This window comes from Rhodococcus rhodnii NBRC 100604 (assembly GCF_001894925.1).
GTDB lineage: Bacteria > Actinomycetota > Actinomycetes > Mycobacteriales > Mycobacteriaceae > Rhodococcus_F > Rhodococcus_F rhodnii.
The window spans coordinates 1-56,880 of the sequence record NZ_BCXD01000019.1 but is presented as its reverse complement, the minus strand read 5'-3'; the positions used below and the strand labels follow the sequence as shown (position 1 = coordinate 56,880).

55 protein-coding genes and 1 tRNA gene (1 of these 56 only partly in view) are annotated in these 56,880 nt (G+C 69.6%); 31 read left to right on the top strand and 25 right to left on the bottom strand.

The features are described 5' to 3' along the window. From RR1_RS14875 to RR1_RS14865, 3 genes are all read left to right on the top strand, one after another. Positions 1-309: the 3' end of an NAD(P)H-binding protein gene (locus tag RR1_RS14875; RefSeq protein ID WP_010837074.1), read on the top strand. The gene continues 414 nt to the left of window position 1, outside the view; the window shows 309 of its 723 coding nt (coding positions 415-723); its start codon lies off the left edge, out of view; its stop codon occupies positions 307-309. A 137-nt stretch (positions 310-446) separates the two neighbouring features. Next, on the top strand, positions 447-815 hold the full coding sequence (locus tag RR1_RS14870) for a GntR family transcriptional regulator (protein ID WP_010837073.1): 369 nt from the start codon (positions 447-449) through the stop codon (positions 813-815). A gap of 57 nt (positions 816-872) precedes the next feature. Then, positions 873-2,525 (top strand): BCCT family transporter, encoded by a 1,653-nt coding sequence (locus RR1_RS14865; protein ID WP_010837072.1) that lies wholly within the window; start codon positions 873-875, stop codon positions 2,523-2,525. On the opposite strand, the gene RR1_RS14860 is transcribed toward RR1_RS14865, so the two are convergent. Then, on the bottom strand, positions 2,476-4,038 hold the full coding sequence (locus RR1_RS14860) for a dolichyl-phosphate-mannose--protein mannosyltransferase (protein WP_169847048.1): 1,563 nt from the start codon (positions 4,036-4,038) through the stop codon (positions 2,476-2,478). The two genes, RR1_RS14865 and RR1_RS14860, sit on opposite strands and share 50 nt — an antisense overlap. 23 nt (positions 4,039-4,061) lie before the next feature. Between RR1_RS14860 and rsmI the strand changes: the two genes are divergently transcribed. Continuing rightward, positions 4,062-4,892, top strand: coding sequence for a 16S rRNA (cytidine(1402)-2'-O)-methyltransferase (rsmI, locus tag RR1_RS14855; RefSeq protein ID WP_010837070.1), 831 nt, complete (start codon positions 4,062-4,064; stop codon positions 4,890-4,892). A 6-nt stretch (positions 4,893-4,898) separates the two neighbouring features. Here rsmI and RR1_RS14850 read toward each other — a convergent pair whose 3' ends face one another. Then, the gene (locus RR1_RS14850; RefSeq protein WP_010837069.1) at positions 4,899-6,014 is read right to left on the bottom strand and encodes a DUF2786 domain-containing protein; all 1,116 of its coding nucleotides are present in this window, start codon (positions 6,012-6,014) and stop codon (positions 4,899-4,901) included. A gap of 39 nt (positions 6,015-6,053) precedes the next feature. Then, a complete protein-coding gene (locus RR1_RS14845) occupies positions 6,054-6,341 on the bottom strand; it encodes a hypothetical protein (protein ID WP_010837068.1) in 288 nt (95 codons plus the stop codon). Between the two features lie 141 nt (positions 6,342-6,482). Between RR1_RS14845 and RR1_RS14840 the strand changes: the two genes are divergently transcribed. Further along, positions 6,483-7,769, top strand: coding sequence for an HNH endonuclease signature motif containing protein (locus RR1_RS14840; RefSeq protein WP_010837067.1), 1,287 nt, complete (start codon positions 6,483-6,485; stop codon positions 7,767-7,769). A gap of 88 nt (positions 7,770-7,857) precedes the next feature. Here the strand turns inward: RR1_RS14840 and RR1_RS14835 are convergent, their stop codons facing one another. Both RR1_RS14835 and metG read right to left on the bottom strand, forming a co-directional pair. Then, positions 7,858-8,136, bottom strand: a complete 279-nt coding sequence (locus RR1_RS14835) for a hypothetical protein (RefSeq protein WP_010837066.1) — start codon at positions 8,134-8,136, stop codon at positions 7,858-7,860. A 173-nt stretch (positions 8,137-8,309) separates the two neighbouring features. After that, positions 8,310-9,866, bottom strand: a complete 1,557-nt coding sequence (gene metG, locus RR1_RS14830) for a methionine--tRNA ligase (protein WP_010837065.1) — start codon at positions 9,864-9,866, stop codon at positions 8,310-8,312. 82 nt (positions 9,867-9,948) lie between these two features. On the opposite strand from metG, the gene RR1_RS14825 reads away from it, so the two are divergent. Together RR1_RS14825 and RR1_RS14820 are read left to right on the top strand one after the other, a co-directional pair. After that, the gene (locus RR1_RS14825) at positions 9,949-10,791 is read left to right on the top strand and encodes a TatD family hydrolase (protein WP_010837064.1); all 843 of its coding nucleotides are present in this window, start codon (positions 9,949-9,951) and stop codon (positions 10,789-10,791) included. 87 nt (positions 10,792-10,878) lie between these two features. After that, positions 10,879-11,304 (top strand): DoxX family protein, encoded by a 426-nt coding sequence (locus tag RR1_RS14820; RefSeq protein ID WP_071990700.1) that lies wholly within the window; start codon positions 10,879-10,881, stop codon positions 11,302-11,304. On the opposite strand, the gene thiI is transcribed toward RR1_RS14820, so the two are convergent. The 3 genes from thiI to RR1_RS14805 are packed head-to-tail and all read right to left on the bottom strand — an operon-like array spanning position 11,190 to position 14,705. Next, the gene (thiI, locus tag RR1_RS14815) at positions 11,190-12,518 is read right to left on the bottom strand and encodes a tRNA uracil 4-sulfurtransferase ThiI (RefSeq protein ID WP_010837063.1); all 1,329 of its coding nucleotides are present in this window, start codon (positions 12,516-12,518) and stop codon (positions 11,190-11,192) included. The two genes, RR1_RS14820 and thiI, sit on opposite strands and share 115 nt — an antisense overlap. 13 nt (positions 12,519-12,531) lie before the next feature. Continuing rightward, positions 12,532-13,305: an amino acid ABC transporter ATP-binding protein gene (locus RR1_RS14810; protein ID WP_010837062.1), complete on the bottom strand. Its 774-nt coding sequence runs from the start codon at positions 13,303-13,305 to the stop codon at positions 12,532-12,534. After that, a complete protein-coding gene (locus RR1_RS14805; protein WP_040772356.1) occupies positions 13,302-14,705 on the bottom strand; it encodes an amino acid ABC transporter substrate-binding protein/permease in 1,404 nt (467 codons plus the stop codon). The genes RR1_RS14810 and RR1_RS14805 overlap by 4 nt, the downstream gene beginning before the upstream one ends. A 274-nt stretch (positions 14,706-14,979) precedes the next feature. Between RR1_RS14805 and RR1_RS14800 the strand changes: the two genes are divergently transcribed. From RR1_RS14800 to RR1_RS14770, 7 genes are all read left to right on the top strand, one after another. After that, on the top strand, positions 14,980-16,107 hold the full coding sequence (locus RR1_RS14800; RefSeq protein ID WP_010837059.1) for a resuscitation-promoting factor: 1,128 nt from the start codon (positions 14,980-14,982) through the stop codon (positions 16,105-16,107). 35 nt (positions 16,108-16,142) lie between these two features. Continuing rightward, the gene (locus RR1_RS14795; protein WP_010837058.1) at positions 16,143-16,724 is read left to right on the top strand and encodes a vitamin K epoxide reductase family protein; all 582 of its coding nucleotides are present in this window, start codon (positions 16,143-16,145) and stop codon (positions 16,722-16,724) included. Between the two features lie 24 nt (positions 16,725-16,748). Next, positions 16,749-17,636 (top strand): 16S rRNA (adenine(1518)-N(6)/adenine(1519)-N(6))-dimethyltransferase RsmA, encoded by an 888-nt coding sequence (gene rsmA / locus RR1_RS14790; protein WP_010837057.1) that lies wholly within the window; start codon positions 16,749-16,751, stop codon positions 17,634-17,636. 182 nt (positions 17,637-17,818) lie between these two features. Beyond that, positions 17,819-18,022 (top strand): cold-shock protein, encoded by a 204-nt coding sequence (locus RR1_RS14785; RefSeq protein WP_010837056.1) that lies wholly within the window; start codon positions 17,819-17,821, stop codon positions 18,020-18,022. A 121-nt stretch (positions 18,023-18,143) separates the two neighbouring features. Further along, the gene (locus RR1_RS14780; RefSeq protein ID WP_072713647.1) at positions 18,144-19,088 is read left to right on the top strand and encodes a 4-(cytidine 5'-diphospho)-2-C-methyl-D-erythritol kinase; all 945 of its coding nucleotides are present in this window, start codon (positions 18,144-18,146) and stop codon (positions 19,086-19,088) included. Between the two features lie 3 nt (positions 19,089-19,091). Next, positions 19,092-20,894 carry an ABC-F family ATP-binding cassette domain-containing protein gene (locus RR1_RS14775; RefSeq protein WP_010839742.1) on the top strand — a complete coding sequence of 601 codons (1,803 nt, stop codon included), beginning with the start codon at positions 19,092-19,094 and terminating at the stop codon, positions 20,892-20,894. A 127-nt stretch (positions 20,895-21,021) separates the two neighbouring features. Continuing rightward, positions 21,022-21,498 (top strand): nuclear transport factor 2 family protein, encoded by a 477-nt coding sequence (locus RR1_RS14770; RefSeq protein WP_010839741.1) that lies wholly within the window; start codon positions 21,022-21,024, stop codon positions 21,496-21,498. Positions 21,499-21,531: 33 nt separating this feature from the next. On the opposite strand, the gene RR1_RS14765 is transcribed toward RR1_RS14770, so the two are convergent. Then, on the bottom strand, positions 21,532-22,188 hold the full coding sequence (locus RR1_RS14765; protein ID WP_010839740.1) for a nicotinamide mononucleotide transporter family protein: 657 nt from the start codon (positions 22,186-22,188) through the stop codon (positions 21,532-21,534). A 13-nt stretch (positions 22,189-22,201) separates the two neighbouring features. Further along, a complete protein-coding gene (locus RR1_RS14760) occupies positions 22,202-23,878 on the bottom strand; it encodes a peptide chain release factor 3 (protein ID WP_010839739.1) in 1,677 nt (558 codons plus the stop codon). Positions 23,879-24,087: 209 nt separating this feature from the next. Between RR1_RS14760 and RR1_RS14755 the strand changes: the two genes are divergently transcribed. After that, complete coding sequence (locus RR1_RS14755; protein ID WP_040774852.1) at positions 24,088-25,722, top strand: fatty acyl-AMP ligase; 1,635 nt, start codon at positions 24,088-24,090, stop codon at positions 25,720-25,722. A 10-nt stretch (positions 25,723-25,732) separates the two neighbouring features. Here the strand turns inward: RR1_RS14755 and RR1_RS14750 are convergent, their stop codons facing one another. Next, positions 25,733-26,116, bottom strand: a complete 384-nt coding sequence (locus RR1_RS14750) for an Arm DNA-binding domain-containing protein (RefSeq protein ID WP_010839736.1) — start codon at positions 26,114-26,116, stop codon at positions 25,733-25,735. Between the two features lie 111 nt (positions 26,117-26,227). On the opposite strand from RR1_RS14750, the gene RR1_RS14745 reads away from it, so the two are divergent. Then, the gene (locus RR1_RS14745) at positions 26,228-27,817 is read left to right on the top strand and encodes an acyl-CoA synthetase (RefSeq protein ID WP_010839735.1); all 1,590 of its coding nucleotides are present in this window, start codon (positions 26,228-26,230) and stop codon (positions 27,815-27,817) included. 3 nt (positions 27,818-27,820) lie between these two features. Here RR1_RS14745 and pth read toward each other — a convergent pair whose 3' ends face one another. The 5 genes from pth to RR1_RS14720 all read right to left on the bottom strand — a co-directional run bounded on the left by pth (position 27,821) and on the right by RR1_RS14720 (position 31,456). Continuing rightward, entirely contained in the window at positions 27,821-28,393 is a 573-nt protein-coding gene (pth, locus tag RR1_RS14740) for an aminoacyl-tRNA hydrolase (RefSeq protein WP_010839734.1), read from the bottom strand. 82 nt (positions 28,394-28,475) lie between these two features. Beyond that, a complete protein-coding gene (locus tag RR1_RS14735; RefSeq protein WP_010839733.1) occupies positions 28,476-29,114 on the bottom strand; it encodes a 50S ribosomal protein L25/general stress protein Ctc in 639 nt (212 codons plus the stop codon). A gap of 185 nt (positions 29,115-29,299) precedes the next feature. Continuing rightward, positions 29,300-30,835 carry an FAD-dependent oxidoreductase gene (locus RR1_RS14730; protein ID WP_010839732.1) on the bottom strand — a complete coding sequence of 512 codons (1,536 nt, stop codon included), beginning with the start codon at positions 30,833-30,835 and terminating at the stop codon, positions 29,300-29,302. A gap of 137 nt (positions 30,836-30,972) precedes the next feature. Further along, entirely contained in the window at positions 30,973-31,218 is a 246-nt protein-coding gene (locus RR1_RS14725; protein WP_040774842.1) for a DUF2630 family protein, read from the bottom strand. Between the two features lie 58 nt (positions 31,219-31,276). After that, positions 31,277-31,456 (bottom strand): hypothetical protein, encoded by a 180-nt coding sequence (locus RR1_RS14720; protein ID WP_010839730.1) that lies wholly within the window; start codon positions 31,454-31,456, stop codon positions 31,277-31,279. Between the two features lie 246 nt (positions 31,457-31,702). Between RR1_RS14720 and egtA the strand changes: the two genes are divergently transcribed. The 5 genes from egtA to RR1_RS14695 are packed head-to-tail and all read left to right on the top strand — an operon-like array spanning position 31,703 to position 37,278. After that, a complete protein-coding gene (gene egtA, locus RR1_RS14715) occupies positions 31,703-32,947 on the top strand; it encodes an ergothioneine biosynthesis glutamate--cysteine ligase EgtA (protein ID WP_010839729.1) in 1,245 nt (414 codons plus the stop codon). Further along, positions 32,944-34,278: an ergothioneine biosynthesis protein EgtB gene (egtB, locus tag RR1_RS14710; protein WP_010839728.1), complete on the top strand. Its 1,335-nt coding sequence runs from the start codon at positions 32,944-32,946 to the stop codon at positions 34,276-34,278. Before egtA ends, egtB begins: the two co-directional genes overlap by 4 nt. Position 34,279: 1 nt before the next feature. After that, positions 34,280-35,023: an ergothioneine biosynthesis protein EgtC gene (gene egtC / locus RR1_RS14705; RefSeq protein ID WP_010839727.1), complete on the top strand. Its 744-nt coding sequence runs from the start codon at positions 34,280-34,282 to the stop codon at positions 35,021-35,023. Between the two features lie 45 nt (positions 35,024-35,068). After that, a complete protein-coding gene (egtD, locus tag RR1_RS14700; RefSeq protein ID WP_010839726.1) occupies positions 35,069-36,055 on the top strand; it encodes an L-histidine N(alpha)-methyltransferase in 987 nt (328 codons plus the stop codon). Between the two features lie 56 nt (positions 36,056-36,111). Next, positions 36,112-37,278 (top strand): PQQ-dependent sugar dehydrogenase, encoded by a 1,167-nt coding sequence (locus RR1_RS14695; RefSeq protein WP_010839725.1) that lies wholly within the window; start codon positions 36,112-36,114, stop codon positions 37,276-37,278. Between the two features lie 10 nt (positions 37,279-37,288). Here the strand turns inward: RR1_RS14695 and RR1_RS14690 are convergent, their stop codons facing one another. Further along, positions 37,289-38,146, bottom strand: coding sequence for a cyclase family protein (locus tag RR1_RS14690; RefSeq protein WP_040774839.1), 858 nt, complete (start codon positions 38,144-38,146; stop codon positions 37,289-37,291). Positions 38,147-38,363: 217 nt separating this feature from the next. Between RR1_RS14690 and RR1_RS14685 the strand changes: the two genes are divergently transcribed. Next, positions 38,364-39,860, top strand: a complete 1,497-nt coding sequence (locus tag RR1_RS14685) for an alanine/glycine:cation symporter family protein (RefSeq protein WP_040774836.1) — start codon at positions 38,364-38,366, stop codon at positions 39,858-39,860. Here the strand turns inward: RR1_RS14685 and RR1_RS22335 are convergent. The 7 genes from RR1_RS22335 to RR1_RS14650 all read right to left on the bottom strand — a co-directional run bounded on the left by RR1_RS22335 (position 39,853) and on the right by RR1_RS14650 (position 45,449). Then, complete coding sequence (locus tag RR1_RS22335) at positions 39,853-40,371, bottom strand: LpqN/LpqT family lipoprotein (RefSeq protein WP_010839722.1); 519 nt, start codon at positions 40,369-40,371, stop codon at positions 39,853-39,855. The two genes, RR1_RS14685 and RR1_RS22335, sit on opposite strands and share 8 nt — an antisense overlap. A gap of 46 nt (positions 40,372-40,417) precedes the next feature. Beyond that, the gene (locus RR1_RS22330) at positions 40,418-41,047 is read right to left on the bottom strand and encodes a hypothetical protein (RefSeq protein WP_010839721.1); all 630 of its coding nucleotides are present in this window, start codon (positions 41,045-41,047) and stop codon (positions 40,418-40,420) included. A gap of 92 nt (positions 41,048-41,139) precedes the next feature. Then, positions 41,140-41,673, bottom strand: a complete 534-nt coding sequence (locus RR1_RS14670; RefSeq protein WP_010839720.1) for a TroA family protein — start codon at positions 41,671-41,673, stop codon at positions 41,140-41,142. A 224-nt stretch (positions 41,674-41,897) separates the two neighbouring features. Then, entirely contained in the window at positions 41,898-42,605 is a 708-nt protein-coding gene (locus tag RR1_RS14665) for a hypothetical protein (RefSeq protein WP_010839719.1), read from the bottom strand. A 187-nt stretch (positions 42,606-42,792) separates the two neighbouring features. Next, positions 42,793-43,773, bottom strand: a complete 981-nt coding sequence (locus RR1_RS14660) for a ribose-phosphate diphosphokinase (RefSeq protein WP_010839718.1) — start codon at positions 43,771-43,773, stop codon at positions 42,793-42,795. Between the two features lie 43 nt (positions 43,774-43,816). Then, entirely contained in the window at positions 43,817-45,313 is a 1,497-nt protein-coding gene (gene glmU, locus RR1_RS14655; RefSeq protein WP_051111293.1) for a bifunctional UDP-N-acetylglucosamine diphosphorylase/glucosamine-1-phosphate N-acetyltransferase GlmU, read from the bottom strand. Positions 45,314-45,378: 65 nt separating this feature from the next. Then, positions 45,379-45,449: transfer RNA gene (locus tag RR1_RS14650), tRNA-Gln, on the bottom strand. A gap of 219 nt (positions 45,450-45,668) precedes the next feature. Between RR1_RS14650 and RR1_RS14645 the strand changes: the two genes are divergently transcribed. From RR1_RS14645 to RR1_RS14605, 9 genes are all read left to right on the top strand, one after another. Next, positions 45,669-46,268, top strand: a complete 600-nt coding sequence (locus RR1_RS14645; protein WP_010839716.1) for a TetR/AcrR family transcriptional regulator — start codon at positions 45,669-45,671, stop codon at positions 46,266-46,268. Positions 46,269-46,396: 128 nt separating this feature from the next. Further along, positions 46,397-47,341: an LCP family protein gene (locus tag RR1_RS14640; protein ID WP_051111292.1), complete on the top strand. Its 945-nt coding sequence runs from the start codon at positions 46,397-46,399 to the stop codon at positions 47,339-47,341. Positions 47,342-47,462: 121 nt separating this feature from the next. Continuing rightward, complete coding sequence (gene mfd, locus RR1_RS14635) at positions 47,463-51,101, top strand: transcription-repair coupling factor (protein WP_010839713.1); 3,639 nt, start codon at positions 47,463-47,465, stop codon at positions 51,099-51,101. A gap of 2 nt (positions 51,102-51,103) precedes the next feature. Then, entirely contained in the window at positions 51,104-51,934 is an 831-nt protein-coding gene (locus RR1_RS14630; protein WP_010839712.1) for a nucleoside triphosphate pyrophosphohydrolase, read from the top strand. Continuing rightward, the gene (locus RR1_RS14625) at positions 51,934-52,689 is read left to right on the top strand and encodes a lytic transglycosylase domain-containing protein (protein WP_238559066.1); all 756 of its coding nucleotides are present in this window, start codon (positions 51,934-51,936) and stop codon (positions 52,687-52,689) included. Before RR1_RS14630 ends, RR1_RS14625 begins: the two co-directional genes overlap by 1 nt. A 148-nt stretch (positions 52,690-52,837) precedes the next feature. Then, positions 52,838-54,124 carry a phosphopyruvate hydratase gene (eno, locus tag RR1_RS14620; RefSeq protein WP_010839710.1) on the top strand — a complete coding sequence of 429 codons (1,287 nt, stop codon included), beginning with the start codon at positions 52,838-52,840 and terminating at the stop codon, positions 54,122-54,124. Positions 54,125-54,207: 83 nt separating this feature from the next. After that, a complete protein-coding gene (locus RR1_RS14615) occupies positions 54,208-54,897 on the top strand; it encodes an FtsB family cell division protein (protein ID WP_072713646.1) in 690 nt (229 codons plus the stop codon). Continuing rightward, complete coding sequence (locus RR1_RS14610; RefSeq protein ID WP_010839708.1) at positions 54,894-55,478, top strand: DUF501 domain-containing protein; 585 nt, start codon at positions 54,894-54,896, stop codon at positions 55,476-55,478. Before RR1_RS14615 ends, RR1_RS14610 begins: the two co-directional genes overlap by 4 nt. Next, the gene (locus RR1_RS14605) at positions 55,475-56,425 is read left to right on the top strand and encodes a Ppx/GppA phosphatase family protein (protein WP_072713645.1); all 951 of its coding nucleotides are present in this window, start codon (positions 55,475-55,477) and stop codon (positions 56,423-56,425) included. The genes RR1_RS14610 and RR1_RS14605 overlap by 4 nt, the downstream gene beginning before the upstream one ends. Positions 56,426-56,435: 10 nt before the next feature. On the opposite strand, the gene RR1_RS14600 is transcribed toward RR1_RS14605, so the two are convergent. Further along, positions 56,436-56,636 (bottom strand): hypothetical protein, encoded by a 201-nt coding sequence (locus tag RR1_RS14600; protein ID WP_010838939.1) that lies wholly within the window; start codon positions 56,634-56,636, stop codon positions 56,436-56,438. Positions 56,637-56,880: the final 244 nt, after the last annotated feature.

Genomic DNA, 56,880 nt, shown 5'->3' with positions numbered 1-56,880 from the left:
GGGGAGCCCATCCCCGATGGCACGGACGACGTCTTCGCGGCATACCTCGTCGCCAAGACCGAGGCGGAAGAGGATCTGCGGGCCCGCACCTACCTCGACTGGACGATCGTCCGTCCCGGCAAGCTCACGGACGACGACCCGACCGGATTCGTCGACCTCACGCCGCCGCCGCACGAGTACGGCGAGGTCTCGCGAGCCGACGTCGCTCACGTCATCGCAGCGGTGCTGGCCGCGGAGAACACCTTCGGCGCGACACTCATGCTGACCTCGGGCCACACCGAGCTCACCCGCGCCGTCGAAGCGATCTGACGGCAACCACCCATCTTCGAGGCGCACGGCCCCGAATACCGTTGTGGACGCGTTCCCCGATGTAGCGGGGGTACGCGGTTCCGGTCGCCGCTCCGGTGCGGCAACCGATCGGTCCCAGACGACGGAGGTGCAGGCGAGTGCGTATCGCGATCGACCCGAATTCGACGGTTCCGCCGTTCGATCAGCTGAGATTGCAGATCATCGCGCACGTACGCAGCGGCGACCTGATCGCCGGGACGAAGATTCCGACCGTCCGTGCGCTCGCTGCGGAGATCGGGCTCGCACCCAACACCGTCGCCAAGGCGTATCGGGAACTGAGCGAATCGGGCGTCATCGAGACGAAGGGCAAGCGCGGAACCTTCATCGCGTCGGCGGGTGACACGACCGCGACGCGCGCCCAGCAGCGGGCCACCGAGTACGTCGGCGGGCTGCGGGCGCTCGGTATCCCCGACGACGCGATCCTCGGTTACGTGCGCGCCGCGCTCACGGGTGCCCGCGTGGACTGATCGCGACAATTCGCCGTTCGCCTGCGCGCGGACACCGACGCGAGAAGTCTTGTTCTCGTGACGACACACGATGGCGGACGCGTCGAGGTCGGGGCGGCGGACGGCGACGCGCCCCGCCGCCGGGTGCGGACGGACTGGCTGGTCTTCGGTGTTGCGGCGGCGGCGGTGCTCGCGATCGTCGTCTGGGGTCTCGCAGCACCCGAGAACTTGAATTCGACGACGGCGACGATCCTCGGCTACGTCGTGACGAACTGGGGCTGGCTGTTCGTCCTCTCGGCGACCGGCTTCGTGATCTTCGCGATCTGGCTCGCCCTCAGCCGGTACGGGAAGATTCCGCTCGGCAAGGACGGTGAGGCGCCCGAGTTCCGGACGGTCTCGTGGATCGCGATGATGTTCAGCGCCGGCATGGGCATCGGACTGATGTTCTTCGGCGTCACCGAGCCACTGTCGCACTTCGTGTCGCCGCCGCCGGGGACGGACGGCGGTATCGGCACCGCGATGGCGACGACGATGTTCCACTGGACGCTGCATCCGTGGGCGATGTACGCGGTCGTCGGAATGGCGATCGCGTACGGCACGTACCGCCGGGGCCGCAGGCAGTTGTTCAGTTCGGCGTTCGTTCCGCTGCTCGGGCGTCGCGCGGAAGGCCCGATCGGCAAGGTCATCGACATCCTCGCGATCTTCGCGACGCTGTTCGGGACGGCCGCGTCGCTCGGACTCGGTGCGCTGCAGATCGGTTCGGGTTTCCACATCGTCGGCTGGATGGACGAGATGAGCACGATGCTGCTCGTCACGATCGTCGCGCTGCTCACCGTCGCGTTCGTCGCGTCCGCGGTGTCCGGTGTCGCGCGGGGGATCCAGTGGCTCTCGAACATCAACATGGTGCTCGCGTTCGTTCTCGCGGTGTTCGTGTTCGTCGTCGGCCCGACGGTGCTCATCCTCAACCTGCTGCCCAACTCCATCGGCAACTACGTCGCCGATCTTCCCGACATGGCGGCGCGCACCGGCGCTGCGGCCGATCCCGCTGTGGGCGAATGGCTCTCGTCGTGGACGATCTTCTACTGGGCCTGGTGGGTCTCGTGGACCCCGTTCGTGGGCTTGTTCCTCGCGCGGATCAGCCGCGGCCGCACGATCCGCGAGTTCGTCATCGGCGTGATCATGGTCCCGAGCCTCGTGAGTCTCGTGTGGTTCGCCGTCTTCGGCGGCGCGGGCATCGACGAACAGGAACGCGGAATCGATCTCGCCGGGCAGCAGACCGAGGAGGGTCAGCTGTTCGGGATGCTGCAGAATCTCCCGCTCACGGGCATCACCACGGTCCTCGTGATGGTGCTCGTCGGCATCTTCTTCGTGTCGGGCGCCGACGCCGCGTCGATCGTGATGGGCACGCTCTCGCAGCGCGGGTCGCTCGAACCGCACCGGTGGGTCGTTGTGTTCTGGGGCGTGCTCACCGGCGGGGTCGCGGCGCTGATCCTCTGGACGGGCGGCGACACGGCACTGAGCGGCCTGCAGACGATGACGATCATCGCGGCGTCGCCGTTCGTCGTCGTCATGATCGCGCTGTGCATCTCGCTCTATCGCGACCTGCGGACCGACCCACTGATCCTCGCGATCCGCGACCGGCCGGAACCGTCGGTGCTCTCGCGGGGGCGCCGCAAGGGCGTCAGTGCCAGCTCGGCAACCACAACTGACGCTGCCACATCTCCGGAGTGATCGGCAGGCCCGTCAGGATCGGCCACAGCCACACGAAGTTCGCGACGACGACACCGACGTACAGGCACACCGCGAGCAGCCCGATGCGCCGGCGATCCACGCTCGCCGACCCGCGGCCCAGCGCCTCACCGAGCGCGAGCGCGACTCCCATGACGAGGAACGGCGCGAGTGCCGTCGCGTAGAAGAAGTACATCTGCCGATCGAGCGTGGCGAACCACGGCAGGAACACCGCGCCGTACCCCACGAGGACAGCGGCCCAGCGCCAGTCGCGGCGCACGAGCGTGCGCCACAGCGCCCACAGGAACAGCGGGAACGCGAGCCACCACAGTGCGGGCGTACCCACGAGCATGACGGCCTTGACGCACTCGGATTCGCCGCAGCCGCTCACCGTCTCGCCGTCGGCGAAGTAGTAGAGCATCGGTCGCAGCCCCATCGGCCACGTCCACGGTTTCGACTCCCACGGGTGGAGGTTGCCCGCCGAGTTCGTCAGCGTGGAGTGGAACTCGAGGACGTTGCCGCTGTAGTACCAGAGCGAGCGCAGCGCGTCCGGCACGAACGACCACGTGCCGTCGTGGCCGATGTCGGTACCGACGGCGTGCCGGTCGACGCCGTTCTCGCTCGCGAACCATGGCGTGTACGACAGCAGATAGACGATCAAGGGGATGCCGACGAGCGCGTAGAGCGCCGGAGCGACGTCGCGGACGAGGGCGCCGAGCCACGGGCGCCGGACACCGTGGGAGCGGCGGGCGGCGACGTCGAACGCGACGCTGAGGAGTCCGAGGAACATGACGACGTAGATGCCGGACCACTTGGTGGCGCACGCGAGTCCGAGCAGGACACCGGCACCGAATCGCCACCAGCGGACGCCGAGGCGCGGCCCGAACGTGCTGTCGCCGATGCGCCCGGCGGCGTACACCGCGTACATCCGGGTGCGGACGTCGTCGCGGTCGACGACGAGACACCCGAAGGCGGCGACGACGAACAGCGTCAGGAAGATGTCGAGCATCGCGACGCGCGACGACACGAAGGTGACGCCGTCGGCGATCAGCAGGATCCCGGCGAGCGCTCCCACGAGCGTCGAGCCGGTCATGCGGCGGACGATGCGGATCACGAGCAGGACCAGGACGGTTCCCGCGACGGCGGACGCCGCGCGCCAGCCCCACCCGTTGTAGCCGAAGATCGCTTCGCCGAAGGCGATCATCCATTTGCCGACGGGGGGATGCACGACGAGCCCGTAGCCGGGGTTGTCCTCGATCCAGCCGCCGCTCGTGAGTACCTGCCAGCCCTGCGGCGCGTAGTGCTTCTCGTCGAAGACGGGGGTGCCGGCGTCCGTCGGGTAGCCGAGCAGCACGAACCGGGTCACGGCGGCGATCGCCGTGACGACGAGCGTCACGACCCAGCCGCGGACGCGATCGGTCGGTCCGGGATCGGGCGGGGCGACGACGGGCGCGGGGGACACGAATTCCGAGTCCGCGGCCGGGGTGGGGGGTCGGCCGGCTGTCCGCGTCGTCACATCGCAATCGTAGGCTGTGAAGCATGACGGGTCGTCTGGTGCTCGGCGCGACGCCGATGGGTGATGTCGGTGATGCGTCGCCTCGGTTGCGGGCGGCGCTGGCGAGCGCGGACGTCGTGGCCGCCGAGGACACGCGTCGCACCAAGTCGCTGGCGGCGGCACTCGACGTCACGATCACCGGCCGTGTCGTCAGCTTCTACGACCAGGTGGAGACGGCGCGCCTCCCCGGGCTGGTCGCGGAGATCGAGGCGGGCAACACCGTCCTGCTCGTCACCGACGCCGGCATGCCGTCGGTGAGCGACCCCGGTTATCGGCTCGTCGCGGCATGCGTCGACGCAGATCTGGCCGTGACGTGCCTGCCGGGACCGTCTGCCGTCACCACGGCGCTCGCGCTCTCGGCACTGCCCGTCGAGCGGTTCTGTTTCGACGGCTTCGCGCCCCGCAAGCGCGGTGCTCGTGAGTCGTGGCTGTCGACTCTCGTCACCGAGGGCCGCACCTGCGTGTTCTTCGAGTCGCCGCACCGGATCGCGGACACCCTCGCCGACGCCGTCCGCGTGCTCGGCGGCGAGCGGCGTGGTGCGGTGTGCCGCGAGCTCACCAAGACGTACGAGGAGGTGCGCCGCGGCACGCTCGCCGAACTCGCCGAGTGGGCGGCGGAGGGCGTCCGCGGCGAGATCACCGTCGTGCTCGACGGCGCTCGTCCCGTCGCCGCGCGCCCCGAGGATCTCGTGGACGAGGTGGAGCGGCGCGTCGCCGACGGCGAACGACTCAAGGACGCGTGCGGCGCGGTGGCGACCGAAGGTGTGTCCAAACGGGAGCTGTACGACGCCGTTCTCGCCGCTCGGAACTCCTGACCGCGCTCACGCGATATCCGCGGAGTCGGCGGCCGTGCGCCCGGCGGCCCAGCCGCTCATCGCACCGCGTGACCGACGCGACGACGTCCGCGTCCGCGGAAAGAGCCGGGCGAACTCGGTGTCCACAGCGTGTTCGGTGGCGGCGACCGCGGGCAGGACGTCCGCGACGGCCAGTGATGCCGCGGCCGCGACGTCGAGTGTGGCGCGCGTGTCGGCGTGACGGAGCCGCTGCCCGATCCGGTCGGCGTAGCCCAGGAGGAAGCCGCGCCGGAAACTCGTCGTCGGCTCTCCCTCGGGGTCGGTGCGCGCCATCGCCCGCACCGCCTGCACGAGCAGCGACGAGAACAGCACCGCGATCTGATCGAGGTCGACCTGCGTGCCGACGACCGTCGCCGTGCGCGCCTGCTCGTACCAGAGCGTTCTGGCGCGGTTCGCCGCCGCGACGGCGCACAGGAGCTGCACTTTCTCGAGCGCGTACGGCGTGTCGACGTGGATGCGGCGTGCGCCGACCGCGGTGGGCGCATCGGTGTGGGAGCGCAGCAGCGCGGCGTCGATCGCATATCGGGACATGAGGTGCTGTGCCTTCGCGGTGAACGCCTCGGCTTCGTCGGGGAACTCGGTGTTCTCGGCCTTGGCCAACAGTGCACGGATGCGATCGAACAGCCGGTGCCCGTCCGGCGGCGGCGAGGCGGTGTGGGACGGCGCCGCGCCCGCTGCCGGCCATCGCGACGGTGGGTCGACGAGGATCGGCCAGTCCTGCACGAATCGCAGCATCGAGCGTGCGAGGTCGACGGTGCCGCGGGGGAGCGCGGCGAGGACGTCGACCACGGACGCGTTCGCCAGCGCGTCGGCGGCGCGCGGGTGATCGTGCGTCAGCGCCTCGACCTGTCGTCGCCATTCGACGGGCGCGCGGTGCGCCGCATCGTTGACGTGCGCATGATCGAGGACGATCACCGCCGCGAGATGGGCGAGCCGTGCGTCGCGATCCGCGCCCGCCAGGACGTGGACGAGGTCGGCCGGTTGCCACCCGTGTTCGAGGCGATCGTGCGCGAGCGCGACGAGCGAGGTGATCGCCGGATCGGGGGAGATACCGCTTGCTCGAAAGTCTGTTCTATCCGCCATGGGTGCAGTGTGCACCCACCCACCGACACGTTCGGATCGTCAGCTGTGAGAACCCGGCCCACGGCGGAAGGCGTCGTCACCCCGAGTTGCGAAGTGCCGGTACACGCGCCGGACGATGCTGGTCGCGGCGTAGGCGGTTGCGTAGAGGCCGCCGACGAAAATGAGGCTGCCGAGGACTGCGAGTGCGACGGGGTGGCTGCCGGTATCGGTTCCGGTGAGCGTGCTGACCGCCCCCAGCCCGCCGATCGCGCCGCCGTACACACCGAGCACGAGGATCACGAGCAGTCCCAGCGGGGAGTCTCGTGACGACGGCCGGAATGCGCGCATCCCGGCAGGCTAGCAGGCCGGAGACCCCGCGAGTCGTGTGTTGCGGAACGGCGGGCGACGCTTCTGTCCACAGCTCTATGGTTATCCCCAGCTGCGGAAATGGGTCTTGTGGCGAACGGGTGTTCGATCTAGATTTGTCGCATGGGGTCGGGGGATTCACACACAGCAGACGGGGAGTCGTGGCAGCTCGGTGCCGGCGAGCTGCGTGCCGAGGTGCTGGGTGTCTATGCGGAGATCGCCCGTCTGCAGGCGCGGGGTATCGAGCTCATGGGGGACGTAGTCGACCGCGGCATCTTCGGCGAAGACGGGTTTCGGGATGCGGGGTCGTGGTTGGCGGCGCGGACGATGCTCGAAGTCCGGGAGGCGCGGCGGGTGGTGGAACTCGCGGTGAGCCTGCGCTCGCAGCCGGAGGTTGCTGCTGCTGTTGCCGAGCAACGGGTCTCGCCGACACACGCGCAGATGATCTGCGATTTCTTCGAGATGCAGCCCTCGCTGCTCGCAGCGCTGGCGCAGGCCGACCCCGACGAGTACGAGACGGTCGCGGCGTTCTGCCGCGATGCGTTGTTGGCGGCGGCAGTTCCCGGTCCGGGAACGACGACCGCATCGGTGCGCCGGGTGAAGGAACGGCTCGAAATCCGCCTGGACGCCGAATCGGACGGTCCGCCGACGCGCGAACGCGAGGACATCAACCGCCTGTCCGTATCGCACACACTCCACGGCCGGGTGGTGGTGCACGGCAATCTCGATGCACTGTCGGGTGAAGTGCTGCTGACGGCGTTGTCGAAGCTGTCGGCGCCGCAGCCGGCCGAGGACGGAACACCCGATAGGCGCTCACCACGGAGGCGGCGGGCGGACGCGTTGGTCGAGGTGTGTCGCCGATTCCTCGATTCCGGTGCCGCCGGCACGGAGGCGGGCGAGAAGCCGCACGTGACGGTGCTGATCCATCAGCGCGATCTCGAGCGCCGTGCACGCACTGCCGCCGAGCGAAGGAGCGTGTCGATCACGGCGCTGCTCGATGGCATCGGTCTGCCGTGGACGCCGTGGGGCGCCACGCTCACACCGGAGACGGCGCGTGCGGTGGCGTGCGATGCGCAGGTCACGCCGATCGTCGTCGACGACAACGGCGTCCCGCTGAGCATGGGCCGCACCACACGGCTGGTGACTCCGGCGCAGCGCCGGGCACTCACCGTCCGCGACAGGGGGTGTGCGTTTCCGAACTGCCCGGTCCCGTCTTCGTGGTGCGAGGCGCATCACGTCACGCATTGGGCGGACGGCGGGCCGACGGATCTCGACAACATGGTGCTGCTCTGCGGCGCCCACCACCGCCACATTCACCACAGCGAGTGGACGATCACGTCGACACCGAGAGGCAGACCGACGTTCGAACCGCCGGGGACGCGATCGGGAGCCCGCCATCGGGTCGCGTGACCCGCGCGTGCGCTCGGGCTCCACGGCCGAGCGCTGCCCGAGGCACGCGGCGTCGACGGATTCCGCTGAGCGGGTGGAGGTTCGGCTGTCAGGAGCGTGACGAGGCACGAACTCGGTAGGCACCGAGGAGCAGAACGACACCGACGACGCCGAGCGTCACCTGCACGTCGGGGGCCTCGACGTGCAGGACGAGGGCCTGCCACACCGCCCAGAAGATCGCGAACAGACCGACGATCGCCGTCGCCTGATACGCGATCGGGCCGCCGAACATGACGGCGACGGCCGCCACGAGCGGGGCGATGCCGAGCGCGACGAGCACGAACAGCCCGGAATAGCGGTAATCCCATGTGTGCCAGTCGGGGAGCATGTCGGGGGACAGCCCGACATGCTCCCCGACGAATCCGACACCAGCGCAGTGCCGTTGTAGAGCCCGGCGGCACCGAGCCCCAGCAGCACGACGACGAGGACGACCTTGGTCACGCGTTCATGATGCGGCATCACTGCGGCGAACGCGATCGACCGGGCGTCCGCGCGTGTCGATCACTCCTCGACGTAGCGGGGGAACACACCTGCAGGCTTGGGCAGTGCGGTTCCGGGGCGAATCCGGGTGCCGAGGTCCGCGAAGGTCCGTGCGTCCGTGGACTGTCCGAGCTGGTCGAGCAGTTTCGCGGTGGCGTCCGGCATGACGGGCTGAGTCAGGATCGCGACGATGCGCACCACTTCGATCGTCACGTAGAGGACGGTCGCCATACGGTCCGGATCGGTCTTGCGCAGCACCCACGGCTCCTGCGCCGAGAAGTACCGGTTCGTCTCACCGAGCAGCGACCAGATCTCCTCGAGCGCGAGATGCAGTGCCTGCGCGTCCATGTGGGTGCGCACGGCGTCGACGAGCGCGTCCGCCCGCACGAGCAGCGCCTCGTCGTCCGCCGACATCGGTCCCGGCACGGGGACGGTGGCCTCGCAGTTCTTGTTCACCATCGACAGCGAACGCTGCGCGAGATTGCCGAGTTCGTTGGCGAGATCGGCGTTGATGCGGGTCACGATCGACTCGTGCGAGTAGCTGCCGTCCTGACCGTACGAGATCTCGCGGAGCAGGAAGAACCGCACGGCGTCGAGGCCGTACTGGTCGACCATCGCGACGGGGTCGACGACGTTGCCGACCGACTTCGACATCTTCTCGCCCTTGTTGTGCAGGAATCCGTGCACGAAGACGCGGCGGGGGAGTTCGACGCCGGCGGACATGAGGAACGCGGGCCAGTACACGGTGTGGAACCGCGTGATGTCCTTGCCGATGATGTGCAGGTTCGCGGGCCAGAACGTCTGGAACCGTTCGGATTCGACGTCGGGGAAGCCCGCGCCCGTGAGGTAGTTGGTGAGGGCGTCGACCCACACGTACATGACGTGCTCGGGATCGCCGGGGACGGGGACGCCCCAATCGAAGGTGGTCCGTGAGATCGAGAGGTCCTTGAGGCCGCCCTTGACGAAGCTGACGATCTCGTTGCGGCGCGTCGCGGGCGCGATGAACTCGGGCTGGTTCTCGTACAGCTCGAGAAGCCGATCCTCGTACGCCGAGAGCCGGAAGAAGTACGTCGACTCCTCGGTCCACTCGACGGGGGTGTTCGTCTCGGTCGCGACTCGCGAGCCGTCCTCGGCGAGCGTCGTCTCGGCCTCGGTGTAGAACGCCTCGTCGCGTACCGAGTACCACCCGGCGTAGGTGTCCAGGTAGATGTCGCCCGACTCCTGCATGCGCTCCCACAGCACACGGCTCGCCTCGAGGTGATCGGCGTCGGTGGTGCGGATGAAGCGGTCGTACGAGATCTTCAGGGTGTCGTCGAGCGCCTGGAAGACGTCCGAGTTGCGGCGAGCGAGGTCGACGACCGGGACACCCTCCTTGGTCGCCGTCTGCTGCATCTTCAGACCGTGCTCGTCCGTCCCCGTGAGGAACATCACGTCGAACCCGTCGAGTCGCTTGAAGCGTGCGATCGCGTCGGTCGAGATGTACTCGTAGGCGTGCCCGATGTGCGGGACGCCGTTGGGGTACGCGATCGCCGTCGTGACGTAGAACGGGGTGCGGGGGGTGGGCGCTGCGTCAGTCATGGTGCGTCCACTGTATCGGGCCTGGCAGCAGCGTCCGGCCCGCGGCCGCGCGGGCCCCTGGCCGACGCGCGACAATGAGCCTATGAGTCGTGATCGCCCCGCGCCCGATCTGCCCGCCCCGCTCGCCCCGCTCGTCGACGCCCACACGCATCTCGACGCGTGCGGTGGCACCGATCCCGCGTCGGTGCGGGCGATCGTCGACCGCGCCGCGTCCGTGGGCGTCGGCCGCATCGTCACGGTCGCGGATGACCTCGACGCGGCGCGTGCCGCCGTCGCGGCGTCGAGCTGGGACGACCGCGTGTACGCGGCGGTCGCGATCCATCCGACCCGCGCGAACGCCCTGGACGACGCGGTGCGCGGCGAGATCGAGCGGCTCGCGGCGGACGAGCGCGTCGTCGCGATCGGCGAGACCGGGCTCGACTGGTACTGGCCGGGCAAGCTCGACGGTTGCGCCGAACGCGACGAGCAGATCGAGGGTTTCCGGTGGCACATCGATCTCGCGAAGCGGCTCGGCAAGCCGCTCATGATCCACAACCGCGAGGCCGACGAGGACGTCCTGCGTGTGCTCGACGAGGAGGGTGCGCCGAATACGGTGATCTTCCACTGCTTCTCGTCGGGGCCCGAGATCGCGCGTCGCTGCGTCGACGCCGGCTACGTTCTCAGTTTCGCGGGCAACGTCAGCTTCAAGAACGCGAAGGCGCTGCACGAGGCCGCGCCGCTGGTTCCGGACGGCGGCTATCTGCTCGAGACCGATGCGCCCTACATGACTCCGCACCCGTATCGCGGCGCCCCCAACGAGCCGTACTGCCTGCCCTACACCGCTCGCGCGCTCGCGGTCCTGCGTGGCGCCGAGCCCGAGGAGGTCGCCGCGCACTCGACGGCAACCGCCGAGCGGGTGTACGGGCTAGAATCGGACATTCGATGAGCACTATCTCACCATGACCACTCTCACCATGAGAGGGCTCGACGTGCCCCCAACGAAGGGGCCGACCAGCATGAAGGGGATCAGTTCGTGAACACCGGAATCGTGTCCAGCATCGGCATTCTCGTCGCGAGAATCGGCCTCGGCATCATCTTCCTGGCCCACGGACTGCAGAAGTTCCGGGTGTGGGGCATCGACGGGACGGCGGCGTCGTTCGACGGAATGGGTGTTCCTGCACCGACTGCCAGCGCGTGGTTCGCCGCGATCGTCGAGACCGTGGGCGGTGCCGCGCTGATCCTCGGCGCACTCGTCCCGCTGTTCGGTGTGCTGCTGTTCGCAGTGATGGCCGGCGCTTTCTTCGTCGCGCACATCGACAACGGGATCTACGTCGGTGACGGCGGCTACGAACTCGTCCTCGCGCTCGGCGTGGGCGCGTTGATGCTCGCCGCTGTCGGCGCGGGCAAGTTCAGCGTGGATTCGGTTCTGCTGGGACGGCGTTCACGCGTGGCCCGGTAGGGCCGCACCGCATCGGCGACGGTCTCGGCGAGTTCGACGGCGTCGAGACGTCGCTCGATGCGGGCGATCTCGTCCTCCTTCGCGTGCGTCTCGGCACGCCGAGGCGCGAGGAGGCTGCAGCAGTCGTCGCCCGGTAGCTGCGAGATGTCGAACGTCCCGATCTCGCGCGCCTGCTCGATGATCTCCGTCTTGTCCATCGCGAGAAGGGGTCTGAGCACAGGGAGCGAGACGGCGGCGTCCTGCGAGGCGATGTTGGTGAGGGTCTGACTCGCCACCTGGCCGAGCGCGTCGCCCGTCACGAGCGCGTCGTAGTGATGTCGCCGGGCGAGGACCTCGCCGACCCGCAGCATCAGCCGCCGCTGCACGATCATGGCGTTGCGTTCGTCCGAACTCACCCGGATCTGTTGCTGCGCTTTGCCGAACGAGCTGACGTACAGCTGCGGACGGCGTTCGAACCGCTCGAGCGCACTGCACAGTGCGTAGGCCTTGAAGACGGACTCGGGCCCGGTGAGCGGAACACCGGAGAAGTGCAGGAAGTCGACGCGCATGCCGCGGCGCATCATCCGGTACGCGGCGACGGGGGAGTCGATCCCGCCCGAGAGCAGTACCAGGGCGCGGCCGCTCATGCCGACCGGAAGCCCGCCCCTGCCGCGCGACGAATCGCCGTCCGAGACGCCGTCGCAGTAGACGAAGACCGCGCCGGCATCGACCTCGATGTGCAGGGTCGTGTCGGGTTCGCGCAGGCGGACGGTCCGGCCGAGGGTCGTGCCGATCGTCGATCCGACGTGACGGTTGAGTTGTTCGGACGTGAGCGGGAAGCTCCGGTCGCGGCGCCGCGCGCGTACGGCGAAGGTGCCGGTCCGGCGCGCGAGCATCGCGACGGCGGCGGCGTCGAGCGCTTCCATCGACGGCGCGATGCGCCGGGCCCGGTGCAGTCGAGAGATGCCGAGAACGTCGGCGCAGCGGTCCGCGAGGGCGGCAACCGTCTCCTCGGAGCGGTCGTTCGCGCGGACGACGACGACACCGTGGCGCAGTCGCACCCGCGCGGGGGCGACGTCGCGCAGCATCGCGATCAGATTGTCGACGAGGGTGCGGGTCAGCCGCTCGCGGTTGGCGCCTTTGAGGAACACTTCACCGAGCTTGAGCAACACGACCGGCTCTCCCGGAAGTGTGGGGGCGGAGCCTGCGGCGGAGGCATCGAGTGAGTCGTTCACCTGGCCCAGTTTCTCACAGCACCTTCGAGAGGAAGTCCTGCGTCCGTTGCTGCTGCGGGTGATCGAAGATCTGCTCGGGAGTGCCCTCCTCGACGATGTAGCCGTCCGCCATGAACACGACGCGGTCGGAGACCTCGCGCGCGAAGCCCATCTCGTGGGTCACGACGACCATCGTCATGCCCGCCTTCGCGAGGTCGCGCAGCACCTGCAGCACATCGCCGACGACCTCGGGGTCGAGCGCGCTGGTGGCCTCGTCGAACAGCATGATGTCGGGTTTCATCGCGAGTGCGCGGGCGATCGCGACGCGCTGCTTCTGCCCGCCGGACAGGTTGTCGGGTTTCGCGTCGGCCTTGTCGGCGAGCCCGACCTGGGTGAGCTGCTCGATCGCGCGCCGCCGTGCCTCGGCCTTGTCGGCCGTCCCCGTCTCGACGGGCGCGAGCATGACGTTCTCGATCGCCGTCATGTGCGGGAAGAGGTTGAAGTGCTGGAAGACCATCCCGATGTGGCGTCGTACGTGGTCGATGTCGATCTTCGGGTCGCTCACGTCGAAGCCGTCGACGATCACGGTGCCGCCGGTGATGTCCTCGAGCCGGTTGAGGCAGCGCAGCAGGGTGCTCTTGCCCGAGCCGGACGGGCCGATGACGCACACCACCTCACCGGTGCGGATCTCGAGGTCGATGCTCTCGAGGACGACGTTGTCGCCGAACGCCTTCCTGAGGCCGCGGACGACGACCTTCGGGGGAGCCTCTCCCGCGTCCGTCGTCGCGGCGCCGTTCTGCTCGCTCATCGGTTGATCCTCTTCTCGAGCCGGTTCGACACCCAGGTCAACGCCATGATGATGATGAAGTACATCACCGCGATGATCAGCCACATGTTGAACGACTGGAAGTTGCGGGCGATGATGATGCGCCCGGTCTGAGTCAGTTCGGCGAGGCCGATCACGGACAGGATCGAGGTGTCCTTCAGCGTGATGACGAACTGGTTGATGTACGACGGGATCATGGTGCGCACGGCCTGGGGCATGACGACCTTGCGCATCGACTTGAGGTAACCGATGCCCAGCGAGCGCGCCGCCTCCATCTGTCCCTTGTCGACGGACAGGATGCCGCCGCGCACGATCTCCGTCATGTAGGCGCCGGCGTTGAGCGAGAGCGTGATGATGCCGGCGGTGAACGCCGACATCTGGAAGTTCAGCGCCGCGGGCACACCGAAGTAGATGAAGAACGCCTGCACGAGCAGCGGCGTGCCACGGAAGATCGCGACGTACACCGAGCCGATGCCGCGCAGTATCGCGCTGCGCGAGACGCGGAAGAGGCCGAAGACCGCGCCGATGACGAGCGCGATCACGATGCCGATCACGGACAGGACGATCGTGAGCCACAGGCCCTGCAGCAACTGCGGGTACGTGTCCTTGATGAGGCCGGGGATGGAGTTGTCGGTGCTCGACGCGCCCTCGCCGAGGTAGCGGTCGACGATCTCGTCGTACTGCCCGCTCGCGCGGAGGTTGGCGAGGCCGGCGTTGAACATCTCCAGGAGTTCGGGATTGCGGCCGCGGTTGACGGCGAACCCGTAGTCCGCGCCCGCCTCCTTCTCGGTGACGGTCTTGAAGCCGTTGCCCTGGGCGATGCCGTACGCGAGGACGGGGTAGTCGTCGAAGATCGCGACGGAATTGCCGGTGCGCACCTCGTCGTACATGCTTGCCGAGTCCGCGAAATAGACTGTGGTGAAGCCGTATTCGCTCTTGATGGATTCGGCGAAGGACGCGCCTTCGGTGCCGTTCTTGACGGCGACGCGCTGGTCCCGGAGGTCCTCGTACGACTCGATGGTCTCGTTGGAGTCGAGGACGGCCATCTGCACGCCCGACTGGAAGTACGGGTCGGAGAAGTCGAAGACCTGCCGGCGCGCGTCGGTGATGGACATACCCGCGATCACGGCGTCGGCCTGATTCGCTTGGACGGCTTGCAGCGCGGCGTCGAATCCGACGGGCTGGATGTCGACCGAGAATCCCTGGTCTCGCGCGATCTCGTTCAGCAGATCGATGTCGATGCCGACGAAGTTGCCGCTCGAATCCTGGAACTCGAACGGCGCGAAGGTGATGTCGGTGGCGACCGTGTAGGTCCGTCCCGGCTGGGCGCTCGCGGCGCCGGGCGCGACGAGGGCGGCGAGGATCGCCACGACGGCGAGCAGGACGGTGGATCTGCTGGTGAGTCTCGCGTGCGTCGTCCGCACCCCGACACCTCCTGTCGTCGACCCACGCGGGCCGCATCGGCCCCGATTCGGAATCTACGTCTCGGGGCCTCGGTCTCGGGCCAACTCCGAGGAATCACATTCCCTTGCGGTGTATGGATCTCGCGACGTATCCGTGACCCGCTCGGCCAGCAGAAACGCCGAAAGTTGCCATAAAATCGCTGATTCGTTACCGTGCTGTGATCGAGTTTGTCATCTGCCCAGGGATTTCGCCGTGTCACCGTTCGCCAAGATCAACTCCGCCAGATCACCGCTTCTGCTCACCGTCGTCGCGGCACTGCTCGCGACCCTCATCGTGGGAGCGATGGTCACGGTGGCACGGCACAAGACCGTGACGATCGACGTCGACGGCGAGATCCGCTCGCTGGGCACGATGGCCTCCGACGTGCGCGGCGCCCTCGACGACGCCGGCTACCCGATCGGTGAGCGCGACGCCGTCGCCCCCGGCCCCGACGCCGGGCTGTCGGACGGCGACGAGATCGTCCTCCGCCGCGCACGCGAACTCCTGCTCATGGTCGACGGCCAGGTGCAGACGATCTGGACCACGGCACTCACCGTCGACGAAGCGCTGCGCGGCGTCGACATGGCCGCCGACGCCCACGTCTCGGCCGACCGCTCGCAGCGTCTGCCGCTCGACGGCGCGTCGCTCGCGGTCCACAACCCGCGGACGATCTCGATCGCCGACAACGGCGGGCCGCTCACCGAGATCCGTGCCGCCGGCCCGTCGATCGGCGACTTTCTCACCGCTGCCGGCACTCCGCTCGGCGAGCAGGACACCGTCGCCCCCGGCGCGGAGACGCCGCTCACCGACGGCCTCGAGGTCCACGTGACCCGTCGCAGCACCGACGTCCGCACCGAGACGCTGCCGATCGCGCCGCCGGAGAACCGCGTCGACGATCCGGCCATGGACGAGGGCACGCGCGTCGTCGAGCACCCCGGCACCCCGGGCGAGCGCTCCGCCGAGTTCGAGATCGTGACGGTGAACGGCGACGAGGCCGAGCGCCGCGAGCTGAACTCCGAGACGCTGCGCGAGCCGCAGCCCGCGACCGTGCGCGTCGGCACCAAGCCCAAGCCGACCGCGCCGGCCGTGAGCAACGGCAGCACGTGGGATGCGCTCGCGCAGTGCGAAGCCACCGGCAACTGGTCCGCGAACACCGGCAACGGCTTCTCCGGTGGCCTCCAGTTCACGCAGCAGACGTGGGCGGGCTTCGGCGGCACGCAGTACGCCCCGAGCGCGCACATGGCGACCCGCGAACAGCAGATCGCGATCGCCGAGAACGTGCGCGCCGGTCAGGGCTGGGGCGCGTGGCCGTCCTGCTCGAGCAAGCTCGGACTGCGCTGACGTCAGGGCCGGACGCCGGAGCCTAGGCTGGAGCCATGCGATCGACCGACGGCGCTCCGTTCGCCCGAATCCTGCCGTGGCTGCTCGTCGTCGCGGGCCTGATCGGATCGCTCGCGTCGTTCGTGCTGACGATCGAGAAGTTCGAGCTGTCGGTCGACGCGGACTACGTCCCGTCGTGCAGCTTCGATTCGGTTCTCGACTGCGGATCGGTCATGGCGACGTCGCAGGCAGCGGTCTTCGGATTCCCCAATTCGCTGCTCGGGATCGTCGGCTTCGCCCTCGTGACGACGACCGGCGTGGCGCTGCTCGCAGGCGCGAGCCTGTCGCGCTGGTACTGGGCGGGCCTGCAGGTCGGCGTCACCGCCGCGACGATCTTCGTGCACTGGCTCATCGCGCAGAGCCTCTACGTCGTCGGCGCGCTGTGCCCGTACTGCATGGTGGTGTGGGCCGCGACGATCCCGGTGTTCTGGTACGTCACGCTGCGTAATCTCCATCACGGTGTGTTCACGCCGCCGGTGGCCGCGAACGTGGTCGCGGCGCGCATGAATCACGTGCTTCCGGTGCTCGTGTGGTTCGTGGGTATCGGCATCCTCGTCTACCTGCGCTTCTACGCGTAGCGGCCACCCACTAGATTCGGTCGCGTGCCAGACGAGCCCGCATCCCTGTCCCGCGGCGAGGCCGCACTGCTCGGTCCCGCCGAGGTGCGTGTGCTCGCCGAGGAGTTCGGCGTGCGCCCCACCAAGACGCTGGGGCAGAACTTCGTGCACGACGCCAACACGGTGCGGCGCATCGTCGCCGCCGCGGGGGTGACCGGCGCGGACACGGTGCTCGAGGTCGGCCCCGGCCTCGGCTCGCTCACGCTCGCGTTGCTCGACGTCGTCGACGAGGTGATCGCCGTCGAGATCGATCCCGTCCTCGCCGAGCATCTCCCGAACACGGTCGGCCGCCGCGCGCCTACGCTCGCGCAGCGCCTCACGGTCGTGCGCGCCGATGCGATGCGCGTCACGGCAGCCGAGATCCCGGGCGAGCCCGCCGCCCTCGTCGCCAACCTCCCGTACAACGTCGCCGTCCCGGTGCTGCTGCACCTGTTCGCCGAACTGCCGAGCCTGCGCACGGCGCTGGTCATGGTGCAGGCGGAGGTCGCCGATCGGCTCGCCGCATCCCCGGGCAGCAAGGTGTACGGGGTGCCGAGCGTCAAGGCCGGGTTCTTCGGGACGGTCCGCCGTGCGGGTGCGGTGGGCCGGGCGGTGTTCTGGCCGGTGCCGCAGGTCGAGTCCGGGCTCGTCCGTGTCGATCGTTACGCGGAGTCCCCCTGGCCGACGGATCCGGCGTTCCGCGCTCGCGTGTTCGCGGTCGTCGACGCCGCGTTCGCGCAACGCCGCAAGACGCTGCGTGCCGCGCTGGCCGGTTGGGCGGGTTCGGCGCCGGAGGCCGAACGTCGTTTGCGCGCAGCCGGTATCGACCCGTCGAGCCGCGGCGAGACGCTCGACACCGCGGCGTTCGTGCGGCTCGCGGCGGAGGGCGAATAGCATTCGCTCTCGAGGTGTGCCAGTATGGATGCAGTCGTGAAGTTTTGTGTTTGTGCTCCGCCACGCTCGCAATTCGATAGTGCGAGCGTTCTGTGCTTCTCCCCTCAGGGTCGACAGCAGCGGTCGTCTGTACGACTCGAGGTGCCGACCGGTGCCTCGCAACGACTGTCTCGAGGAGAGATATGGCAACCGGAATCGTCAAGTGGTTCAACTCCGAAAAGGGCTTCGGCTTCATCGCCCCCGAGGACGGCGGCGCTGACGTGTTCGTTCACTACTCGGAGATCCAGACGAGCGGCTTCCGCACGCTCGAGGAGAACCAGCGTGTGAGCTTCGAGATCGGCCAGGGCCAGAAGGGCCCGCAGGCCACCGGCGTGAGCGTTCTCTGACCTCCGCACTACTCGGCTTCGGCCCCCGTCGACCTGTGTCGACGGGGGCCGAACCCGTCTCACGGCCCGCTCGCTCGGCGTGTGCTCGGCGTCGCCGCGCCAACGCTTAGACTGGTACACCGTGCTTTCCGTCGTCCGTCCTGCCGTGGTGGTGCAGGCCCCGTCCAAGGTGAACCTGCACCTCGGTGTCGGTGACGTGCGCCCCGACGGGTATCACGAACTGACGACGGTCTTCCAGGCCCTCTCGCTCCGCGACACCGTCACGCTGACGGCGGCCGACGAGCTGTCCGTCTCGGTGTGTGGGGAGGACGCCGCGTCGGTGCCCACCGACTCGCGGAATCTCGTGTGGCGCGCCGCGCAGGCCGTGGCCGACCTCACGGGCCGCGATCCCGCCGTGAGCATCGCGATAGACAAGGGCATCCCCGTCGCCGGAGGCATGGCGGGTGGGAGTTCCGACGCCGCCGCGACCCTCGTCGGTCTCGACCGGCTGTGGGAGCTGGGCCTGACGCGCGACGAACTGCACCGGCTCGCTGCCGACCTCGGCAGCGACGTCCCGTTCTGCCTGTACGGCGGCACCGCGCTCGGAACGGGCAGGGGCGAGGAACTCGTGTCCGTCCTGTCGCGCAACAGCTTCCACTGGGTGCTCGCGCTCGCGAAGACGGGACTGAGTACACCGGACGTGTTCCGCGAACTCGATCACCTCCGCGACGGCGGCGATCCGCCGCGGCTGGGCGATCCCGAAGAACTGCTGCGTGCACTCGCCGCCGGCGATCCGCATGCTCTCGCGCCGTTGCTGGGCAACGACCTTCAGGCCGCGGCGCTCTCGCTAGAACCCGCACTGCGTCGCACATTGCGCGCCGGTGTCACCGCGGGTGCACTCGCGGGGATCGTGTCGGGCTCCGGCCCGACGTGTGCCTTCCTGTGCGCCGATCGCGACACCGCCGTGTCGGTCGGCGCAGAACTCGCGGGTGCGGGAGTCTCCCGCACCGTCCGCGTCGCGGAGGGCCCGGTTCCGGGCGCGCGCGTCGCCGACTCCGACACCTCGAACGATTCTGGAGACACGTAACAGATGGCCAATCTCGTCAACCTCGAACAGGTCTCGAAGTCGTTCGGGGTGTCGCCGCTGCTCGACTCGGTGTCGCTCGGTGTCGACGAGGGTGAGCGGATCGGTGTCGTCGGCCTCAACGGCGGCGGCAAGACGACGATGCTCGAGGTGCTCACCGGCATCGAGGAGCCCGACTCCGGCCGCGTGAGCCGCGTCGGCGGCCTGCGGATGGCCGTCGTGACGCAGCGCGGCGTCCTGCCCGAGGGCTCCACGGTCGCCGACGTCGTCCTCGGCCCGCTCGATGTCGCAGAGCACGAGTGGGCGGGCGACGCCCGGATCCGCTCGGTGCTCACGGGAATCGGGATCGACGAACTCGGTCTCGACGCGCGCGTCGACGCGCTGTCGGGTGGCGAACGTCGCCGGGTCGCACTCGCGGCCGCACTCGTGCGCGAACTCGACCTCCTCGTGCTGGACGAGCCCACGAACCACCTCGACGTCGAGGGAGTGCAGTGGCTCGCGGAGCATCTCGTGAACCGCAGGACCGCGCTCGTCGTCGTCACCCACGATCGGTGGTTCCTCGACACCGTCGCGACGCGCACGTGGGAGGTCGTCGGGGGCCGCGTCGAGAGCTACGAGGGTGGCTACAACGACTGGATCTTCGCGCGCGCCGAGCGTGCGCGGCAGGCCGATGCCGCGGAGGAGCGCCGACGCAATCTCGCGCGCAAGGAACTCGCGTGGCTGCGCCGCGGTCCGCAGGCACGGACGTCCAAACCGCGCTACCGCGTCGAGGCGGCCGAAGCGCTCATCGCCGACGTTCCCGCACCGCGCGACACGACGCAGCTCGCGGCCTTCGCGAAGCGCAGGCTCGGCCGGGTCGTCGTCGAGCTCGAGGACGTCCGGCTCGAGACCCCGGACGGCCGGGTCCTCGTCGACGACCTCACGTGGCGGCTCGCGCCCGGCGAGCGGGTCGGGCTCGTCGGAGTCAACGGATCCGGCAAGACGACGCTGCTGCGCGCGATCGCAGGCGACGCGCCGCTGTCCGCGGGCCGCCGCATCGAGGGCCAGACGGTGCAGATCGGCTGGTTGCGACAGGAACTCGACGATCTTCCGGTCGACATGCGTGTGCTCGACGCCGTGAAGGAAGTCGCCGAGCGGATCATGCTGGGGGACAAGGAGATCTCGGCGGGTCAGCTCGCCGAGCGACTCGGCTTCTCGCCGGCCCGGCAGCGGACCCCCGTCGGTGATCTCTCCGGCGGTGAGCGGCGCCGGCTCCAGCTCACCCGGGTGCTCATGGCGGAACCCAACGTCCTGCTGCTGGACGAGCCGACGAACGACCTCGACATCGACACGCTCCAGCAACTCGAGGACCTGCTCGACGGCTGGGCCGGGACGCTCGTCGTCATCAGCCACGACCGGTATCTCGTCGAGCGCATCGCCGATTCGACGTGGGCGTTGTTCGGCGACGGCCGGCTCACCAATCTTCCGGGCGGGATCGAGGAGTACCTGCGACGCCGTGCCGCGAGCGGACCGTCGCGGACGCCCTCGGTCGCCGCGACCGTCGGTTCCGGTTCGCCGCGCTCGCAGCCGGAGCCGGGTCGCCCGGCGCTCGGCGGTGCCGAGGAGCGCGCTGCCCGCAAGGAACTCGCGCGGCTCGAGCGCGCCGTCGCCAAGCTCGACGAGAAGGAGAGCGCGCTGCACGTCGCGCTCGCCGAGGCGGCGACCGAGCCGGATCGGCTGCAGGAGCTCGACGCGCAGCTGCGTGGCGTGGTCGCGGAGAAGAACGACGCCGAGGAGCGCTGGATGGAGCTCGCGGCGGAACTCGACTGAATCGTTACCGAATTCGATATTCGGGGCGGCCCGTAGAAGTTCGCTCCCGTTCTTCCGCCCGGCACCCACGGTTCGCATTACGCTGGATTCGGACAGTCGGGTGTGTGCTGCACGGGAGGCGCGGACGATGGATCTGCAGGCCATCAAGGAAATAGAGCAGCTCAAGCATCGTTACGTGCGCGCGCTCGACACCAAGGAGTGGTCCGCGCTCGCGGACACACTCACCGAGAACGTCTCGGCGATCTACGGCCAGTACATCGATTTCGACAGCCGTGACGCTTTCGTGTCCTTTCTCGAGAACACGCTCGGCACGCACGTTCTCACCGAACATCAGTGTGGTCAGCCGCAGATCGACGTCACCGGCGACCGCGCGTCGGGGACATGGCAGCTCGCCGACACCACGATCTTCCCCGAGGACGGACTGCTGCTGCGCGGCTCGGCGTACTACACCGACCGCTACGTGCGCGCAGCCGACGGCGTCTGGCGGATCTCGCACACCACCTACGAGCGCACCTGGGAGGCCGCTGTCGCACTCGACGACATGCCGGGCTTCCGGCTCGCGTTCAATCGCTGGGACGAGCTCGAGCCGCCCGCCTCGGCCTGACGTCCGACACTTTTTCTTCGTGCACCCTGTCGCTCAGGTCGCCGCGTGCCGCGGGTGGGCGCGCTGGACGCGCAGCCATACGGCGAAGCCCCACACCACGAATCCCGCGTACACGAGATACAGCACGGCCGACGGATAGAAGCCGGCAAGCAGCAACTGGGGCACGCCGACGGCGTCGACGCCGAGCCACACGAGCCAGAACTCCGTCCAGCCCTTGGCCATTCCGTACGTCGCGAGGACCGAGCCGGTGAAGATCCATGCCTCGGCCCAGTTTCCGTACGAGCCGATGTACTCGAAGATCTGCGCGAACACGACGGTGCCGACGACGAGCGCGACGAGCAGGCCGGCGCGCTGGCGCCCGGTCGCCCAGTGCGGCAGGACGGCCTCGCCCGAGCGGTGCTCCGCACGCCACCACCGAATCCAGCCGTACGTACTGACGGCGACGAAGAGCAGCTGCCTGCCTGCCTGGCCGTAGAGGTTCAGGTCCTGTGGGGTGTGGAACAGCGCGCCCATGAACACCGTGAACAGCAGTGCGTTTCCGACCATCCCGACGGGCCAGGCCCACACGACCCGCCGCATCCCGCCGATCGCGGACGCGATGCCGAACCCGTTGCCGATGATCTCCCGCCACAGGATCGGCCGGCCCGCGATGTGCAGCTCGGCTTCGAACAGCGCCTGGAGGACGTTCACGCCACCGGCGGCATCAGCCGTCTTCGCCGGCGACGAGCGGCTCGAGCGTCAGCTCGGGGAACTCCTTGAGGATGTACTGCAGCCGCCACTTGTCGCTGAGCAGCGCGAGCATCACGCCGTCCGACCGCGTGAAGACTTCGACGCCACGCTGCCGGTTCAGTTCGTCCGCGGAGGCGGCGTCGGTGCGCCGCGCGATGCCGTACGGCAGCGATTCCATGCGCGCCTCGACGCCGTACTCGGCCTTCATCCGCGCCGCGACGACCTCGAACTGCATCGGCCCGACGGCGGCCATCACGGGCGAGGCGTCGCCGCGAAGGTCGTTGCGCAGGATCTGCACGACGCCCTCGGAGTCGAGCTGATCGACGGCCTTGCGGAACTGCTTGTACTTGCCGGCGCTCTCGGCGCGCAGGATCGAGAAGAACTCGGGTGCGAACGACGGGATCGGCGGGAACTCGACCTTGCCGTCGAGGTAGAGCGTGTGGCCGGGGGCGAGTGCGTTCGCGTTGACGAGGCCGACGACGTCGCCGGGGTAGGCGTCGTCGACGGTCGTGCGTTCGCGGCCGAACACCGTGAGCGCGTACTTCGTCGCGAACGGCTTGCCGGTCTGCGCGTGGGTGACGACCATGCCGCGCTCGAACACGCCCGAGACGATGCGCATGAACGCCAGGCGGTCGCGGTGAGCGCTGTCCATGCCCGCCTGCACCTTGAACACGACGGCGCTGAACGGATCGGTGACGGCGCGCTCGCTGCCGTCGACGGCCGTCCGCGCTGCGGGCGCGGGGGCGAGCGCGACGAGGGTGTCGAGGATCTGCCGCACGCCGAAGTTGAGCATCGCGGACGCGAAGATGACGGGGGAGGTGCGGCCGGCGACGAACTCGTCCTGGTCGTGGTCCTGGCCGGTGGCCGAGAGCAGTTGGCTCTCCTCGGTGGCCGTCGTCCACTCCTCGCCTTCGCGCGCGAGGGCGGCGTCGGCGTCCATGACCTCCTCGGGAGCGATCTTCGCGCCGCCCGCCGTGCGCGTGAAGTGCACGTAGCTCGTCGCCTCGCCGTCGGTGCCGCGTTCGAGCAGGCCGCGGAAGTCGCCGGCGATGCCGACGGGCCAGTACAGCGGTGTCGGCGTCAGGCCGATGCGCTCGGAGATCTCGTCGAGCAGCTCCAGGGGAGTGCGGCCCGGCCGGTCCCACTTGTTGATCACGGTGATGACGGGGATGCCGCGGTGGCGGCACACCTGGAACAGCTTGAGCGTCTGCGGTTCGAGGCCCTTCGCGGCGTCGATGAGCATGACGGCGGCGTCGACGGCGGTGAGGACGCGGTAGGTGTCCTCGGAGAAGTCCGAGTGGCCCGGGGTGTCGACGAGGTTGACGACGTAGGGCGTGTCCGATTCGCCCACGGTGTCGGGCGCGTACTCGAACTGCAGCGCGGTCGAGCTGACGGAGATGCCGCGAGCCTTCTCCATCTCCATCCAGTCGGAGACGGTGGACTTGCGCCCCGCCTTGCCGTGCACGGCACCCGCCTCGGAAATCACCTTGGCGTGCAGCGCCAGGGCCTCGGTGAGCGTCGACTTGCCGGCGTCGGGGTGCGAGATCACCGCGAAGGTCCGCCGGCGTGCCGCTTCGGTTCCGACGCGGCCGGCTCCCGGGCGCTCCGCCGAGGCGAGGGTGGACGCGTCGGACGCGGGCGGGGTAGTCAACGAGGGGCCTTTCGGGTGTTCGGGATGCGGGCGCGCACGGCGTGTCGTCGTCGAGACAAGAGTGGGCGCTGCCGGACCTTCCCAGAATACGCGCCGGGTGTGCGACCCGACGTGGCCCTTCCGTAACGCCGCGGGGGCGTGTACGGATGACAGTTCGCAGAGGCTCACCGACGGACGGGGCGGTGGGCACGGGCTTCTGGAGAGAACAGATGAGCAGGTTCACCGACGAGATGTACGCGACCGCGGCATCGACGACACGAGGGCTGGTCACGGGCGAGCCCGACACGCCCGTGCGGCAGACGTGGGGCGAGATCCACGGCGTCGCGCGGCGCATGGCCGGAGCGCTCGCGGAGGCCGGCATCGGCCGCGGCGACGCCGTCGGCGTCCTTGCGGGTCAGCCGGTGGACATCGCCCCCGGCTGTCAGGCGATCTGGATGCGCGGGGCCTCGGTCACGATGCTCCATCAGCCGACGCCGCGCACCGATCTCGGTGTGTGGGCTCGCGACACCGAGACGGTGATCCGGATGATCGACGCCACGGCGGTCGTGCTCGGCGCGCCGTTCGACAGTGCGAAGCCGCTGCTCGAGGAGCGCGGCATCACCGTCCTCACGATGGCGGAGCTGGCGGCCGGACCGGACACCGATCCGCTCGAGACGTCCGAGGACGACATCGCGCTGCAGCAGTTGACGTCCGGGTCGACGGGCTCGCCGAAGGCGGTGCGCATCACGCACGAGAACTTCTTCACCAACGCGTACGCGATGATCGATCGCATCAAGTACTCGCTCGACGACGACGTCATGGTCAGCTGGCTGCCGCTGTTCCACGACATGGGGATGGTCGGGTTCCTCAGCGTCCCGATGCAGGTCGGTGCCGAGGTCGTGAGCATCACGCCGATGGACTTCCTGCGCTCGCCGCTGCTGTGGGCAGAGCTCATGGACAAGTACCGCGGCACCGTCACCGCGGCGCCGAACTTCGCGTACTCGCTGCTCGCGCGGCGGCTGCGGCAGGCGGACGACGCCTCGCTGGATCTGAGCTCGGTCCGCTACATGTGGAACGGTGCCGAGCCGGTGGACCCGGACACGATGGACGCCCTGGCGGAGGCCGGCGCCCGGTTCGGTCTCGATCCATCGGCGCTCGCGCCGGTGTACGGGATGGCGGAGACGACGCTCGCCGTCTCGATTCCCGAACCGAACCGCGGTCAGGTCCTCGACGCCGTCGATCCCGACTTCCTCGAGGCGATGAGCCGCGCTGTGCCGTCGACCAAGCCGAACGCGCGCCGGCTCGCGACGCTCGGGACGCTCGTGCCCGGGCTCGAGGGACGCGTCGTCGGTGACGACGGTGCCGACTTGCCGGTGCGCGGGGTCGGCGTCATCCAGGTGCGCGGCAAGGCCGTCACACCGGGATACCTCACGACGGACGGTCTTCGGCCCGCGCAGGATCCCGACGGCTGGCTCGACACCGGCGACATCGGCTACTTCACCGAAGAGGGTCTCGTCGTGGTGTGCGGACGCGTCAAGGACGTCATCATCATGGGTGGCCGCAACATCTATCCCACCGACATCGAGCGTGCCGCGGCGACGGTCGGCGGCGTGCGCCCCGGCAACGCCGTCGCGATCCGTCTCGACGCGGGCAACAAGCGCGAGAGTTTCGCGATCGCGGTCGAGACGAACGACTTCCAGAATCCGGACGAGGTCAAGCGCATCGAGCACGACGTCGTGCACGCCGTGTTCTCGGAGGTCGGCGTGCGCCCGCGCGCCGTCGCGGTGCTCGGTCCCGGTTCGATCCCGAAGACGTCGTCGGGCAAGCTGCGCCGCGCGAATTCGGCTGCGCTGCTGAGCCGTTAGCCGCTCTCGCTCATGTCGTACCCGGCGGCGTCGCGGTGTCGATCTCGACCCGGACAGCGCCGTCGGGCGAGCGGCGCGTCACGGCGTGCCCCGTGAGCGTCTCGCTGCCGATCGTCGCGGTGATCGGTCCGCCGCCCCCCGTGAAGTTGCGCCACCAGGTCTTGGCGCCCGGTGCCATGACGTAGACGACGAGGCCCTCGTCGGTGCGCTTGTAGGAGACGGGAAGGGTGACGGTGCGCCCCGATCGGCGGCCCGTGTACCGGAGCACGGCGACCCATCGCCCGAGCAGTGGTGTGAGCGGCTCCCAGCGTGCGACGCGCAGCAGCACTCGATTCACGCTCGCGTTGCCGATCTCGAAGAACCGCCGTCCCAACGCCGTCGGACTCGGTGCCATGGTGCCTCCTCGCGCGTGGATGCTGCGAGCGTTCCGGTTCTCTCGACCGCGCGGTACCGATTGTGATACAAGTCACACAAGGTCCGTTCGGTGAGTCAGGGAGTTGCAGCGATGACGTCGACCGTCTCTTCACAGCACGACACGACACCACACCCGGGGGTAGAACCGGCGCCCGCGACCGGCACGATCGATCTCGGTTCGTGGATCGCGCGGCGTGCCGCCATCTCGCCCGAACGGCCCGCGATCACCTTCGACGGCGAGACACTGACCTACCGAGCGTTCCAGCAGCGGATCGACCGCGTCGCCGCTGTGCTGGCAGCGGGCGGCGTCGCCGCGGGCGATCGCGTCGGGTATCTCGGCTTCAATCACGTCGCGTTCCTCGAGTCGATGCTCGGCGCCGCCCGGATCGGCGCGATCTTCGTACCGCTCAACTTTCGGCTCACGGGCTCCGAGCTCGCATGGATCCTCACCGATGCGGGCGTCCACACCCTCGTCGCCGACGGTGATCGCGCCGCGATCGTCGATCCGGCGCTCGCCGAAACTCCGGTGCAGCGCGCGATCGTGGTGGACGACGGCGCACCCGGCGACCGGTGGGAGTCCTACGCGGCCCTCGTCGGCGCGCACGATCCGATCACCGCGGCGGCCGTCGTCGACCCGTCCGACGTCGCGCTGATCATGTACACCTCCGGCACGACGGGACGCCCCAAGGGGGCGATGCTCACGCACTCGAACTTCTTCCAGAACAACGTCAACGGACTGCTCGCGATGGACAGCTCGCGCGACGACGTCACCCTCGTCGGCGCGCCGCTGTTCCACATCGGCGGGCTCAACGTGACGACGCTCGTGACGCTGCAGAAGGGCGGGCACGTCGTCCTGATGCCCGCGTTCGATCCCGCCGCGGCGCTCCGGATGATCGCCGAGCACCGCATCACGACGATGTTCGGCGTGCCCGCGATGTTCCTGTTCATGGCGCAACTCCCGGAGTTCGAGGAGGCGGATCTGTCGAGCCTTCGGTTCCTGGTGTGCGGCGGCGCCCCGGTGCCGGAGCCGCTCATCCGCCGCTACGGCGACCGGGGCATTCCGTTCGCACAGGGCTACGGACTCACCGAGACCGCGCCCCTCGCCCTCGTCATGAGCGTCGACGAGACGAGCCGCAAGATCGGAGCCGCGGGCAAGACGACCTGCATGCTCTCGGACGTCCGCGTCGTCGATCCGGACGGCGCCGACGTCGCGGTGGGGCAGAACGGGGAGGTGTGCGTGCGCGGTCCGCAGGTGATGGCGGGCTACTGGCGCAACCCGGAGGCGACGGCGCGCGCGATCGACGAGGACGGCTGGTTCCACACGGGGGATCTGGGCCGCGTCGACGAGGACGGCTACGTCTACGTCATCGACCGCATCAAGGACATGATCATCACCGGCGGCGAGAACGTGTACCCGGCGGAGGTCGAGTCGGTGCTCTACGACCACCCGGCGGTCGCCGAGGTCGCCGTCATCGGGCTGCCGGACGACACGTGGGGAGAGTCCGTCACCGCCGTCGTCGCGACGGGCGGCGCGGACCTCGACCTCGACGACCTCGCGCGGTTCGCGCGGGAGCGGCTCGCCGGCTACAAGGTGCCCAGGCGCCTCGAGTTCGTCGACGCGCTCCCGCGGAACCCGAGCGGCAAGATCCTCAAGTTCGTGCTGCGTGAGAACTACTCCTGACGCTCAGTGCAGCCGGTTCTGGGCGCCCTCGAGGCCGAGCTGCAGCAGCAGTTCGACGGCGTCGGCCGCCTGCTCCACGAGGACCGGGAGCTCCTTGCGTTCGGTGGTCGCGAACGGCTTGAGCACGAAGTCCGCCGGCGCCTGCCTGCCGGGGGGCCGTCCGATGCCGAACCGCGTGCGCAGGTAGTCCTTCGTCGTCAGGGCCTGCGAGATGGACCGCAACCCGTTGTGCCCGCCTTCGCCGCCGCCTTGCTTGAGCCGGATCGTCCCGAAGTCGAGGTCGAGTTCGTCGTGGATCACGACGATGCGTTCGGGTGGGATCGAGAAGAACCGGGCGAGCGCCGCGACGGGACGGCCCGAGAGGTTCATGTAGGTCCGTGGCTTCGCGACGATCACCGGCCGCCCGGCGAGGCGGCCCTGCACGGCCTGCGCGCCGCTCTTCTTGTGGACGGAGAAGCGTCCGCCGACGCGGTCGGCCAGAACGTCCGCGACCAGGAAGCCGATGTTGTGGCGAGTCCGCTCGTATTCGGGACCGGGGTTTCCCAGCCCGACGACGAGGGCGGTGTCGTCGCTCACGGTGTCACCTTTCTCGCAACGTGCTCCCGAACGACGGCGGCGCGTCCCCGATCACGGGAACGCGCCGCCTCGTGCGGTGCTGTCAGCTCTCGTCCGACGCCTCGGCCGCAGCCTCGTCCTCGAGGGACTCGGAGGGCAGCTGCTCCTCGGGGATGTCCTCCTCGAGGTCGGCGGCGGTGGGGGCGGCGACGACGTTCACGATGAGCAGGTCGCCGTCGCTCTGCAGCTCGGCGCCCTTGGGCAGGGTGAGGTCACCGGCGGTGATCTGCGTACCGACCTCGGCGTTCTCGATCGAGACCGTGATGCCCTCGGGGATGTCGAGTGCGTCCGCCTCGACCGAGATAGCGTCCGCGTCCTGCGTGACGAGCGTGCCCGGAGCCGCCTCGCCCTCGACGGTGACGGGGATGTCGACGACGACCTTCTCGCCCTTCTTCACGACGAGCAGGTCGGCGTGCTCGATGTAGTTGCGGATCGGGTGGATCACGACGGACTTGGTGAGCGCGAGCTGCTGCTCGCCGTCGATGTTCAGCTCGACCAGCGCGTTCATGCCGTTCGCGCGCAGGATCGCGGCGAACTCGAGCGACGGGAGGTTGAGGTGGCGCGGGTCGGTACCGTGGCCGTAGAGGACGGCGGGGACGTTGCCGTCACGACGCGCGCGGCGGGCGGCACCCTTGCCGAACTCGGAACGGACGGCCGCGGTGAGGCGATTCTGATCGGACATGGTGAAGCGGCTCCTGTGACTGCTGCGGTGTGTCGGTCGTGTGCTCGTGTCTCGGTCGTGAGTCCATCGGCGACGAGACGCGCACACGGCACGGGAGCGGAACGCTCGCACAGCGCCGGAGCCGCGTCGATCACGGTGAGCCGGGACGGAACCCGATCACCCTCGCCGAGACAACTCGGTCCACTCTACCCGACCGCCACAGGGGCGGACGAATCGCGTCCCGTCGCATCGGTGGGAGCCGCGACCGGCGTCGACCCGGCGGCCGCGACGCCCGCGCGGCGACCGTAGAAGCTGCCGTCACCGAGCGACGTTCCGCTCGCGTATCCGCCGGCGCACACGCCCGACGTCGTCCGTCCCGCGGCGAAGAGCCCGGCGATCGGTGCGCCCGACACGTGCAGCACCTCCGCGTCGAGCGTCGTCCGCAGACCGCCGAGCGTGAACCCACCCGTCGAGCCGCGCAGGTCGATCACCGCGAACGGCGCCCCTATCGGACGTACCCACTCGGGCTTCTTCCCGAAGACGGGGTCCGAACCCTCGGCGGCGTACGTGTTGTAGAGCGCGAGGGTGGACTCGAGCGCGCCGCTCGCCAGGCCCATCTCCGCTTCCAGTTCGGCGGCGGTGTCGCCGACCCACGTGATCGGGCGGCGCAGTTGCTCGGTCGCCGTCGTCGCGGCCATCCCGTCGTCGTAGCCGCGCTGGTCGATGACGAGGAACGCCGTGTTGCCCCGGCGGAGCAGCGTCTCCTGCCCGATCCGGCCGGGATAGGTGTCCTCCGCGATGAACCGCTGCCCCGAGCCGTCGACGAGGATGCCGCGCACGAGAAGCTGCGGATCGCAGAAGAACGCGACCTCGGTGGCGTCCATGTGGGCGAGCTGGGCGCCGAGCGCCTGCCCGAGCCGGATGCCGATGCCGTCGTGCTGCTCGATCGCCGCGCCGGGACGGCCGACGAGATGGGGTGCGTAGTCGGCGACCATGCGTTCGTCGTACGCGAAGCTGCCCGTCGCGAGGACGACGCCGCGTCGCGCGAACACCGCTCGGCGCTTGCCGTACTGCTTGGCGACGACGCCCACGACGCGGTCGTCGTGATCGATCACGAGCGACTCGATCCGGGTGTCGTAGCGAGCGGCGACGCCGAGCGACTCGGCGACCTCGACGAGCGGGCGCATGAGCATGTAGCCGCCGCCCTTCTCGCCGCTGACCTTGCCCGACATCTGCGGGACGTGCCCACGCGGAGCGGGCCGCACGACGTCACGGAAGGGCGCGGCGTTCTCGCCGCCGGAGTACATGAGGCCGTCGTCGAACGGCGGCTCCCAGCCCGGCTCGCCCCAGAAGGTCGGCTTGAACGGCACGCCGCACTCGACGAGCCAGTCGTAGTGCGCGCTGCTGCCGTCGCAGTAGTCCGCGATCTTCGCCTCGTCGGCGCCGGGGCCGAGGGCGGCGAGCATGAACTGCTTCATGTCCTCGGGGCTGTCCTCGAAGCCGCACGCGCGTTGCAGCGCCGTCCCGCCGCCGAGATACACGAAGCCGCCGGCGAGCGACGCCGCGCCGCCCCAGCCGCCGGTGCGTTCGAGGACGAGGACGTCGGCGCCTGCGCGTGCTGCTTCGATCGCGGCGCACACGCCCGCGATCCCGTAGCCGGCGACGACGACGTCGGCGGTCTCGTCCCAGTCGGCGATGTCGTCGATCGAGCAGTGCAGGGGTGACGGCGTTGGCTGCGGCATCCGGCGTCCTCTCGGGAGGTGTGTCGCTCGGGAACCCGTCGGTCGTGTCGACCTGAGAAACGGACTCCGACACGAAAACCGTTGTAGCCGGACGCCTTCGGCGTGAGCAACGAGAAGTCCCGGTCGGCGGGACGGCGCTATTGCAGGTAGCCCTCGACTTCGGATTCCGAGCGCGCCTGCGCCGAGTCGGGGTCCTGTCCGGCGCGCTTGAGCGCGTCACGACGGCGCAGTAGATCCCAGCACTGATCGAGCGCGGCCTCGACCTTCTTCAGGCGCTCGCGCTCCTCGTCGGGGGACACCGTCCCCTGCTGCACTCCGGTACGGAGTTCGTGTTCCTCGCCGACGAGGGTCTGGATCTGGGCGAGGATCTGTTCGTGATTCACGGTGGCCTCCTGCGCGTCGAACCGTGCGGGCACGGGCCGGAACGGCCCGTCCGCAACGCTAGCCGACTTCGAGGTCGCGGCGCCCCGTCTCGGTGACGGTGGCGTCGTCGCGGTCGTCGAACATCGCATCGGCGTCGTCGAACATCGCACTGATGCGCGCGCGAATCTCGGTGGTGCTGAGGGTGCCGCGTGCGTGATGTCCCGCAACGCGTGGCGCAGTGCCCGACCCTGAATGCATGTCTCTCCTGGTGTCACCAATCACAAAACTGTCGGTATGTTTGTATCCCATATCACACGATTAGCCAAATCCGACCGTCAGGATTCCGAATAACCGGAGGTCGGGAGCGGATCGGTCGGGATCGGATCGGGATCCGCGTGTTCACCCCCGGATCGATCCGCGCCGACCTAGGCTGCTGGCAGCGACCACGTTCCGCCCAGCCCGCACCAACCGGCCCCGCGCCCGGGGCATCGGAAGGGGAGCGTCATGGCCCACACCACCGTCCACACGCCCACCGGACCCGTCGTGGGTTCGCGTGACGCGGCCGAGGAGTACATCGCCGGCGCGTCCTTCACGTACGGCCCGCCACGACTCATCGGTGCGGAAGTCGAGTGGCTCGCGCGGCGCGCCGACGGCAGCCGCCCGGATCGTGCCGCGCTCGCCCGCGCACTCGCTCATCACAGCCCGCGGTCGATCGCGCGCGACTCGCCGGCGAAGCCGATGCCCGGCGGCAGTGCGGTGTCCGTCGAGCCGGGCGGCCAGATCGAGCTGTCGAGCAGTCCGCACGTCTCGGCGCGTGCCGTCGCCGACGCCGTGGCCGCCGATCGCGAACATCTGGCGGATCTGCTCGCGACCGAGGGCATCTCGCTGACAGCGGCGGCCGCCGACGACGCCCGGGAGCCGGAGCGGATCCTCGACGCGCCGCGATACGTCGCGATGCACCGCCACTTCGGTCGCCGCGGCCCGTTCGGTGCGCTGATGATGTGCAACACCGCCGCGACCCAGGTGAGCGTCGACGCCGGAACCGATCCCGTCATGGTGGAGCGCCGCTGGCGGCTGCTCCACACGATGGGCCCCGCGCTCGTAGCGGCCTTCGCGAGCTCGCCGACGCTGTCGGGATCGCCGAACGGCGAGTGGGCCTCGCAGCGGATGCGCACGTGGCTGCATCTCGATCCGGAGCGCACGTGCGGCGTGCAGTCGAGCGCGCACTATCCGCAGTGGGCCCTCGACGTACCGCTGCTGTGCGTCCGGCGTGACGGCGGTGACTGGAGTGCACCGCACGGCGCGACCCTCGGGCACTGGATCGACGGCGAGCTCGACGGCGTCGTCGATCGTCGTCCCACGCACGGCGACCTCGACTATCACCTGTCGACGCTGTTCCCGCCCGTCCGCGCGTGCGGCCATCTCGAGGTCCGCTATCTCGACGCCCAGCCGGGGGATCGATGGAAGATCCCGATCGCGGCGGTGGGTGCGCTGCTGTCCGGTCCGGGAGTGATCGAGGAGGCGTTCGCGGTCGCGCGGACGACCGCGAACCGGTGGGCCGACGCCGCCGAGTTCGGTCTCGCCGACCTCGATCTCAGGTCCGCGGCGACGGCGCTGCTCTCGCTCGCGGCGTCCTACAGCGACGACCCCGAGTTCGTCCGGCTGCTCGACGCCGACGCCGAACGCTGCTGCCGGGGACTCTCTCCGGTCGAGGCCGAGCAGGCGGGCGCGGAGGTGGCCTACGTATGAGGGAGCTTCGCGACGAGATCGCCGCAGTCCTCGAGCGGGCACGCGATCGGACCGTCGGGCTCACCGACAGCGTCGACGACGCCGACCTCGTGGCGCAGCACTCGCCACTCATGAGCCCGCTGGTGTGGGATCTCGCGCACATCGGCAATCAGGAGGAACTCTGGCTCGTCCGCGACGTCGGCGGCCGTGACGCGGTCCGCTCCGACATCGACGAGCTCTACGATGCGTTCCGGCATTCTCGCGCGAGCCGTCCGGCGCTGCCGCTGCTCGATCCGGGCCAGGCGCGCAGTTACGTGTCGACGGTGCGCGACGAGGTGCTGGAGATCCTCGATCACCATCCGTTGCGGGGCAGGCGGCTCGACGAGGCCGGATTCGCGTTCGGCATGATCGCCCAGCACGAGCAGCAGCATGCGGAGACGATGCTTGCCACGCATCAGTTACGTTCGGGCGAGCCGGTTCTCGATGCCGAGCCGGCGCCGCGTGCGGCCACCGCACCGACGTCGCGCGAGGTCGTCGTACCCGCGGGCCGATTCGAGATGGGCACGTCCGAGGATCCCTGGGCCCTCGACAACGAGCGTCCCGCGCATCCGGTGCACGTCGACGCCTTCGCGATCGACGTGCACCCCGTCACCAATCGGCAGTACCTGGGGTTCGTCGAGGACGGCGGTTACGAGCGGCCCGAACTGTGGACAGAACGCGGCTGGCGTCACCGGATCGACGCCGATCTGCAGGCCCCGCAGTTCTGGAGCCGGCAACCGGGCGGTTCGTGGTGGACGCGCCGCTTCGGGACGGCGCTCCCCGTCGCACCCGACGAACCGGTGATGCACGTCTGCTGGTTCGAGGCCGACGCCTTCGCGCGGTGGGCGGGCCGCCGTCTGCCGACCGAGGCGGAATGGGAGAAGGCGGCGCGGTTCGATCCGCGTACCGGACGCTCGCGTCGCCACCCCTGGGGCGCAGCGGAACCCGGCGTCGACACCGCGAATCTGGGGCAGCGTCATCTCGGCCCCGCCGAGGTCGGGGCGTACCCGGCAGGTGCGTCCGCGCTCGGCGTCGAGCAGATGATCGGCGACGTGTGGGAGTGGACGTCCTCGGGATTCGAGCCCTACCCGGGATTCTCGGCGTTCCCGTACCGCGAGTACTCCGAGGTCTTCTTCGGCGGCGACTACCGCGTGCTGCGCGGCGGCTCGTTCGGGACGGACTCCGTCGCGTGCCGCGGCACCTTCCGCAACTGGGACCATCCCGTCCGGCGCCAGATCTTCGCGGGTCTGCGGCTCGCGCGCGACCTGTCGCCTTCGGAGCGCGGCGACCTGTCGCGTACCGGGCGCAGCTGAGATGTGCCGCCACATCGGGTACGTCGGCCCGCGTGTGCCGGTCGGCGGCGTCCTCGCGTCGGGCTCGCACTCGCTCGTCCATCAGTCGTGGGCGCCCACGGACATGCGTGGCGGCGGCACGATCAACGCCGACGGCTTCGGTGCCGCATGGTGGGACGGCGAGCGGCAGGGGCGGTACCGCAGCGCAGCGCCGATCTGGTCGGACCCGGCCGTCCAGGAGACTCTTCCGTTCGTGCACGGGCACGCCGTCGTCGCGGCCGCGCGTTCGGCGTCGATCGGGATGCCGGTCGAGCAGTCCGCGTCGCACCCGTTCGTCGACGGCCGATGGGCGTTCTCGCACAACGGGTTCGTGCCGGACTGGCGCCGGACGCTCGCGCCGTTCACGGCGGAACTCGGCACCGAGGAACTGTCGGCACTCGAAGCGCCGACCGACTCGGCGGCCCTGTGGCTCGTCGTGCAGCACCGGTTGCGGTCGGAGCCGCCCGAGGTCGTGCTGCCCCACCTCGTCGCCGAGGTCGCGGCGCGCGGGCCGGGCGCGCGGCTCAACCTGCTGCTGTCCGACGGACACGATCTGTGGGCGACCTCGTGGGTGCACTCGCTGTCGGTGCGGGTCGACGAGCACAGCGCCACCGTCGCATCGGAGCCCACCGACGACGACGCGCAGTGGAAGCCGGTTCCCGACCGGCATCTCGTCGTCGCGAGGCCGGGACGGCTCCTGGTGACACCCGTCGAGGTTCGGTCGTGAGGGCGCGCAGGCCATGAGTACCCGCCGGTCAGGAGGAGGAGTGCGATGAAGACCCCGACGCTCGAGGTGCATCTCGAGCCCAGCGATCTCGCCCGGTCGATGCGCAGCGAGGTGCGCGCCGGGCTCACGTCGGACCCGAAGTGGCTGTCGCCCAAGTGGTTCTACGACGCCGCGGGAAGCGAGCTGTTCGAGCGCATCACGGAACTGCCCGAGTACTACCCGACGCGCACCGAGCGCGCGCTGCTGGAGCGTTCGGCGGACGAGATCGCCGCGATCGCACGGCCCGAGGTGCTCGTCGAACTCGGGTCCGGGTCGTCGGAGAAGACGCGACTGCTGCTGGAGGCGGGCCGGCGCGCCGGGACCCTCCGTACGTACGTCCCGCAGGACGTCTCGGTGACGGCGCTCGAGGCCGCGGCCGAGAGCATCGGTGCGGAGTTTCCCGATCTCACGGTGCACGGCGTCGTCAGCGACTTCACGGGGTCGCTCGATCATCTGCCGTCCGGTGGGCGGCGCACGATCGCGTTCCTCGGCGGAACGATCGGCAATCTCGTGCCCGACGAACGCCGTGTCTTCCTCGCCTCCGTGGCGAGTGCGTTGCAGGGCGGCGAACACCTGCTGCTCGGGGCGGGGCTGGTCACCGATCCCGGCGTCCTCGTCCCCGCGTACGACGACGCCGCGGGCGTGACGGCCGAGTTCGACCGCAACGTGCTGCGTGTGCTCAACCGCGAACTCGGTGCGGACTTCGACGTCGACTCCTACCGGCACGTCGTCGTGTGGGACGCCGAGAACGAGTGGATCGAGATGCGGCTCGAAGCGCCCGGCGCGACCGTCGTGCACCTCGGCGCACTGGGCCTCGACGTGCCGCTGCGCGCGGGCGAGCAGATCCGCACCGAGATCTCCGCGAAGTTCACACCCGCGGGACTCACCCGCGAACTGGACGACGCCGGTTTCGACACCGAGCGGGTGTTCACCGATTCCGACGACAGGTTCGCGCTGGTCCTGGCGCGGCGACGACACGAGAGGAACGTATGAAACGCACTTCCAGCCGGTGGGGCCGAACTTCCAGTCGGTGGGGTTCGGTCACCCTCATGGCCGCCGCGGCGTCACTGGTGACGGCCTCGCTCGCGTGCGCACAGCCGGCACCCGACACGGGAAGCCTGGGCGCCGGCAGTTCGGATGCGGACGGTGGCGGCCCGGGCGGGCCCGAACCCGAGGACACGCTGCCCGGCCTCGACGTGAGCACGGTCCTGGACGGGCTCGAGAATCCGTGGGACGTCGTCGTGGCGCCGGACGGCGCGATCCTCACCGGCCAGCGCAGCGGTGGATTCGTCGTGTCGCGTCCGGACGGATCGACCGGGCCCGTCGAGGCGGATCTGCAGGACCTGTTCGTGGCGAGCGAGACCGGGCTGATGGGCATCGCGCTCGCACCGGATTTCGAGGACTCGCGCACGGTGTACACGTGCCAGGGCCACCAGGGCGACGTCACCGACATTCGAGTCGTGTCGTGGACGGTCGACCCCGAATGGACGGCCCTCACCCGGACGGGCACCGTCATCGACGGGCTTCCGACGGCGTCGGGCCGGCACGGCGGTTGCCGCCTGCTCGCGATGCCCGACGGCACGCTCTTCGTCGGCACCGGCGACAGCGCGTCGCCGACCGTGCCGCAGGACCCGGCCTCACTCGGCGGCAAGGTCCTGCACATCACTGCCGACGGCGCGCCCGCGCCGGGAAACCCCGATCCCGCGAGCCCCGTGTACTCCCTCGGGCATCGCAACGTCCAGGGCCTGGCGGTCCAGCCCGGCACCGATCGGCTGTACGGAGTCGAGCAGGGCACGTCGCGCGACGACGAGGTGAATCTTCTTCGCGCGGGAGCGAACTACGGGTACCGGCCCGATCGGCTGCCGTTCGTCTACGACGAGTCGGTGCCGATGACCGATCCCGTCCGGGTGCCCGGCGCCGTCGAAGCGGTGTGGAGTTCGGGTCCCTCGACCCTCGCGACGGCGAGCGGTGCGTTCGTCACCGGAGATGCGTGGGGCGAGTGGGACGGCTCGCTCGTGATGGGCATCCAGGAGGAAAGCAGGCTCGTGTTCCTCCGGCTCGCAGAGGACGGCGAATCGGTGACGCACCGTGCGGACGGGCTGGTCGGCGAGCACGGCCGGCTGCGGTCGGTGACGCCGCAGCCCGACGGCTCGCTGCTCGTCACGACCGACAACGGCGAGAACGACAGCGTTCTGCGTGTCTCCCCGGCAGGCTGACGGGCGGTGGTCACACGAAGGCGAGCACGCGGGCGGGTCCACCGGACCCGTCCGCGTGTGTCGGTGCTCCCACGACGACGGTCGCGCCGGCGGCGGGGACGAGATCGAGCCGGGCGAGTGCCTCGACGGCGTAGGCGCCCGAGCCGAGGGCCGCGATGTGGGCCGGGTAGCCGGTGTCGCGTCCCGCGTCGATGCTCAGCGTGTCGGAGCCGAGTGCGACGACGCCGCGCTCGTCGACGAGGAATCGTGCTGCGTCGCCTGCGAAGCCGGGAGTGTGCTGGACGCCGAGCGCGTCCTGGTTGGTGAATGCCCCGGGCTGCGTCACGCGGGTCTGCCAGCCCGAGTGCATCGCGACGAGTGCTCGCGGGGGAATCGCGCCGTGCGCCGACTCCCATCGGGCGATGTCGTCGAGTGTCACGAGCGTGTCGTGATCGCTCCCGGCGCGGTCGGCGATGTCGATCACGGCGAGTGGTGCGGTCAGGTTCGCGACCGGGATGGCCTCGACGGTCGTACCGTCCGGGTCGACGTGGACGGGCGCGTCCACGTGGGTGCCGGTGTGCTCGTCGTAAGCCAGTTCGTTCTTGTAGAAGAGCCCCGGCGGGCGGGGCAGCCCGAGTGATCCGGTCGCCGTCCCGCGGTTGTCGGCGACGGTGCGCATCGAGAACGAGCGCGATCCCGGCCACACCGGGAAACCGTCGTGCACGACGTGCGACAGGTCGATCACCGACGCGCCGCGTGGTGGCGGCTGCGCCGTCGCGAGGGCAGGGGCGGCCGCGACGGCGGCGACGCCACCCAGGCCGGCGAGCAGTGCGCGGCGCCCGAATCGGGGTGCGCCGGCGACGCGTGCGGCGACGTCGGGCGAGCACATCCGAACCTCCTCGATCGATGTGATGTACAACATACTGCGATCGCGGTGCGCATCTCGCCTCCCACTCCGTGTCCGGGAGTGTGAACCGCGGGTAAAACCGGACACGAGCGATTCGGTCGGATCGGTACCTTGTGCGACATTGATCGTCTGCGCAGGGGCGATCCACTCGATGGGAACCCTGCACTTCTTCCTGTCCCGCTCGAGAACCGGAGCCGACGTGACCGACCTGCTCGACAAGATCAACAGCTGGATCTGGAGCCCACCGCTCATCTACTTGTGCCTGATCGCGGGGCTGTACTTCACGATTCGCACTCGGCTCGTCCAGATCCGCCGAATCCCCGACATGGTCAAGCTGCTCTTCGCGGGGGAGAAGTCGCCGTCGGGTGTGTCGTCCTTCCAGGCACTCGCGATGTCGCTGGCGGGTCGCGTCGGCACCGGCAACATCGCCGGGGTCGCGACCGCGATCGCATTCGGTGGGCCCGGCGCCGTGTTCTGGATGTGGCTGGTGGCGTTCCTCGGCGCGTCGACCTCGTTCGTGGAGAGCACGCTGGGCCAGATCTTCAAGGAGAAGGACGGCAAGGGCGAGTATCGCGGCGGTCCCGCGTACTACATCGAGAAATGCATGAAGCAGAAGTGGTACGCGCTGCTGTTCGCCGGCGTCACCGTCCTCGCGACCGGCCTGCTGATGCCGGGCATCCAGTCGAACTCCATCGCCATCGCGATGGACAACGCCTGGGGGCTGCCGACGTGGGTCGCGGCGATCGCGATCGTCATCGCGCTGTCGTTCATCGTCGTCGGCGGGCTCAAGCGCATCGCGACGTTCGCGGGCGTCGTCGTGCCGTTCATGGCTGCGGCGTACATTCTGCTCGCGCTCGTCGTCGTGTTCGTGAACGCCTCCGAGATCCCCGAGATCTTCCGGCTGATCTTCTCGAGCGCGTTCGGTCTCGAGGCGGGCTTCGGCGCGGTCGTCGGCCTCGCTGTCGAGTGGGGCGTCAAACGCGGCATCTACAGCAACGAGGCGGGCCAGGGCACCGGGCCGCACGCGGCAGCGGCCGCCGAGGTCTCGCATCCCGCGAAGCAGGGTCTCGTGCAGGCGTTCTCGATCTACATCGACACGCTGTTCGTATGCACGGCGACGGCCTTCCTCATCCTGTCGACCGGGATGTACACGGTGTGGTCCGGTGGATCGCAGGACGGCGAGGTCCTCTACGACGGCCACCGCGGAGCCGCCGTGGAAGCGGGACCTGCGTTCGCGCAGAATGCCTTCGACACCGTGTGGAGCGGTGCGGGCGCCAGCTTCATCGCCGTGTCGCTGGCGTTCTTCGCCTTCACGACGATCGTGGCGTACTACTACATGGCCGAGACGAACATCAACTACATGCTGCGCGGCGTGCGCAACAAGTCGGTGCTGCCCGTCGCGACGCGCCTGCTGCAGCTCGCGTTCCTCGTCGTCACGGCGTGGGGAGCGGTGTCCACGGCCACCGCGGCCTGGACGGCGGGCGACATCGGAGTCGGGCTCATGGCGTGGCTCAACATCATCGCGATCCTCATCATCCAGAAGCCTGCTCTGAAGGCGCTGAACGACTACGAGCGGCAGCGGAAGTCGGGTCTGGACCCGCAGTTCGATCCTGTCGCGCTCGGTATCGAGGGAGCCGTGTTCTGGGAGAAGCGGCTCGAAGAGCGGCGGGCCGGCGAGGCCGACCCGGTCAGATGATCCGCATGTCCGAGTCGAACGTCCCGGCGTCCGCGTAGAGATCGTCCATCCCGTCCGAGCGGATCGTCGTCGTCAGCTGGATCATGAACAGTCCCTGCTGATTGCGAACGAGGACGTAGCGCGTGGTGCAGAACAGCGAACGCGACTCGTGCTCGTAGGTGCCCTCGACGAACAGCGACGGATGCCCGTGCCAGCGCTCGAAGCTGCGAACCTCCTCGTCCCAGGCGGGGAGGTTCGCGGTGTCGTAATGGGCTCGCCCGAGCAGGTCGCCGGGCGGCAGGATGCGTGAGAGACGACCCTGCAGGACGACGGCGTTGGGTGCCCATCCGTCGACGGCGCGCTCGGTGTTCGCGCGTGCCAGGTAGATTCCCCCGCCGCTCGCCACCGGGACGTTGTGCCAGCCGTCGAGTCCGGGGAGGAGCACGGTGGGGCAGTCGGGAGTTCCCTGCTCGCAGGGCGAGTACGTCGCCTCCTGCGATTCGATGTAGTCGAAGAGCTCCGTCGTCGTCATCGGTTTCCTCCCCCTCTGGTGCCCGCGCGGGCAGCACCGGACGCTATCAAAGCCGGGGGACTCGCTGCGACCGCGCTCGATCCTGACGTCGGTGGTCCGCGACGAGCATCGCGCAGTGCGCGCCCTGCGTTTCGAGCCAGTCGAGCCGTGCGGACGAGCCGCGGGTGATCGCCTCCACCAGTTCGCGACTGCGGTCGCTGCGGCGCGCTCCGATGAGGAGCTGCAGGTGAACGTCGTCACGCTTGACGTGCGGCGCGTTCCAGACAGCGTGTGCGGCAGCGACCTTGAGTGCATGGTCGCCGGTCGTCGCATGTCCGACGAGTGCGGGCACGCGGTCGGATGGGCACGCGTCGTGGATCGCGAGGGCGAGCAGCCTTCGCCGGAACATCCTCGGTTCGGGCGAGAGCAGGTAGCGCCGGGTCTCGACGTCGACGATGCGCGCCATGACGGGGGTCGGCAGATGGATGCGGGCGAGTAGCCATTCGACGGTGGCGGGGTCCGCGCTCAGTTCGAGCAGGACCGGAAGCGGGCACATGAGGTTCGCGCACGCCTCGCGCCGCACGTCGTCGTCGGGGTGCTCGAGTGCGAGCCACCCGACGAGATCCGTGTCGTGGCAGTCGCGCGCGACCATCAGTGCCGCGCGGCGCTGGATCGTCTGGTCGGGTCCGTACGACATCCCGGGGATCTCGGGGAGCGCGTCGATCGTGTACCCGGCGTAGGTCTCGGTCAGGAGCGATTCGACCGTGATCTGTTCGGCTCGATCGGAGGTCAGTCGTCCCGGCGTCCACCGGTCGGCGGTGATCGCGTCCGTGACGCGGGCGAGGAGCTGGTGGAGCGAACTCGCGATCGTCTCGGCGTTCCAGTACGGACTGCACAGACGACGGGGAATCCCGCGGCCTCGATGGGAGCGACGACGTCGGTTCCCTGGTCGCCCCACTGCACGACGACGTCGGGGTCGAGTTCGATGAGCGTCTCGACGTTGGGGACGAAGTCGCTGCCGGACACCACGGTCGAGTCGGCCGAGGGCGGGAAGATCGTGGCGAACATGCCGCCGCGGTTCGCGACCAGGGTCGACTGGTTGATGCCGACGATCCGGTCGTAGCTGCGATCGATCGCCGCGAAGATCGAGGGCGCGGGGATGACGGTGAAGGCGATGGTGTCGGCCGGTCCGTCGAGGACGACGGTCTCGCCTCGTTGGTCGACGATCTCGATTCGCTCACCGGAGCCGCTGCTCGTGGTCTCCTCGTTCGCGTCGCGGCTCGAGCATCCCGCCGCGAGGGCGAGCGATGCCGCGAGCCCCACTGCGACCCCCCGGCCGGTGGGTCGGGAGAGGGATCGGCGCGATGCTCGTGATCGCAGTGCCATGTTCCAACCGCCTGTTCGTTTTCGATGCGAAGCAGGGATTAGGTTAGCATTACCTTTGGTATGGGCAACGGGGTGAAGGTCACACTCCGGTCGAGGCGGTCAGGAGTGTGAAATGCGCTGAGCCCGAGAATCGTTCGATTCTCGGGCTCAGGAGAGGAGGTTCAGCGGGCGGCGGCGATCCGCGCCTTCTCGAGTGCGGCAAGGGTGCGCAGCACCGTCGCCTTCTGGTTTTCGAGGTTCTTCAGGCGGGCCTTCGCCGCGAGCCCGTTCGGCTCGCCGATCCGCGCGATCTGGGCGTCGACGGCGTCGAGCTGACCGAGGAGCCCCGTCACGCGCTCTTCGAGCTGCGCGACGTCGACCGTCGTACTCGCCGCGGCGCGCGCGGTGGTCGTGCGCGGAGACGATGCACGGGGGGAGGTGCGCGTCTCGGACTTCCGGGCGGGCTGCGCCGGGGCGTCGGACGACGGTGCTGCCGCGGTCTCGGCGCGCTCGACGACTCCTGCCGCGCGGGGCCGCAACGCTTTACGGACGGCCGCGGGATCGGGGAGTTCGGGGAGCCGGATCTCGCCGAGTTCGCGCCGGGCGTCGCGTGCTGCGAGGCGATGCTCGTACTCTTCGTCGTCGTCCGACTGGAGCGTTCCGCCGAGAGGGCGGAGACCGTACATTCCGACGAATTTGCGTGCCTCGTCGATGATCTCTTCCTTGTCGCGGCACGGGGAGCACCGCGGCTCGTTGCGATAGAGATCGACATCCTCGTCGCCGCCGCACCAGACGCACTGACCGGGACTCCAGCGACGGACGGTGCGAATGCGGTCGAGATCGGTGTCGGAAGAGTGTGCAGGGGTGGCCATGGTCTGCGCGTCGATCACGGGGTGCCACAGTAGGGCACGCGTCCAGTGCGCATGACACCGGGGTGATTTCGACGCCGGCGCAGTGACGTGGGTCATGACTCGTTGGCCCGCAGGAACATTCGTACCGACTGGTTCGCTCGGGCGCTACGCGCTCGTGAGTGACTTTCCGGCCTCTGGACCGGAAGGCCACTCACGAGCCGAAGGACTACGCGCTGCCGTTGAAGAGCGAGGTGACGGAACCGTTCTCGAAGACTTCCTTGATCGTGCGCGCGAGCAACGGCGCGATCGAGAGGACGGTGAGCGTCGGGAACTGCTTCTCCTCGGCGATGGGAAGCGTGTTGGTGACGATGACTTCCTTCGCGCCACACGACGACAGACGATCCTTCGCGGGGTGCGAGAGCACGCCGTGCGTCGCAGCGATGATGACGTCGCCCGCGCCGGCCTTGCGGAGGATGTCGACCGCACCCGCGATCGTTCCGCCCGTGTCGATCATGTCGTCGATGAGGATGCAGGTGCGTCCCTCGACCTCACCCACGACGCGGTTGGACACGACCTGATTGGGGACGTTCGGATCGCGCGTCTTGTGGATGAACGCGAGCGGCGCACCGCCGAGGGTGTCGGCCCACTTCTCCGCCACGCGGACGCGGCCCGAGTCGGGCGAGACGACGGCGATGTTGTCGGTGCCGTACTTCTCGCGGATGTAGTCGGAGAGCTGACCCTGCGCGTGCATGTGATCGACCGGGCCGTCGAAGAAGCCCTGGATCTGATCGGTGTGCAGATCGACGGTGACGATGCGGTCGGCACCGGCCGTCTTGAGGAGATCCGCGATGAGGCGCGCCGAGATCGGCTCACGCCCGCGGTGCTTCTTGTCCTGACGCGCGTACGGGTAGAACGGCAGAATCGCGGTGATCCGCTTCGCCGACCCGCGCTTGAGCGCGTCGATCATGATGAGCTGCTCCATCACCCACTCGTTGAGCGGTGCCGGGTGGCTCTGCAGGACGAAGGCGTCGGAGCCGCGGACCGACTCCTCGAAACGCACGAACGTCTCACCGTTCGCGAAATCACGCGCGGTCTGCGGGGTGATGCGGACGTCCAGTTCCTTCGCGACCTGCTCGGCCAGCTCCGGATGGGCGCGACCCGCGAAGAGCATGAGATTCTTCTGATTGTCGATCCAGTTCGCGGTCACTGCTCTCCAGCCATCCTTCGATTCGTGCGGTGGTGCTCGGTGGTCACTGCTGCCCGGCGGGTCGCCCGGCGGCGGTGTCGTCGTCGGCAGAACGAGCATCGGCTGCGACACGTGCCGCCTCCGCCGCCTCGGCTGCCGGAGTGCCGGCGCGATTGCGCTGCACCCAACCTTCTATATTGCGCTGCTTGCCGCCGGAGACCGCGAGTGCCCCCGGCGGAACGTCGACACGCAGCACGGTACCGGCGCCCGTGTAGGCGCCGTCGCCGACCTGGACCGGCGCGACGAACATCGTGTCCGATCCCGTGCGCACGTGGGATCCGACGACGGTGCGGCTCTTTCCGACGCCGTCGTAGTTCACGAACACGCTCGACGCGCCGATGTTGGAGTGATCGCCGATCGTGGCGTCACCCACATAGGTGAGATGCGGCACCTTGGTGTGTTCACCGATGTCGGAGTTCTTCGTCTCGACGAAGGCACCGATCTTGCCGTGGCCGCCGAGCCTGGTTCCGGGACGCAGGTAGGCGAACGGGCCGACGGTGACGCCGGGACCGAGGACGGACTCGGAGCCGTGGGTGCGGATCACGTGCGCGCCGTCGCCCACCTCGACGTCGGTGAGCGTCGTGTCCGGGCCGATCCGCGCGTCCTCGCCGACGGTCGTGGCGCCGTGCAGCGAGGTTCCCGGCAGCAGGGTCACGTCGGGGGAAAGGGTGACGTCGACGTCGACCCACGTCGTCGCGGGGTCGACGACGGTGACGCCGGCGCGCATCCACTGCTCCAGGACGCGTGCGTTCAGTTCGCGGCCGAGGTTCGCGAGCTGGACGCGATCGTTCGCGCCCGCCACGAGCACGGCGTCGGCGAGGCGATGAGCTCGGACGCGTCCGCCGGCCCGCCGCGCGATGGCGATGACGTCGGTCAGGTACAGCTCGCCCTGCGCGTTGTCGCTCCGCAACTGGGCGAGCGCCGAGCGGAGCGTCGCGGTGTCGAATGCGTAGACGCCCGAGTTCACTTCGGTGATCGCGCGCTGCGACTCGGTGGCGTCGGCTTCCTCGACGATCGCGTTGACGGCGCCGTCCGTCGTCCGCAGCACCCGGCCGTATCCGGTCGGGTCGTCCGCCGTCGACGTGAGCACCGTGACGCTCGCGGCCGGCTCCTCGGTGTGGGTGCGCAGCAGTGTCGTGAGGGTGTCACCGTCGAGGAGCGGGACGTCGGCGGAGGTCACCAGGACGGTGCCGTCGTAGTCGTCGGGCAGCGCGGCGAGCCCGCACGCGACGGCGTGGCCCGTGCCGTTCTGCTCGTCCTGCACCGCGAGCGCGACCCGGCGGCCGAGCCGCTCGCCCTCCGCCTCGGCCGCGGGGCCGACGAGGTCGCGGCTGTGGCCGACGACCGCGACGAGATGATCGGGGCCCACCGCCGCGGCGGCCTCCAGCGAATGCGCGAGCATCGATCGCCCGCCGAGACTGTGGAGGACCTTGGGAGTCTTCGACCGCATTCGCGTACCTGCACCGGCTGCGAGGACGATGACGGCGGTCTGAACTGGCATGAAACTCCCTTGCCTTCCGGAGGCGACGTCGTGCGATCGCAGCAGGTGACCGACCCGCACGAGTGCTCCGCCGCCAGGACTCGAACCTGAACTATCTGAACCAAAATCAGAGGTGCTGCCATTACACTACGGCGGACTGCCACGCGACCCGAACGTGTTCGAGCCGGTCGCGCGTGAAGAATACTCGCACGCCGTCCCGGCTCCGGTCGAACCGCCGCGCTCGATCGTACGTGCCGGTCGATAGCCTGGCGGAGAATGCCGCTTTCCCGGGAAGCGGCCCCGATCGCGAGGAGGTCACGTGTCGCGACCGGACGACACAGGAACGCAGGCGCCGCAGCGGGGCGTGCGCACCAGGATGACCGGCACCCAACGTCGCGAACAGCTCATCGAGATCGGGCGGACGTTGTTCGCCGAGCGCGGATACGAAGGCACCTCGATCGAGGAGATCGCGCAGCGCGCGAACGTCTCCAAACCCGTCGTGTACGAGCACTTCGGCGGGAAGGAAGGGCTGTACGCCGTCGTCGTCGACCGGGAGATGTCACGGCTGCTCGAGATGGTGACCTCGGCCCTGAGCAGGAATCGCTCCCGCGTCCGTGTCGAACGCGTCGCCCTCGCCCTGCTCACCTACATCGAAGAGCACACCGACGGTTTCCGGATCCTGGTGCGCGATCAGCCGGTCGCCGCGGCGGAAGGCACCTACTCGAGCCTGCTCAACGAGGCCGTCAATCAGGTCTCGCATCTCCTCGCCGCCGATTTCTCGCGACGTGGTTTCGATCCGGAACTCGCGCCCCTGTACGCCCAGGCACTCGTCGGCATGGTGTCGACGACCGCGACGTGGTGGCTCGACGACCGGACGCCGCCGAAGGAGGTCGTCGCCGCTCATCTCGTGAACCTGTGCTGGAACGGGCTCATGAATCTCGAGGCCGATCCGCCGACCCCGGCTCTCGAACCCTGACGGGCTCTCCGTCGCGGCGCGCGCGAGAACGCCACACCGCCCACCGCCGGTTCGTTAGTGTCCGAAAAGGGCTGGGAATCACCCTTTTTCGGTGCGCACGGTACCGAAAACGAACTCGGTGCGGGGGCATGGTGGGCAACAGATGGCTGACGAGAGCGATGATCGGGCTGGCCGGTGTCGCGGTCGCCGTCGGGGTGGGGGCGACACTGGTGGTCGGCGAGTTCGCGGGGGAGGTCGGGCACATCGCGATACCGCCCGACGACTCGGCCACGGCGCCCGACGACGAAGAGGCCGTCGACGTCCTCGTCATGGGGAGCGATTCGCGAGAGCAGCCGGGGGACTTCCTGCACGGCTCGCGCAGCGACGTCATGATGCTCGCGCACATCCCGCCGCCGGACCACGGGCCGGTTCGCGTCATGTCCATCTACCGCGACCTGTGGGTGGAACTGCCCGGCCGTGGCGCCCACAAGATCAATGCGGCGACGGCCTTCGGCGGTCCGGAACTCGCGGTACGCGCGGTGGAGGACCTCGTCGATACGCACATCGATCACACCGTGTTGCTCGATTTCGCAGGCTTCCGAGAGATCACCGACGCGATCGGCGGCGTGGACCTCGACAATCCCCGTGAGTTCGACGCGCGCGGACACCACTTCGACGACGGGCCGATCCATGTCGACGGCGAGGACGCGCTGACCTTCGTTCGGGAACGGTACGAGTTCGACGGCGGCGACTTCACCCGCGTCGACAACCAGCAGCTTTTCCTGCGTGCCCTGCTCGACGAGGTGTTCTCGCGCGAGATCGTCACCAACCCGGTCCGGCTCTCGGCGCTGCTGCGCGACGCAGGGCAGTATCTCTGGCTCGACGACGGACTGACGCTCCCGCGCATGGTCTCCCTCGCATCCCGCGTCGTCGACACGGGGCTCGGCGACGTCGAGTACTTCGCCGTCCCGGTCGCGGGCGTCGGAACCTCCGACGACGGCCAGTCGATCGTCCTTCCGGACGTGGCCGGGCTCGGCGAGCTGCGCGCCGCGTTCGACCGCGAGGATTTCGAGGACTACCTCGCCGGGCACTGATGCCGGACGTCGCCGCGGCACGACTCGGGCGGCCGGATCGGTAGACTGACGAGTCGTCGCTGCTCCCGATCGTCGTCGTGGCGGCGGTTGTCGTGTGCCGCTCGTGTTCAGGAGTAGGTAGGTGTCTTCCCTTCCGTTGTCGGACCGGCCCGTCGACGCTCCGCTCGGCGGACTCGCGGCCACCGCTCTCGCCGATCCCGCGCTCGCGGCGCTCGCCGATCGTGCGGGCGATGCCGCACTGGTCGCCCCGGCGGCGGCGCGCTCGCTCGTCGCGAGGGCGCTCGTCTCGCGAGGCCCGGTACTCGTCGTCACGGCGACCGGGCGCGAGGCCGACGATCTCACCATCGAACTCCGCGAGATGCTCGGCGCGCAGGTCGCGCTCTTCCCGTCGTGGGAGACGCTTCCGCACGAGCGGCTCTCGCCGAGCGCCGACACCGTCGGGCGCCGGCTCGAGGTGCTGCGCCGCCTCGCGCACCCCGACGAGGAGGTGCTCGGGCCGCCGCTGCGGGTCGTCGTGACGACGGTGCGCTCGCTGGTGCAGCCGATGGCTCCGGGGCTCGGCGACACACCGCCTGTCGTCCTGCGGGTCGGCAGCGAACACGACTTCGACGCGCTGCTCGAGCGGCTCGTGGAGATGGCCTACACGCGCGTCGACATGGTGGGCAAACGTGGCGAGTTCGCCGTCCGCGGCGGCATCCTCGACCTGTTTCCGCCGACCTTCGATCACCCCGTCCGCATCGAGTTCTGGGGCGACGAGGTCAGCGAGATCCGGCCGTTCTCGGTCGCCGATCAGCGGTCGATCCCCGAACTGGAGGTCGACGCCGTCGTCGCGACGGCGTGCCGCGAACTGCTGCTGACGCAGGACGTGCGCGACCGCGCGGCCGACCTCGCGCAGCAGAATCAGGCCGACGCCGCGCTCGTCGAGATGCTCGACAAGATGTCCGGTGGTGTCCCCGTCGAGGGGATGGAAGCGCTGCTGCCGGTGCTGCGCAGCGGTGAGCTCCAGCTGCTGACGGACGTTCTTCCCGAGCGCACGACGGTGCTCGTGTGCGACCCCGAGAAGGTGCGGGCCCGCGCGTCCGACCTCATCCGCAGCGGGCAGGAGTTCCTCGAGGCGTCGTGGAACGCGGCGTCGCTCGGCGCGGACGCACCGATCGACGCCGCGGCGCTCGCGGGCGGCGGCGTGGATCTCGGAGCATCGGCGTACCGGCCGCTCGGCGAGGTCCGCTCCCACGCCCGCGAGACCGGGCACGGCTGGTGGGTGATCGGTCCGCTCGCGTCGGGCAGCGAGGACGAGACCGAACTCGCGATCACGACGGCACCGCAGATCCGTGGTTCGGAGGAACTGCTCGCCGAGCTCTTCGTGACGTTGCGCGCCCACGTGACGACGGGTGGCCGCGCCGCCGTCGTCGTCGCCGGGTCGGGTACCGCGGAGCGGCTGCTGGAGCGGCTGCGCGACGCCGAGGTCCCCGCGGCGAAGGAGGACGCGGGCACCGAGCCGCCGCGCGGCCGCGTCGCCGTGATGTGCGGCTCGCTCCACGACGGCTTCGTGCTCGCCGGTACCGACGAGATCCCGGGGCTCGTCGTCGTCACCGAAGCCGACCTCACCGGCAACCGGGTCCAGGCGGCGGGGGACGGCAGGAGGCTGCCGGCCAAGCGCCGCAACCAGGTCGATCCGCTCGCGCTGACGGCGGGCGACATGGTCGTGCACGACCAGCACGGCATCGGCAAGTTCGTCGAGATGGTCGAGCGCACCGTCGGTGGCGCGCGACGCGAGTACCTCGTCATCGAGTACGCGGCGAGCAAGCGCGGTCATCCCGGGGATCGCCTGTTCGTTCCGATGGAATCGCTCGATCAGCTCTCGCGCTACGTCGGCGGCGAGTTGCCCGCGCTGAGCAAGCTCGGCGGTTCGGATTGGGCGAACACGAAACGCAAGGCCCGCAAGGCCGTTCGCGAGATCGCGGGCGAGCTCGTGCAGCTCTACGCCGCCAGGCAGGCGGCGCCGGGCCACGCGTTCGGCCCGGACACGCCGTGGCAGAAGGAGATGGAGGACGCCTTCCCCTTCACCGAGACGCAGGATCAGCTCACGGTGATCTCGGAGGTCAAGTCCGACATGGAGAAGGCGGTCCCGATGGACCGCGTCGTGGTCGGCGACGTCGGCTACGGCAAGACCGAGATCGCGGTGCGCGCCGCCTTCAAGGCCGTGCAGGACGGCAAGCAGGTCGCCGTGCTCGTGCCGACGACGCTGCTCGCACAACAGCATCTGCAGACGTTCACCGAGCGGATGGCGAACTATCCTGTCACGGTGAAGGGGCTCTCGCGCTTCACCGATGCCGGCGAGTCGAAGGAGATTCTCGACCGCATGGCGGTCGGCGAGATCGACATCGTGGTCGGTACCCACCGGCTGCTGCAGACGGGGGTGCGCTGGAAGGATCTCGGGCTCGTCGTCGTCGACGAGGAACAGCGCTTCGGTGTCGAGCACAAGGAACACATCAAGGCGCTGCGCACGCACGTCGACGTGCTCACGATGTCTGCGACCCCGATTCCCCGTACACTCGAGATGTCGATGGCGGGCATCCGCGAGATGTCGACGATCCTCACCCCGCCCGAGGAGCGTCACCCCGTCCTGACGTACGTCGGTGCGTACGAGGACAAGCAGGTCGCCGCCGCGATCCGGCGCGAGTTGCTGCGCGACGGCCAGGTCTTCTACGTCCACAATCGGGTCAGCTCGATCGACAAGGCGGCCAAGCGGATTCGCGATCTCGTCCCGGAGGCGCGGGTCGTCGTGGCGCACGGTCAGATGAACGAGGACCGGCTCGAGAAGACCGTGCAGGGGTTCTGGCAACGCGACTTCGACATCCTCGTGTGCACGACGATCGTCGAGACCGGGCTCGACATCTCCAACGCGAACACGCTCATCGTCGAACGCTCCGACGCGCTCGGTCTGTCGCAGCTGCACCAGTTGCGCGGCCGCGTCGGGCGCAGTCGCGAGCGCGGGTACGCCTACTTCCTGTACCCACCGGAGAAGCCGCTCACCGAGACGGCCTACGACCGGCTCGCGACGATCTCGCAGAACTCCGATCTCGGCGCGGGTATCGCCGTCGCGATGAAGGATCTCGAACTGCGCGGCGCCGGAAACGTTCTGGGCGCGGAGCAGTCAGGTCACGTCGCGGGCGTCGGATTCGACCTGTACGTGCGGCTCGTCGGCGAGGCCGTCGAGGCGTTCCGCGCGGCGGCGGACGGCACGCCCATCACGACCGACGAGGCGCCGAAGGAGGTGCGGATCGACCTTCCCGTCGACGCGCACATCCCGCCCGACTACGTGACGAGCGACCGGCTGCGGCTCGAGGCCTACCGCAAGCTCGCGGCGTCGAACGACGACGCCGCGATCGCCGCCGTCGTCGACGAACTCGTCGACCGGTACGGGCCGTTGCCCGAGGAGGTCCGCCGGCTCGTCTCGGTCGCGAAGCTCCGGCTGCTCGCGCGGGAGTACGCGGTCGAGGAGATCGCCGTCGTCGGCACCCAGATCAAGCTGTCGCCGCTCGCGCTGCCCGATTCGAAACAGCTGCGGCTCAAGCGGATCTACCCCTCGGCGCAGTACCGCGCGACGACGGGCATGGTGCAACTGCCGGTCCCGCGGGCCGGTGGCGGCGGCATCGGTGCCGATCGCCTCCGCGACACCGAACTGCTCCAGTACATCGCCGATCTGATCCTCGCCATCGACGGCCGGGCCGCGGGCGCCGTCGCGATGGAGGTGTGAGTGTGACGGTCGTCGTCCTCGATCCGGCGCGCCCGACCCAGCTGCCCATGGCGGCCCTGAGCGCCGTCGCCGGTGGCGTGGTGTTCACCGACGAGGTCCCCGGTGCCGTGCGCGAGCTGCTCACCGAGCGGTCCGCTGCCGAGACGGTGGTGACGACCGACGCGACCCGCAGCGACGTTCGCGCGCGCATCGCCGCGGGCGAGACCGTGATCGCGTCGCCGACCCGCAGCGGAGACGCGCTCGCCGAGGCGGCCGAGCTGATGGACCGGCTCTGGGGATACGGCGGCTGGGAGGTCACGCAGAGCCACGAGAGCCTGTCGCGCTATCTCGTCGAGGAGACCTACGAGGTGCTCGACGCGATCGCCGCGCACTCCGCCGGCGCACCGGGTGCGGCGGGCGATCTGCGCGAAGAACTGGGAGACCTGTTGTTGCAGGTACTGTTCCACTCCCGTATCGCGCAGGCGCGCGGCGACTTCGACGTCGACGACGTCGCGGGCACGCTCGTCGCCAAACTCGTGCATCGCAGTCCGCACCTCGCGCAGGAAGCCGCCGGCCCCATCGACATCGCCGAGCAGGAGCGCGCGTGGGAGGAGCGCAAGGCGGCCGAGAAGGCGCGGGGTTCGAGCATGGACGGCATCGCGACGAGCCAGCCCGCGGCGTCGCTGACCCGCGCGGTCGTCGAACGCGCGAGCCGCGCCGGTCTGCCGGACGAGCTGATCCCGACGGCACTGCTCGACGACGCCGCGGCACTCGCCGCGAGCGAGGCCGTGCTGCGCCGCGACGTCCTGGCGTTCGTCGAGCGCATCAGGGCCGCCGAGACCGCGTCTGGATGATGGACGGGGTGAGACGTTTCGGTTGGACGGCACGGCGAAGCAGTGTGGTGGCGGGACTCGCCGCCGTGGTGGTGGGGGTGAGTGCGTGCGGCAGCCTCGGGCAGCCGCGGCCCGAGATCCCCGAGGGGGTGCCTCCCGGACTCGGCGCACCGACTCCGCCCATCGACCTCGACGCGCCCGGCCGCTCGGCCGACCAGCTGCTCGGGTGGGCCGCGGAGCGCAGCGACGGTCTCGGCGTCGGCGTGACGGCGCTCTCCGCCTACGGCTACGCGGCGGCGGTCATGCAACGCGCCGCTCCCGAGTGCGGCATCGGCTGGACGACGCTCGCCGGAATCGGGAGCGTCGAGAGCGCGCACGGCACCCACGGCGGTGCCACCGTCGCACCCGACGGCTCGACGTCACCGCCGATCCGCGGTGTCCCGCTGGACGGCCGCCCCGGCGTCGCCGAGATCCCCGACACCGACGGCGGCGAGCTCGACGGTGACACCGAGTTCGACCGCGCGATGGGGCCGATGCAGTTCATCCCCGAGACGTGGCGGCAGTGGGGTGTCGACGCGAACGGCGACGGCATCGCCGACCCCGACGACATCGACGACGCGACGCTGAGCGCGGCCCGCTATCTGTGTGCGAGTGGGGGCGACCTCACGACGCCCGAGGGCTGGCACGCGGCACTCATGGCCTACAACCTCTCGGGCGACTATCTGCGGCTCGTGCGCGACCGCGCGAACGCGTACTCCGTCGGCGTGGCGCCCTGACAGCGCACCTCGCCTGCACTGCGGGCGCGCCTGACCATCGTCGCGACCGGGGAAGATAGGCTGTCACTCGGCGCGATCGTCGTGTGGTGGGTTCGCCCCAGCCTCGTCGCCCACGCGTTTGCCGGAGCCCACGAAGGAGAATCAGTCAGTGGCCATCATCGAACAGGTCGGAGCGCGCGAGATCCTCGATTCGCGTGGCAACCCCACGGTCGAGGTCGAGATCCTGCTGGACGACGGAAGCTTCGCGCGGGCCGCCGTCCCCTCGGGCGCCTCGACCGGCGAGCACGAGGCCGTCGAACTGCGTGACGGTGATGCGCGCTACGGCGGCAAGGGCGTCGAGAAGGCCGTCGAGGGTGTTCTCGACGAGATCGCTCCCGCCATCATCGGCCTGGACGCGACCGAGCAGCGCACCGTCGACCAGACGCTGCTCGACACCGACGGCACGCCCGACAAGTCGCGGCTCGGCGCGAACGCCCTCCTCGGTGCGTCGCTCGCCGTCGCGAAGGGCGCAGCGGAGTCGTCCGGCCTCGAGCTGTTCCGCTACCTCGGCGGCCCGAACGCCCACATCCTCCCCGTCCCGATGATGAACATCCTCAACGGCGGCGCACACGCCGACACGGGCGTCGACGTGCAGGAGTTCATGGTCGCGCCGATCGGCGCCGGCACCTTCCGCGAGGCGCTGCGCTGGGGTGCGGAGGTCTACCACGCACTCAAGGCCGTCCTGAAGGAGAAGGGCCTCGCGACGGGTCTCGGCGACGAAGGCGGCTTCGCGCCGGACGTCGCGGGCACCAAGGAAGCACTCGACCTCATCGAGAAGGCGATCTCGAAGGCGGGGCTCACGCTCGGCACCGATGTCGCGCTCGCGCTCGACGTCGCCGCCACCGAGTTCTACACCGAGGGCCGCGGCTACGCGTTCGAGGGCCGTGACCGCACCGCAGCCGAGATGAGCGAGTTCTACGCCGAACTGCTCGGCCAGTACCCGCTCGTGTCCATCGAGGATCCGCTGAGCGAGGACGACTGGGACGGCTGGGTCTCGCTGACCACCGACATCGGCGACAAGGTCCAGCTCGTCGGCGACGATCTCTTCGTCACCAACCCCGAACGGCTCGAGGACGGCATCGACAAGGGCGCCGCCAACGCGCTGCTCGTCAAGGTCAACCAGATCGGCACGCTCACCGAGACGCTCGACGCCGTCGACCTCGCGCACCGCAACGGCTACCGGTCGATGATGAGCCACCGCTCGGGCGAGACCGAGGACACCACCATCGCCGATCTCGCCGTCGCCGTCGGCAGTGGCCAGATCAAGACCGGTGCGCCCGCACGCAGCGAGCGCGTCGCGAAGTACAACCAGCTGCTGCGCATCGAGGAGAACCTCGGCGACGCCGCGCGCTACGCGGGCGACGTCGCGTTCCCGCGGTTCGAGCCCCGGAGCTGAGCGACCGGGACGCAGCACGCGGGGGAGTGACGACCGAACGAAGGACGAGCACACGATCGAGGTGAACCGAGTGGTGGTGTCGGGTGGCGGGCCGCGGTAGCCGGCGGCCGTCGGGCGCGGGTGCCCCGCGGGGCGACCGGCGGGGCAGGCGTCCCGCCGACCCCGCTGCTGCGCGCCGCTCGCGCACCACTCGGTCCGGCCCGGGAGGCGGGCGCAGCGACGGCGCGCCCACCTCCGAGTCGGGCAGTGTTCTTCCCGGTCGTGCCGGTCCGCGCCGCGTCGGTGCGGCACGCAACGGCAAGGCACGCCCGCCCACCGAGAACACGGTGTTCGGGCTCTCGACGGGCAAGGCCCTCACGCTCGCCGTCGTCGTCCTCGCGCTCGCGCTGACCCTCGCGATGCCGCTGCGGACCTATCTCACCCAACGCAGCGACATGCAGCGCGTCGAGGCCGAGCGGGTGCAACTCGAACACGATCTCGCCGAGCTGCGGGAGCTGCGGGAACGCTACGACGATCCCGCGTACATCGAAGCCGAGGCACGCAAGCGGCTGCGCTTCGTCCGGCCGGGCGACACCGCCTACCAGGTGCAGCTGCCCGGCGACTATCAGGAGCCCGAGCGTCGCGCCGACGAGGAGGCCGAGCTCACCGGGCCGTGGTACTCCGTGTTGTGGCAGTCGATCGAGTCGACGCCCGAACCCGACGAGCCTCCGCCGCCACCGGCGCCCGCCCCCGACGCCGCACCGCCCGAGACACGAGGAGTACCCGCCGGGTGACCGAGAACCCCAGTACCACACCGGATCCCAGTGAGGCGTCAAGTGAGACGTCCGCCGTCGACGAGGCCGATCTCGCCGTCGTCGAGCAGCAGCTCGGCCGCGCCCCCCGGGGTGTCCTCGCGATCGCGTACCGCACCCCCGACGGCAGGCCCGCCGTCGTGAAGACGGCTCCGCGGCTGCCCGACGGCACGCCCTTCCCGACTCTCTACTACCTGACCGATCCGCGGCTCACCGCCGAGGCCAGCCGGCAGGAGTCAGCGGGCGTCATGCGCGAGATGACCGAGCGGCTCGCACACGACGAGGACCTCGCGGCGCGCTACCGCGCCGCGCACGAGTCGTATCTCGCGGAACGTGACGCAATCGACTCCCTCGGCACCGACTTCACGGGCGGGGGCATGCCCGACCGCGTCAAATGCCTGCACGTGCTCATCGCGCATTCGCTCGCGAAGGGACCCGGCGTCAACCCGCTCGGCGACGAATCCGTCGCACTCGCCGCGGACGTCGGCAGGTTGCGCGGGACTGCGATCCCCGAGGACTGGCCGCGCCACAGCGCACTCACCCAGGAGGAGGACCGCTCGTGACTCGTGTCGCCGCCGTCGACTGCGGAACCAATTCGATCCGATTGCTCATCGCCGACCGCGACGACGACGGAACGCTTCACGACGTGGCACGTGAGATGCGCGTCGTGCGCCTCGGGCAGGGTGTCGACGCCACGGGACGGCTCGCGCCGGATGCCATCGAGCGCACGAGGGTCGCGCTCGATGCATACGTGAGCATGATGGCGGACGCCGGTGTCTCCGTCGGCCGGATGGTCGCGACGTCGGCGACCCGGGACGCGACCAATCGCGACGAGTTCTTCGCGATGACCCGTGAGGTGCTCGGGAGAGTCGTGCCGGGCGCGGAGGCCGAGGTGATCACGGGCGACGAGGAGGCGCGGCTGTCGTACGCCGGCGCCGTGGCCGGGTTCACCGGTGATCCCGCGCCGTTCCTCGTCGTGGACCTCGGGGGCGGGTCGACCGAGCTCGTCCTGGGCGAGGCGGGCGAGGTCGACGCCGCGTACTCCGCGGACATCGGCTGTGTGCGCATCACGGAGCGGGCGCTGCCGAGCGATCCGCCGACTGCCGCCGAAGTGGCGGCGGCACGCGAGTTCGCGAGCGAGCGGCTCGCACCCGCGTTCGCCGCCGTCCCGCTCGAACGGACACGGACGTGGGTCGGCGTGGCGGGAACGATGACGACGATCGCGGCCGTCGCGAAGAACCTGTCGCGCTACGACCCGGACGAGGTGGACCGCTCACGCGTGAGCCTTGCCCGGCTGCGTGAGGTGTGCGAGGAACTGATCGCGATGCCGCGAGCCGAGCGCGCGAAGCTCGGCCCGATGCACCCCGGACGGGTCGACGTCATCGGTGGCGGTGCGCTCGTCACGCTTGTACTCGCAGACGAGCTCGAGCGGCGCGCGGGCATCGACGAGCTCGTCGTGAGCGAGCACGACATCCTCGACGGCATCGCGCTTTCGGTGCACGCCCACTGACCTCGCGGCGTCACGTGGCCGAACAACCGCCGCACAGGTCGACGAGAGCGTCGTGCGTCCAGCCGTACAGATCGCGCAGGAGGTCGCGGACGAGCGCCACGGCGTGTTCGCTGCTCGCGGCCGCAAGGGCCGTCGCGAACGTTTCCCCGCAGCGATCGCACACGGCGACGACGCCGAGATCTTCTCGGCGTCGTACCATCGCCTCGTCCATGAACCCTCCCGATCGCCGCCACCGGAATGGCGCGCGGCGTACTCCAATTACAGAGGGTTTGCTGGTTACTCGCGAGTTGGAAACGTTCGCGCTCCGCGAACGGCGCCGATTCGGCGTCGAACGGGCGTACATTTGCCCGGATTCGGTGGTACGTCCCATGAATCGAGGAGTTGGGCGATTGTCCAGTTACTAGCTCTTCGTGCTGGACACCCGGCCCCCATAGCCCAATTGGCAGAGGCAGCGG

Bases quoted from the DNA above. Each gene is read 5' to 3' on its own strand.
- RR1_RS14640 (WP_051111292.1), top strand. From the start codon at position 46,397: ATGGTGGGCAACAGATGGCTGACGAGAGCGATGATCGGGCTGGCCGGT.
- RR1_RS14845 (WP_010837068.1), bottom strand. From the start codon at position 6,341: ATGCGCGCATTCCGGCCGTCGTCACGAGACTCCCCGCTGGGACTGCTC.
- glmU (WP_051111293.1), bottom strand. From the start codon at position 45,313: ATGCCAGTTCAGACCGCCGTCATCGTCCTCGCAGCCGGTGCAGGTACG.
- RR1_RS14645 (WP_010839716.1), top strand. From the start codon at position 45,669: ATGACCGGCACCCAACGTCGCGAACAGCTCATCGAGATCGGGCGGACG.
- RR1_RS14600 (WP_010838939.1), bottom strand. From the start codon at position 56,636: ATGGACGAGGCGATGGTACGACGCCGAGAAGATCTCGGCGTCGTCGCC.
- RR1_RS14850 (WP_010837069.1), bottom strand. From the start codon at position 6,014: ATGGCGGATAGAACAGACTTTCGAGCAAGCGGTATCTCCCCCGATCCG.
- RR1_RS14775 (WP_010839742.1), top strand. From the start codon at position 19,092: ATGGCCAATCTCGTCAACCTCGAACAGGTCTCGAAGTCGTTCGGGGTG.
- metG (WP_010837065.1), bottom strand. From the start codon at position 9,866: ATGACTGACGCAGCGCCCACCCCCCGCACCCCGTTCTACGTCACGACG.
- RR1_RS14755 (WP_040774852.1), top strand. From the start codon at position 24,088: ATGAGCAGGTTCACCGACGAGATGTACGCGACCGCGGCATCGACGACA.
- RR1_RS14720 (WP_010839730.1), bottom strand. From the start codon at position 31,456: ATGCATTCAGGGTCGGGCACTGCGCCACGCGTTGCGGGACATCACGCA.
- RR1_RS14625 (WP_238559066.1), top strand. From the start codon at position 51,934: ATGGACGGGGTGAGACGTTTCGGTTGGACGGCACGGCGAAGCAGTGTG.
- RR1_RS14735 (WP_010839733.1), bottom strand. From the start codon at position 29,114: ATGTCCGATCAGAATCGCCTCACCGCGGCCGTCCGTTCCGAGTTCGGC.
- egtA (WP_010839729.1), top strand. From the start codon at position 31,703: ATGGCCCACACCACCGTCCACACGCCCACCGGACCCGTCGTGGGTTCG.
- egtB (WP_010839728.1), top strand. From the start codon at position 32,944: ATGAGGGAGCTTCGCGACGAGATCGCCGCAGTCCTCGAGCGGGCACGC.
- RR1_RS14840 (WP_010837067.1), top strand. From the start codon at position 6,483: ATGGGGTCGGGGGATTCACACACAGCAGACGGGGAGTCGTGGCAGCTC.
- RR1_RS14690 (WP_040774839.1), bottom strand. From the start codon at position 38,146: ATGTGCTCGCCCGACGTCGCCGCACGCGTCGCCGGCGCACCCCGATTC.
- RR1_RS14795 (WP_010837058.1), top strand. From the start codon at position 16,143: ATGCGATCGACCGACGGCGCTCCGTTCGCCCGAATCCTGCCGTGGCTG.
- RR1_RS14835 (WP_010837066.1), bottom strand. From the start codon at position 8,136: ATGCTCCCCGACTGGCACACATGGGATTACCGCTATTCCGGGCTGTTC.
- egtC (WP_010839727.1), top strand. From the start codon at position 34,280: ATGTGCCGCCACATCGGGTACGTCGGCCCGCGTGTGCCGGTCGGCGGC.
- RR1_RS22330 (WP_010839721.1), bottom strand. From the start codon at position 41,047: ATGTCGTACGGACCCGACCAGACGATCCAGCGCCGCGCGGCACTGATG.
- RR1_RS14785 (WP_010837056.1), top strand. From the start codon at position 17,819: ATGGCAACCGGAATCGTCAAGTGGTTCAACTCCGAAAAGGGCTTCGGC.
- egtD (WP_010839726.1), top strand. From the start codon at position 35,069: ATGAAGACCCCGACGCTCGAGGTGCATCTCGAGCCCAGCGATCTCGCC.
- RR1_RS14695 (WP_010839725.1), top strand. From the start codon at position 36,112: ATGGCCGCCGCGGCGTCACTGGTGACGGCCTCGCTCGCGTGCGCACAG.
- RR1_RS22335 (WP_010839722.1), bottom strand. From the start codon at position 40,371: ATGACGACGACGGAGCTCTTCGACTACATCGAATCGCAGGAGGCGACG.
- RR1_RS14810 (WP_010837062.1), bottom strand. From the start codon at position 13,305: ATGAGCGAGCAGAACGGCGCCGCGACGACGGACGCGGGAGAGGCTCCC.
- RR1_RS14745 (WP_010839735.1), top strand. From the start codon at position 26,228: ATGACGTCGACCGTCTCTTCACAGCACGACACGACACCACACCCGGGG.
- RR1_RS14750 (WP_010839736.1), bottom strand. From the start codon at position 26,116: ATGGCACCGAGTCCGACGGCGTTGGGACGGCGGTTCTTCGAGATCGGC.
- RR1_RS14770 (WP_010839741.1), top strand. From the start codon at position 21,022: ATGGATCTGCAGGCCATCAAGGAAATAGAGCAGCTCAAGCATCGTTAC.
- RR1_RS14730 (WP_010839732.1), bottom strand. From the start codon at position 30,835: ATGCCGCAGCCAACGCCGTCACCCCTGCACTGCTCGATCGACGACATC.
- rsmI (WP_010837070.1), top strand. From the start codon at position 4,062: ATGACGGGTCGTCTGGTGCTCGGCGCGACGCCGATGGGTGATGTCGGT.
- RR1_RS14825 (WP_010837064.1), top strand. From the start codon at position 9,949: ATGAGTCGTGATCGCCCCGCGCCCGATCTGCCCGCCCCGCTCGCCCCG.